Here is a 56579-nt window from a genome sequence, read left to right as displayed (position 1 = left end):
GTAATGCCAGTATCCATGTCATTCACCTGTTGTGTGCGCTGTGTTTGTTGTTGGTTGACCTGATCGGTGCAGGTCATTGCTCCATTTCAAGATACGCCCACCCAAAATAATATGTCAACATGTTGCCTTAAATATTTTTGGGGTCTAGACTGGTTGTCGTTCCAATAGGGCTTTTTAAGGAGTGAATGGCGAATTTCTTCGTGGAGATGGTTATGATGTATAACAATATATTGCTAGAAAGGCAGGGTCCGGTGGCGTTGGTCCGGCTGAACCGGCCGGAGGTTCTCAACGCCCTCAATAACGCTCTGATGACCGAATTGTCGGATGCTCTCAGGGCTCTGGAGCAAGAAGACGCCATCCGCGCGATTGTGATCACCGGTAATGACCGGGCCTTCGCCGCGGGAGCGGATATATCCGAAGTGCAGCCGCTGACGTTCTCCGAGGCTTATCGGGAAGGTTTTGTCACCGCCAACTGGGAACAGCTGACCCGTTGCCGCAAACCGGTGATTGCGGCTGTGGCCGGGCTGGCCCTCGGCGGCGGCTGCGAACTGGCGATGATGTGTGACCTGTTGATCGCGGCGGACAATGCCCGCTTCGGGCAACCGGAGGTAAAAGTCGGCACCTTGCCGGGCGCCGGTGGCACCCAAAGACTGGCCCGCGCGGTGGGTAAGGCCAAGGCCATGGACCTGTGCCTGACCGGGCGCACCATGGATGCCGAAGAAGCAGAGCGTAGCGGGCTGGTGAGCCGGATTGTCCCGGCCGAGCGCCTGCTGGATGAGGCCATGGCGGTTGCCGCTGAAATCGCCAGCCATTCCCTGATGGCAACCATGCTCAACAAGGAGGCCATCAACCACGCCTTTGAAACCTCATTGCAGCAAGGGGTCCACCTGGAGCGGCGGTTGATCCACGCCAGCTTTGCCAGTGAGGACCAGAAGGAAGGCATGACCGCCTTCCTTGAGAAGCGCAAACCCGTGTGGAGCCATCGCTAGCGGTAATGGCTCAGTGATCAGAGGACAGGTTATGGATATTCATTTCACTCCCGAGGAGCAGGCCTTTCGCGACGAAGTGAGGGCATTTCTGACCAGTAACCTGCCGGCGGATATTGCCAGCAGGGTCCGGCTGGGCCGGCGATTGACGAAAGAAGATCATCTGCACTGGCAGCGGATTCTCAACCGTCGGGGCTGGTACGCAGTCAACTGGCCGGAAGCGTATGGAGGTACCGGCTGGACGGTGGTGCAAAAACACATTTTCGAGGAAGAGTGTGCGGCGTTCGGTGCGCCCCGAATCATCTCCTTTGGCGTAAACATGGTGGCGCCAGTCATCATTCGTTTTGGCAGCGAAGCCCAGAAATCCTGGTACCTGCCGCGCATTCTGTCCGGCGAGGACTGGTGGTGTCAGGGCTATTCCGAACCCGGTGCTGGCTCCGATCTGGCCGGGCTGAAAACACGCGCCGAACGGGACGGCGACCATTACGTGGTCAATGGTCAGAAAACCTGGACCACCCTGGGGCAGCATGCCAACCGGATCTTCTGTCTGGTGAGAACCGATACCTCCGCCAGGAAGCAGGAGGGCATCTCCTTCCTGCTGATCGATATGGACAGCCCCGGCATCACCGTGCGACCGATTATCACCCTGGATGGCGAGCACGAAGTCAACGAGGTGTTCTTCGACAACGTGCGGGTGCCGGTAGGCAACCTGATAGGGGAGGAAAACCGAGGCTGGACCTGTGCCAAGTACCTGCTTAGCCACGAGCGTACCGGTCAGGCCGGTATTGGGCTGTCGAAAGCGGCGCTGGTTCACCTTAAGCAGATTGCGAGCGCCGAGACGGTGGCTGGCCGGCCGTTGATTGACGAACCCCTGTTCCGGGCCCGCATTGCCGAGGTGGAAATGCGCCTGATGGCGGTGGAAATGAGCACCCTGAGAATCCTCGCCTCCACCAGGGACGGTGGTGTCCCTGGTGCGGAAAGTTCATTGCTGAAAATCCAGGGCTCGGAAATTCGCCAGGCCATCAGCGACCTGGCACGCAAGGCGCTGGGACCCAACGCCCTGCCGTTCCTTGAGGAAGAACTCAACGCCGGTTTTGACGACGAGCCGCTTTACCGTGATTACAGCGCCGCGCCGGCCAGCCAGTACTTCAATTTGCGCAAGCTATCGATTTACGGCGGCTCCAACGAGATACAGAAAAACATCATCGCCAAACGGCTTCTGGAACTGTAGGAGGCACCATGGATTTCAATCTGAACGAAGAGCAGCAAATGCTCTCGGATACCGTACAGCGCCTGGTGCGTAATACCTATGGGTTCGAACAACGGGAAGCGTTTTACCGCAGCGACACCGGTGACAGTCCGGAGTTTTGGCGTCAGCTGTCGGAACTCGGGATTACCTCGGTGCCTATTGCTCAGGCCTACGATGGCTTTGGCGGTAGCGGTGTGGAAAACATGGTGGTGATGAAGGAGCTCGGCCGGAGCTTATGCCTTGAATCGTATCTGCACTCGCAGATTTATGGCGCGGGCCTGGTTCAGCAACTGGGTTCTCCCGACCAGTGTCAGCGCATTTTGCCCGCCGTGGCTGCTGGCGATTGCCGTCTGGCGGTGGCGGACGAAGAGGCGGGCAGTCATTACCACGTCGATCGGATTGAGTGCCGTGCCACGCCCTGTGAGCGGGGCTGGCGCCTGAACGGCCGCAAACGCGTGGTCATTGGCGGCGAACGGGCACGATATCTGTTGGTGACCGCTCATATTGACGGCACTGAGGGCGTCAGTCTGTTTATCCTTGATCCCAAATCCGAAGGGGTATCGCGCATCGGCTATCCCTGCGCCGATGGCCCCCAAGCCTGTGACCTTTTGCTGGAAGATATCTACGTAGAAGCTGATGACTTGCTGGGACATCCCGGAAGCGCCCTGTCGGCACTGCATTACCAGCGCGGAAGGGCAATGGCGGCACAATGTGCCGAGGCCCTGGGCAGCATGGAAGAAGCTTTTCGGCTGACCCTGGACTATCTCAAGACTCGCCAGCAGTTCGGCGGCCCCATCGGCGGGTTCCAGGTGTTACAGCATCGCATGGCGGACATTCGCGGCGAGCTGGAACTGGCAACTTCAATGACCATTCTCGCTGCCTGCGTCGCGGATGATCCGGATTCCGGGGAACGTAGCCGCAAACTCACGGCGGCCAAGTTCATCACGGCCCGGGCGTCACAAATGATTGCCGAGCAGGCGATCCAGCTTCATGGCGGCATTGGTATGACCTGGGAGTATGCGCTTGCTCACCATGCCAAACGCCTGGTGATGCTGATCCACCAGTTCGGGGACGATGATTTTCACCTCGGAGACTATTCGGCGTTGCTGGACGTTCCCGGCAGGGCCAACCACAACTGACGCATTGATGCGGCTTGACGACAAAGAGTAACGAGAAGAGGTAGATATCATGGCAAACACCGCAAGTTTCAACTGGGAAGATCCGCTGTTGCTGGATCAGCAACTGACCGAGGACGAGCGCATGGTACGCGACAGTGCCCGGCAGTTTGCCCGGGACAAGCTCAGACCCCGGGTGCTGGAAGCGTTCCGCAAGGAGCAGACCGATCCCGCCATCTTCCGGGAGATGGGAGAAACCGGCCTGCTCGGTGCCACCATTCCCACGGAATATGGCGGCAGTGGCCTTAACAACGTCTGTTACGGCTTGATTGCACGCGAAGTGGAGCGGGTCGATTCCGGTTACCGATCGATGATGAGTGTGCAGTCGTCCCTGGTGATGGTGCCTATCTACGAGTTCGGTAACGAGGAAACCCGGCAGAAATATCTGCCCCGACTGGCCAGCGGAGAGTGGATTGGCTGCTTCGGCCTGACCGAGCCGGACCACGGCTCCGATCCTGGCGGCATGGTAACCCGCGCGCGCAAGGTCGACGGTGGTTATCGCCTGTCCGGCAACAAGATGTGGATCACCAACAGTCCCATTGCCGACGTCTTTGTGGTCTGGGCCAAGGATGATGAGGGGCGGATTCGCGGCTTTGTCCTGGAGAAGGGGTGGGAAGGCCTGAGCGCCCCGGCCATTCACGGCAAAGTGGGCCTGCGTGCCTCGATCACCGGTGAAATCGTGATGGACGGCGTGTTCGTACCGGAGGAAAACGCCTTTCCGGAGGTGAGTGGTCTCAAGGGCCCGTTCACCTGCCTGAATTCCGCCCGCTACGGTATTGCATGGGGCGCGCTGGGCGCCGCCGAAGATTGCTGGCATACCGCCCGTCAGTACGTGCTGGATCGCAAGCAGTTTGGCCGTCCGCTGGCCGCCAACCAGTTGATCCAGAAGAAGCTGGCGGACATGCAGACCGACATCACCCTGGCACTGCAGGGCTGCCTGCGTCTGGGACGGATGAAGGATGAAGATACGGCGGCAGTGGAAATTACCTCGATCATGAAGCGTAATTCCTGCGGCAGGGCACTGGACATCGCCCGTCTGGCCCGGGACATGCTGGGGGGCAATGGCATCAGTGACGAATTCGGTGTGGCCCGCCATCTGGTGAACCTGGAGGTGGTCAACACCTATGAGGGCACGCACGATGTGCATGCGCTTATCCTGGGTCGCGCTCAGACCGGCATCCAGGCGTTTTTCTGATTGCGGTCCGGGAACGGCGAGGGTGGCCGGGGAGAATCCCAGGTTACCCTCAATTCATTTTTCTGGTACTATTCGCGCCCCTAAAACAACACGCGCACCCGGAAACCTGTTCCATGCCCGCCCTCGACAAACGCTTTCTGACGATCACTCCGCCCTAGCATCCGGCTGACCTGTGCTGCTGGTTAACTACGACCAATGGTGGGGATATTTACCACCTGTGGGTGACTGACCGGTACACAAATATCAAGGAAGATGCGGCTTGCCTGTCGCATTATCGTTATCGCCCGATCACTCAGAAGATTTTGTAATGCCTACTTCGGTCATCTCAGGTTTTACCCACAACTTTCTTGGCAAGGCGCCGGTCTGGTACAAGCAGATCATCCTGCTGTTCCTGATCCTCAACCCTATCTCGTTGTATGTGTTTGGTCCCGGGGTTACCGGCTGGCTACTGATCGGTGAGTTCATCTTTACCCTGGCGATGGCGCTGAAATGTTACCCGCTGCTGCCGGGTGGCCTGCTGGCGGTGGAGGCCCTGCTGATCGGCCTCACCACGCCGGACGCGGTGTATATGGAAGTACTTACTAACTTCCCCGTGATCTTGCTGCTGATGTTCATGGTGGCCGGCATCTACTTCATGAAAGAGTTGCTGCTGGTGACCTTCACCCAGATTCTGGTGGGTGTGCGCTCCAAGTCGGCGCTGTCGTTGCTGTTCTGCAGCGCTGCCGCATTGCTGTCGGCCTTCCTGGACGCGCTGACGGTCACGGCGGTGATTATCAGCGTGGCGGTGGGCTTTTTCTCGGTGTACCACAAGGTGGCATCCGGTAAGGGCTACCAGCACAAGGATCACAACGCCAACAGCGATGACGACGTAATTGAACTGCACCGGGAAGACCTGGAAAACTTCCGTGCGTTCCTGCGCAGCCTGTTGATGCACGGGGCGATCGGTACCGCCCTCGGTGGTGTGGCCACCATGGTCGGTGAGCCCCAGAACCTGTTGATTGCCAAGGTGGTGGGCTGGGATTTCGCCAACTTCTTCATGCACATGGCGCCCGTCAGTATTCCCGTGTTGTTCGCTGGCCTGACCACCTGCTGGCTGCTGGAGAAACTGCGCTGGTTCGGTTACGGCGGTCGTCTGCCAAAACCGGTGCGCCGGGTGCTGGAAGAGTTTGCCGACAACGAGCGTAATAAACGCACCAAGGCCGATCAGGCCGCGTTGTGGATTCAGGCCATTGCGGCGCTGGTGCTGGTGGTGGGGCTCGCGTTCCATCTGGCGGAGGTGGGGCTGATCGGCCTGCTGGTGATCATTCTGATCACCTCGTTCACCGGCATCACCGACGAACACCAGATCGGCAAGGCATTCCAGGAATCCCTGCCGTTCACCTCACTGCTGGTGGTGTTCTTCGCCATCGTGGCGGTGATCCACGAACAGCACCTGTTCAAACCCATTATCGAGTATGTTCTGTCGCTGCCGGTGGAGCAGCAACCGGGCATGTTCTTTATCGCCAACGGCCTGCTTTCAATGATCAGTGACAACGTGTTCGTTGCCACCGTCTATATCAGCGAGATCAAGCAGGCACTGGATGCTGGCAGCATCAGCTACGACCACTTCCAGACCCTGGCCATTGCCATCAACACCGGCACCAACCTGCCGAGTGTGGCAACCCCCAACGGACAGGCCGCGTTCCTGTTCCTGCTGACTTCCGCCATTTCACCATTGGTGCGGCTTTCCTACGGCCGGATGGTGGTGATGGCGTTCCCCTACATGATAGTGATGGGCGCCGTCGGCCTGTACATGGTCATTAATCACATCTGAACATTGCGGCTTTATACTCCCCGCTCGGCTTTGTGTCGGGCGGGGATGCCGTCGTTCTGCCGTTATGAATTAACCGGAAACATTTATGATCAAATCGATAAAAGACAATTGGCTTTCCAATGTTCGCGGTGACCTGCTGGCAGGCATCGTGGTGGCGTTGGCGCTGATTCCCGAAGCCATCGCATTCTCCATCATTGCGGGTGTGGACCCCAAGGTCGGGCTGTACGCCTCCTTCTGTATTGCGGTGATCATCGCGTTTGTGGGCGGACGCCCGGGCATGATCTCCGCCGCCACCGGCGCCATGGCGCTGCTGATGGTCACGCTGGTGAAAGAACATGGCCTGGAGTACCTGCTGGCGGCGACCTTGCTGACCGGTGTACTGCAGATCGGCGCCGGCTACCTGAAGCTGGGCGGGCTGATGCGCTTTGTCTCCCGCTCGGTGGTGACCGGTTTCGTCAACGCCCTGGCGATCCTGATTTTCATGGCCCAGCTGCCGGAACTGACCAACGTCACCTGGCACGTCTACGCCATGACCGCCGCCGGTCTGTGCATCATCTACCTGTTCCCGCTGATCCCGGTGGTGGGCAAGATCCTGCCGTCCCCGCTGATCTGTATTGTCGGTCTGACCGCCGTGGCGATGTTCCTGAACCTGGATATCCGCACGGTGGGGGATATGGGTGAGCTGCCGGACACCCTGCCGATCTTCCTGTGGCCGGATGTGCCTCTGAACCTGGACACCCTGATGATCATCCTGCCGTATTCCGTGGCGCTGGCGGTGGTCGGTCTGCTGGAATCGATGATGACCGCCACCATCGTGGACGATCTCACCGATACCACCAGTGACCGCAACCGCGAGTGTAAGGGCCAGGGCATTGCCAACATCGGTTCCGGACTGCTCGGCGGGATGGCCGGCTGCGCGATGATTGGTCAGTCCATCATCAACATCAAGTCTGGCGGCCGTACGCGCCTGTCCACGCTGACGGCCGGTGTCTTCCTGCTGGTGATGGTGCTGGTACTGGATGCCTGGCTGGTGCAGATCCCCATGGCGGCGCTGGTGGCAGTGATGATCATGGTGTCCATCGGTACCTTCTCCTGGGATTCCATCCGCAATCTGAAGGAACATCCGTTGTCCACCAACATCGTGATGGTGGTGACGGTGATTGTCGTGGTCGCCACCCACAACCTGGCGTTCGGGGTGCTGGCCGGCGTGCTGCTGGCGGCGCTGTTCTTTGCCAACAAGATTGGCCACTTCATGATCGTCGACTCGGAACTGGATGAGGCCAGGGAAACCCGCACCTATCGTGTTGTTGGCCAGGTTTTCTTCAGTTCGTCCGAGAAGTTCACCGCCTCGTTTGATTTCAAGGAAGCCCTGGACAAGGTGGTGATCGACCTCAGCCGTGCTCACTTCTGGGACATTACCGCCGTGGGTGCCCTCGACAAAGTGGTCATCAAATTCCGGCGTGAAGGGGCGGATGTCGAGGTTATCGGCCTCAACGAAGCCAGCGCCACCATCGTTGACCGTTTCGGCGTGCACGACAAGCCGGATGCAGTTGACCAGCTGATGGGGCACTGATATGACTACTGATTATGCTCAAGGCGGCGCTGATGCAAACCCGCACAATGACAACAAGAACCCGAACCAAGGCAGCGAGGTAGCGATGACCCGGATCGTAGGATGTATTGATGGTTCCAGGGCGGCATTGGCCGTGTGTGACTACGCGGCGTGGGCCAGCCAGCGCATGGAAGCCCCGCTGACGCTGTTTCATGTGCTGAATGAGGAGCGTTATCCGGCGGAAACTGATATGGCGGGTAGTATCGGCCTGGGTAGCCGGGAGCACCTGATGGAAGAGCTGGCGGAACTGGATCAGAAGCGCAGCAAGCTGGCCTTGGAGCAGGGCCACCACATGCTCAACGCCGCCGAGGAACGGGTGAAATCCCGCGGTGTTGAGGATGTGATCAAGCGTCAGCGCCACGGTGATCTGACCGACTCCCTGCTGGCCATTGAAAACGAAACCCGCCTGCTGGTGATGGGGCTGCACGGTGAAACCAGCACCGACCGGGACGTACACATCGGCAGCCAGCTGGAAACCGTGATCCGCAGCGTGCATCGCCCGATCATGCTGGTGCCGGACGACTACGCCGAACCCCGCAGCGCCATGCTGGCGTTCGATGGCTCCGCGACCGCGTTCAAGGGCGTCGAACTGCTGGCCAACAGCCCGGTGTTTAAGGGCTTCCCCCTGCACCTGGTGATGATTGGTCCGGACACCAATGACCGCTGGGAACAGCTGAAAAAAGCCGAGCGCATGCTGGCGGATCTGGGCTGCGAGGTACACCTGGCCATCCGTGCCGGCGATGTCGAGAAAACCCTGCACGCCTACCAGGAAGAGCATGGCATTGACCTGCTGGTGATGGGTGCCTATGGCCATTCCCGCATCCGCCAGTTCCTGGTGGGCAGCACCACGACCAATATGCTGAAAACTGCTGAAAAGCCCCTGGTGATCCTGCGCTAGGGCGCGGGCCTATCGGCTTTCGTGCATAACCGGCCGGGTCTGTTAACATTTAGGGAAGTCACCTTGAAAAAGATGATCTCTATGGGCAGACAGTGGTGCCGGTTAGTCATGGGGAGGGGCATGGTCGCCGTGTTGGTGGCAGCGGCCCTGATGATGGCTGGATTTGCCTGGGCGAATGACGGCCGGCCCGTGTTGAAGGTCGCCTACGCCGAATTCCCGCCCATCGAGTACCAGAATGCCGATGGCGAAGCCGCCGGACTGTTTATCGAACTGACCCGCAAGGTGGCGGAGGAAGCGGGTTACACGCCGGATTTTGTCTACTTACCGGTAGGGCGCATCTATCTGTACCTGAAAAGCGGCATGATTGATGTCTGGCCAGGGCTGACCGGCATCCCGTCGCTCAAGGACGATGTCCTGGAAAGCTGGGTAAGCCCGGTCCCCGTGCAACTGAGCGCATGGTATGTTGTCGGCACACCTCCACTGACTCACCTCGATGACCTCAGAGGCAAGATGTTGATTGTTATCGGTGGCTATACCTACGGTGGCTTGCTCGAGAGACTGCAATCCTACGAAGATATTCGTATCACCGAAGCGCCCAACCACCGTTCCGGCATCGATATGCTGAAACGGAAGCGGGGAGACTACCTGCTCGACTATCGACAGCCTGTGCTCGAGATACTGACCGAGCCCTCGGACCGGTTGATGAGGGAGTCGGAGGTTCGCACCCGCAACGGCGCCTGGCTCTTTTCACTCGCCAATCCGAAGGCCAGCATCCTGCGCGAGGCGTTCGATGATGCCTATCTGCGGCTGGTGGAACGGGGCGAAGTACCCCCAGCGCGAATGCCGGATACCGGGTCCTTTATTCCCGGTTTCCCCGAAGACCTTTTACAATGACTTATCGGTGCAACTCCAGGTCGCCGTACCAGGCGATGGCCGATTCCCCGGTGTTGTCGGAGTCCGACATGATCGCCACGCCCCGCAGGCGCGGGGGATCATCCCCAAACGCTGTGCGGTAATCCGCCACGATATCCCTTTCCACGGTGACCCACTCGCCGGCCTTGTCCTCACCGGAGGTGACCGCGATCATCATGGTCTCTTCCGCATAGGGGTTGGCCACGGTTTCCCCCGTGGCCAACCGGTTAGCCCAGATGTAGTTGATGGCATTGCCCGGTAGCTCTTCGCCAAACAGGGCCTCCACGGTCTTGCGCTTGGCGCGCTCGAACCAGCCGGCCTTGTCCGGTTCAAACTCGAACGCCACGTAGATGCGGGCGGGGTAGTCGTCCCCGGACTTCCGGCGGGCATCGCCTTTTTCAAAGGTGTTGGACACCTTCCATCGCCATTTCAACGTCAGCGAATCCCCGGGGTCGATATCCAGGCGGGCGATCAGGCCCGAGGCGCTGTTGCTGGTTTGCGCTTCGATCACCTGGGTGCCGTCTTCCTCAACCAGACGGTAGGACGTGTGGCGATCGATCTTGGGGAATTCCAGCGGCTCCCAGCCATCGTCCAGGTTGCTCATTTGTGAGAATGGCCTGACGGTGTTGTCCGCAGCGGCACTCCCGCCGGCGAGCAGTAATGCGGTACCCAGTGCCAGGGCTTTCAGCGAATCCGGTTTTTGCATAACAGCTTCCGTTATTGAGTGTTGTGTCTGCGGGGTTGACCGCAGTGTTAATGAAAAGTGCCTTGTTGCCGTATCGGTTCGTGTATATAGTGTTAGCATCCTTGGTAAAATACCAGATGTAGTGTTTATTTTGTAAACACTCTCACGGTATCGGGAATCCGGTGAGACTCCGGAACTGACGCGCAGCGGTATTGGGGAACGAGCGTGGCACCATGACACTGGCAACCGCCGGGAAGTCGCCACGCAAGGCCGAACCACACGGTTCACGCCCCTGAGTCCGAAGACCTGCCAGGGACGCGGAGCCTCGGAAAACTTCCGAGGCTCCTGAACTGCACCTTCGCGTTTATAAGGTGAGCAGGTCGGATCCGAACTCATTCCTCCCCTCTCCCCTAGCGGGAGAGGGAATGTACGGCGCCCACGTTGGCGACGGCATGGAACGTTCGTGACGCCATCCCTGTATACGCGAAGGACATGGAAACCAACGCGTATTCAGGAGAACCGACATGTCCGCCTCTGCCCTGGCTGAATCCCAGCCTACCTCCCAGAACCAGACCGAATCCCTTCAGGTTATTAAACGTAACGGCACCCTCGTTGGATTCAATCCATCCAAGATCAGTGTTGCCGTCACCAAAGCGTTCCTGGCCGTTGAAGGTGACAACGCCGCCGGTTCCGCCCGTATCAACGATGCCGTAAAGCGGGTGACCGAACAGGTGATACAGGCCATCAGCCGGCGCCTGAAAGCCGGTGGCAAGGTGCATATCGAGGACATTCAGGACCAGGTAGAACTGGCGCTGATGCGGGCCGAGGAACAGAAAGTGGCCCGCGCCTACGTGCTGTACCGGGAAGAGCACGCCCGCCAGCGTGCCATTGACGAGCCGGTTGAAGCTCACCCGCACCTGACCGTCAGGAAGGCCAGCGGCGACACCGCGCCCCTGGACCTGGGCCTGATGAAGCTGCAGGTGGAACAGGCGGCCGCCGGGCTGGACGGCATTGATGGTGAATCCCTGGTGGAAGACGCGCTGCGCAACCTCTATGACGGCATTGCCGAGGAAGACGTGCTGTCGGCACTGGTGATGACCGCCCGTGGCCGCATCGAACAGGAACCGGACTACAGCGCGGTGACCGCGCGACTGTTGCTGGAACAGCTGCGGCTGGAAACCGCCACCGCGCTGGACCTGCCCCGCAGCCTGCCGCTGGCGGAGATTTATCCCCAGGCACTAAGTGCGTTTATTGAAGCCGGCATCCAGTACGAATTGCTGGACGAAGCCCTGGCCGCGTTCGACCTGGAACGCCTGGGCGCGGCTATCAAGCCGGAACAGGACCTGCAGTTCGGCTTCCTCGGCCTGCAGACCCTGTACGACCGCTACTTCCTGCACTGGAACGGCGCCCGCCTGGAGTTGCCCCAGGTGTTCTTCATGCGCGTGGCCATGGGCCTGGCGCTGCGGGAGGACAACCCCAACGAACGCGCTATCGAGTTCTACAACCTGCTGTCGTCCTTCGACTACATGGCGTCCACCCCCACGCTGTTCAACAGCGGCACCCGCCACTCCCAGCTGTCATCCTGTTACCTGACCACCGTGGGTGATGACCTGGAAGACATCTACGGTGCCATCCGCGACAACGCCATGCTCTCCAAATGGGCCGGCGGTCTGGGCAACGACTGGACGCCGGTACGGGCGCTGGGCTCCCACATCAAGGGCACCAACGGCAAGAGCCAGGGCGTGGTGCCGTTCCTGAAAGTGGTCAACGACACCGCCGTGGCGGTGAACCAGGGCGGCAAGCGCAAGGGCGCGGTGTGTGCCTACCTGGAAAGCTGGCACCTGGACATCGAGGAATTCCTGGAGCTGCGCAAGAACACCGGCGACGAGCGCCGCCGCACCCACGACATGAACACCGCCAACTGGGTACCGGACCTGCTGATCGAGCGCATGCGTGAGGACCGGGACTGGACCCTGTTCTCCCCCAGCGATGTGCCGGACCTGCACGACCTTTACGGCAACGCCTTCCGCGAACGTTACGAGCACTACGAGGCGCTGGCGGAGCAGGGCAAGATCACCCTGTTCAAGAAGATCCCCGCCAAACAGCTCTGGCGCAAGATGCTCACGGTGCTGTTCGAGACCGGCCACCCGTGGATCACCTTCAAAGACCCGTGCAACCTGCGTTCTCCGCAACAGCATCAGGGCGTGGTACACAGCTCCAACCTGTGCACCGAGATCACCCTCAACACCAGTGCCGACGAAATCGCCGTGTGCAACCTGGGCTCGGTGAACCTGGCCGCCCATATCCGCGATGGTGAGCTGGACGTACAACGCCTGGAACAAACCGTATCCACTGCGGTGCGCATGCTCGATAACGTTATCGACATCAACTACTACGCCGTGCCCCAGGCGCGGAACTCCAACCTGAAACACCGCCCGGTTGGTCTGGGCCTGATGGGCTTCCAGGATGCGCTCTATCAACTCGGCCTGCCGTACACTAGCCCGGAAGCGGTGGAATTCGCTGACGTGGCGATGGAACAGCTCAGCTACTTTGCCATCCGCGCCTCGGCCACCCTGGCCGGCGAACGCGGTGCCTATGAAACCTACGAAGGCTCCCTGTGGCACCAGGGCACCCTGCCCATCGACTCCATCAACCTGCTGAAAGAGGCCCGCCGCGAAGGGGATCTGGCCGTAAACACCAACGCGCGGCTGGACTGGACGCCGGTACGGGAGCTGATCGCGAAGAACGGCATGCGTAACAGCAACGTCATGGCCATCGCACCGACGGCAACCATCTCCAATATCGTGGGTGTGTCCCAGTCCATCGAACCGGCGTATCAGAACCTGTTCGTGAAATCGAACCTGTCTGGCGAGTTCACCGTGGTCAACCCCTCACTGGTGCGGGACCTCAAGGCCGAAGGCCTGTGGGACAACGTAATGGTCAACGACCTCAAATACTTCGACGGCAGCGTGCAGCAGATCGACCGCATCCCGAACGAACTCAAGGCCCGCTACGCCACGGCTTTCGAGATTGACCCAAGATGGCTGGTGGAAGCCGCCGCAAGGCGACAGAAATGGCTCGACCAGGCCCAGAGCCTCAACCTGTACATGGCCGAACCCAGCGGCAAGAAGCTGGATGCCCTGTACCAGCTGGCCTGGGAACGCGGCCTGAAAACCACCTACTACCTGCGCTCCCTGGGCGCCACCGGCGCCGAAAAAACCGCCCCGGTCGCCGCGCCGCAACCCCAGGTCTGCAGCATCGACGAGCCCGACTGCGAAGCCTGCCAATAGCCAAACCGTTACGTTCCCTCTCCCCTCGCGGGAGAGGGCCAGGGAGAGGGGGCAGAGCGCCAGGCTCCGATGTATGGCCCCCTCTCCCCCAACCCCTCTCCCGCAAGGGGAGAGGGGAGTTAAACCGATATCGACTTCGAGAGGATTCACCCATGCTCAACTGGGACGACGAACCAACCCCCCAAACCACACCGGCCACCCCCGAAGGCCCGGCCCCTGTGAACGTTGACGACAAACGCGTCATCAACGGCGAAACCGACATCAACCAGCTGGCGCCGTTCAAGTACCCCTGGGCCTGGGAGTACTTCATGAACGCCAACAAGAACCACTGGACCCCGCTGGATGTCAACATGGCCCAGGACGTCCACGACTATCACCACCGCCTGACTGCGCCGGAAAAGCACGTGTACGAGAACGTGCTGGCGTATCTCACCACCTCCGACATCCTCGCCATGCGTAACATCGGCCTGGCGGTGATGGATAAAATGAGCGCCCCGGAACTGCAGATCTATCAGGCACGCCAGGTGTACGAGGAAGCCATGCACACCTGGGCCTACCAGCACTGCATCGAAACCCTCAACCTGGACCAGAGCGAAATCTACAACCGCTACCGCGTGGTGCCCGCCATCAACGGCAAGATCCAGATGGCCAACCGCCGCCTGGACGCGGCCATGCGCTCCGACATGAACCTGCGCAACAAGGACGACCTGCAGGAATTCATCATGTCCTACCTGTTCTTCGCGGCGGTGTTCGAGGGTGCCTGGTTCTACAACGGCTTCAGCCCCATCTTTGCCCTGCAGCGCCGTGGCCTGATGCGCGGCACCGGCGAACAGCTGCAGTACATCCTGCGGGACGAAGCCATGCACTTCTCCTTCGGCCTGAAAGTGGTGAACCAGATCCTGGAAGAAGAAAACATCACCCTCGACCCGAAAGCCGTGCGCGACATGTGGGACGAATCCGAAGCCGCCGAAACCGCCTACGCCAATTACGTCCTCCGCGACCCGATCCTGGGCTACTCCGCCGAGTACCACAGCGAACAGTTCCGCTTCGTGGCCAACCGCCGGGCCAGAACCGTGGGCCTGGAAGAGCCGTTCCCGGGGGCGAAAAACGTGTCGCCCTGGCTGGATGAGCAGGCCACCATGCGCAAGGAGAAGAACTTCTTTGAGACGCGGGTGATTGAGTACCAGACCGGGGCCCAGTTGGAGTGGTGATGACTCACTGACCTTCAGCCCAGCGGACTGCGGACCCCGGCAAAACCCTGACCCAGAACATGGGTGTAGATCTGGGTAGTTCGCAGGTCCGCATGGCCAAGCAGATCCGGGACTGTGCGGATATCGTTGCCGCGTTTGAGTAATTCCGTTGCGAACGTGTGCCTGAAGGTGTGGCAGCCGGCGGGTTTGCCAATGCCGGATTCAGCGACAGCCGCTTTTACTGCCTTCTGGACAGAGCTGGTATGAATATGATGACGAACGACCTTGCCCTGGTCGGTTTTGCTCAGACTGTATGAGGTAAACAGCCATTGCCAGTCCAATGACATATCGGCCCCGGGATACTTGCGGGCTAGTGCAAATGGAAGGCTTACCGGTGTCTGGAGAGCCAGGTCCCTGTCCTTCCATGCCTTTCTAACTGAGGCGATATGGCGTTCCAGTCCGGAAATCAGGCTTCCAGGCAGGAGCGTTGTTCTGTCTTTCGCGCCTTTGCCATCCCGAACAATGATGACCTGACTATTGAAATCGATATCCTTGATTCTTAACCGGCAGGCCTCGGTCACCCTCAGGCCGGAGCCGTACATCAACGACGCAAGAAGGTGATAGGGGCCCTCCAGTTTGCTGATGATCTTCATGGCCTCATCATGAGAAAGCACAACGGGCAGACGTTTCGGTTTTTTTGAACGAACAACCGAGCCGACTTCACCCAGGGGTAAATCAAGAACTTTGGAATAAAGAAACACCAGTGCATTCAACGCCTGGGACTGGGTTGCGGCGGCTACATTGCGATGAACCGCAAGCCATGTGAGAAATTCATTGACCTCCACCGGCCCCATATCCCTCGGATGTTTCATCTGATGGAAGCGGATGAAAAAACGGATCCAGTACCAGTAGGATTTTTCAGTACGCACGCTGTAACGATTAACACGAATAACCGCGCGCACCTGATCGCGAAGGCGCGGTTGAGGTGGTTTGCCGTCCAATTTGGCAGTCCTCCCTAAAACTGTATATATGTACAGTATTATTGGTTGGAGAAAAACAGGAAGTCAAGCGATTACGTGGTGGTTTTAGAATAGCTGAGCTAAGCTGTTGTTAAATTTAAGACTTAAGGCCGTGAAGCGTGTTAGAAAAGGGGTGTTATCGAGAACGCACTTTTTTGCAATATCGTGGAATTCGGTCTAGTTGCTGTTAGGCATTACAGAATGGATGTCCAAGATTCCAATAAATATGGCGCAATAAATCTCGATGAGCTTGAGCGATTTGAAAAAGATATTGGCGCCAGGTTGCCGGAAGACTATCGGAGCTTCCTAGTTCTGCATAATGGTGGAACTCCTGAAAAATACTTGGTTTGTTGGCCAGGCTCTCACAAGCCCGCAGAAGTTTGGAACGATTCTCTGGGTCTCCATAATGGGCCGACCTATAGTCGTCTGGATTCTGTAACCGAAGGCCTAAAGGAATACCTGCCAAAGGGCATCATCCCTTTCGCCAGCGACCCAGGAGGTAACCTTTTTTGCATCGGTATTTCCGGCGATTATTCCGCAAAAATATACTTTTGGGACCATGAGCGCGCGCAAGAAAAAGAGAGTTGCTCATTCTTAGCGGGTTCGTTTACTGAGTTCGTTGCAGGTTTGGTCGCCGAGGAAGATGCCTAACCAGTCGTTCCAGTACGTTCCGGCCCTTCGGGCCTCCACCGGACCGGTTTTCCGGCGCGGCCGCGCCTCCAAACCGGCCGCTGAACATTGGCGTTAACTGTTGGAGAAAGATTGGTGTCACACGAAACGTTCATGGCCCTTGCTCTATCTGAGTCTAGAAAGGCATTACCGGACTGTTTGCCTAACCCTCCTGTTGGATGTGTGTTGGTAAGAGATGGACAGATAGTCGCTGCCGGATACACGAAGGCTCCCGGCGGATTCCATGCTGAGGCTGATGCTTTAGCAAAATGCTCTGAGCCCTTAACGGGACTGACGGCTTACGTGACACTTGAACCGTGTTCATTTCACGGTCGAACGCCATCGTGTGCGGATTCACTGATCAAACATGGAATTGAGCGGGTAGTTGTTGCGCTGATTGACCCTGACCCACGAAACAACGGTCAGGGACTGGAAAAGTTACGCCAAGCCGGTGTGGATGTCGTTCGGGGTATTTATACGGAAGAAGTCAGCGAATTCTTGGAACAGTATTTGGGCTACAGTTAACCAATAGTTCCAGTTCGTTCCGGGCCTGAAGGCCCTCCACCGGACGCCCTTTTCTCAGCTTCGCTGCAAAAAGGTCGCCGCTGAACAAAAGCGTTAAATTCAGGGAGGAAACGCACTAATGGAGAAAGTTGTCACAGGCTTACTGGTGCTCGTAGGCATTATTCATCTCTTGCCCGTTTCTGGAGTTTTGGGCGCGGAGCGATTGGCCGCTTTATACGGCATTTCCCTGGGAGAGCCCAATATCGAAATCCTGATGCGCCACCGGGCTATCCTGTTCGGGCTTCTCGGTCTGTTCTTGGTGTATGCGGCGTTTCGGCCATCGTTGCAAACATTGGCTATTGTTGCGGGTCTCGTCAGCGTTGTGTCCTTCATCGCGATTGCGTGGTCAGTTAGCGGTTACAATGAGTCCGTTCGCAAGGTCGTCATCGCAGACATTGTCGCCATAATCGCGCTCATTGCTGCAGGGGTAATCCATGTCGTCGGTCGCAACCAAATTTAACAAGGCGCATCAATACGCGGCCGATGGCCGCCGGACGCCCTTTTCATTGCGGCTGCGCCTCCATTACAAGGGCGCCGTTGTGCGCTGGCGTTAGGGATTCGAAAAGATGCGGGCAGATGAGGAGAAATGGAAGCGCCTAAAGCCGAAATATAAAGCTATAAGCTTCTGCGTCATGGTGATTGGTCTGCTGTTGAGTTTTGCTATTGTTGGCGTGTTGGCATGGTTTATCTCGGACATCTGGTCGGTCAGTTTGTCAGCACCAAATTGCAAAGACGACAGGGATTGCGCAGCTTTATCTTGGATCACTTTGATAACGTTCCCTTTCGCGCTGGTCATTGGGCTGCTTGCCTCCAGTGCTTTTGTTGGCAAGGTGCTCACCGGGAAAGGGGTCAAAGCCTCATTCAGGATGTTCATGTCATCTAAGTTTCCGGAGTCTTGGTATGGTCCCTAACCAGTCATTCCAGTTCGTTACGGCCCTGGCGGGCCTCCACCGGACGGCCTTTTCTCCGCTTCGCTATGCAAAGGCCGCCGCTGAATATTGGCGTTATGTTCTATGAGGAGTCTTGATTGACCACTCGAGTCGTTGAAGTGGCGAAGTTTAGAGCGAGGTATAGGTATTCATTTGATGATGAGTATTTTTACTTGTTTTGGAAGAAGGGCCGGCGGATGCTAGTTCACGATAGATATCCATTGAATGAGATGTCTGCCAAGTTAGATCACTGGCGTGGACGGCCTAAATCCACAGTGTTGAATATAAGGAAGTCTATCTTCTGGTTTGTAGTGTCAGTTGTGGTGTTCATTCTGTCTTCTTCCCCTTTGGCAGTGCTGGTTGCGGTTTTTGCTTTCATCGTATCTAGTCTATTGCTATTCAATGAACTTGGCTTTCTGTTTCCCGTGAGTGCAACCATTTTGGATTACGAAGACCTCAGTGGAAGTGTTTATATGTTTCATGGGAGAAAAGGGTTTGAAGATTGGCCAGCCTTTGAGAGAGGACTTTCGGATGCGATCAGAGCCTCTAAGCTGTCCAGAACATAACAATCGGCTGCACAGCGACCGATTTTCCGCCGCTTCGCGGCTCCAAACCGGCGCGTGAGCCGGGCGTTAACTGCTTATGAATCTGTCAGACAGAGAGAGAAAACTGGTAGAGGTATTGGAGCGGCAGGTACAGACCACCCAACGCTTTAGGTGGTTTTTTCTGGCTATGGGTGTGTTTCTGATTTTGGTCTCCGTGGGCGCCTACCTTTTCTTTTTGGCATCAGGTCGGCATGGTGTTGTGGAGCAGATGGAAGCTCACCCAATGTTCTACCTTGGAGCTATCGGTGCCGGTGTTGCGTTTGCCTGGAGCTTTCAGGGTTTCAAAGGGAACCCTCAAAAGGAGTTACTCATTAAGCTGTTACATGACCGAGAGTCCGGCAGTTAACCAAGTGGTCAACGGGACGCCAACTACGCTGCGCTTCGTTGCCGCCCATTACCACCGGCGTTAGCTGTGATTGCCCCACCTGAAAAGTGATACTATAGTGTCACTATTAGTCTGATTCAGGGTGAGCCCATGAAAGTTGAGCTTGTTACGAACCTCAAGCGCCAAGCCACAAAGATTCTGGCAGATCTGCACTTGTCTAAAGAGCCGATACTGATAACGGAGCATGGTCAGCCATCCGCATACCTTGTCGATGTGCAGGATTACGAGTTTATGCAGCGCCGACTTGAGCTGCTTGAGGGGCTCTCACGGGGAGAGCGTGCTGTACTTGAGGGAAGAACGTACAGCCAAAGTGAGGCCAGGGAGAAAATGAGTAAATGGCTGAAGTAATCTGGACGGAGCCTGCCCTTCAAGAACTGGATGCCATCGCTGAGTACATTGCTCTGGATAATCCTGTTGCCGCAAGTCATCTGGTCCAAGAAGTTTTCGATAAGACCGAGCGCTTGGAAGATTTTCCCCAATCCGGACGGATTCCTCCAGAGCTCCCTGATTCGGTATACAGGGAGGTAGTGATTCCACCGTGTCGCATTTTTTATCGTGAGGATGAGAAGCGGGTTCTCGTCCTCTATGTCATGCGAGAGGAGCGGCAGCTTCGTGCATACATGCTTGGGAACAGCTAACCAGGCGCGTCACTCGGATGCCTTTGTCTCCGCTTCGCTACGTCAAAGTCACCGGTGCGCTTGGGCGTTATGTGTAGATGAAGTCATGAGGCAAATTAAGATCAAGATTTTACCCGCTATGGGTAGCGCCGACGGGAGCTGGGAAATCGTTAATTTTGATGATTTTCTTCTACGTTATTCGCCCCGTCTGGCAATGCATGTCTCATGCACAAAGCAGTTTCCTCCTTTCCATATTTTGAATGAGGAGCTGCTCTCTGGCGGTGCTGACCAAGGAATGAGTGGCGGATGTCACTGGAAGCCTCTCGAAATTACTGAACAAGAGTACGAAGATATTCGGGAAGAGATGCTTACATCACCATCACACAACCTTGAGTACGATCCTAGTCTTGAGGATCGCAAAACCATCAATAAATGGTGTGGTGCTGCGCTATCCCATCACAACCCAAGGAACCGGAGTGTCACATAACCAGGCCAGGCACGGCGACGCCTTTTTCGTTGCGGCTTTGCCTTCACTACAAAGCCGCGCATGCTGGCGGCGTTAAGCATAGAATATGGATACCTGTGTAGATTTTAGCTCGAATCTGTTTAAACCATTCCTCTCTGAAGAGGCTCAGGTTAATCCTGAGTGCTACGGGGCCGAACTAGCTTGGTGGCTTTCCCGTGAGCTTGCAGCGAGGGGAGTAGAAACCAGCTATCCAAATTACGAGGATTGGGGGTGGTTTGTTGAGTACATCGTTGACGACAACGAGTATTGGCTCTGTTGCGGTAACATCGAGGGTGAAAGCAACCGCTGGCGTGTGTATTTGGATCGCAAAGCCAAGAAACTGTTTGGCCGCAACAAGGCATCTTTTGAAGTAGCGGCCCCGTTGCTAGAAGCTTTGTCGGTGGTGCTTTCGGAGTCTCCAGACATTCAGGACATTCAATGGAGCTCGGAGAGTGCTTAACAATTGGCTGTTGTCGGACGCGCCTACGCTGGCGCTCCGGCACGCCGCAAAGCCAAGGCGTTATAAGTCGTGAGGGAGTCTGTGAAAACCACTTTACGCAGATCGTATGAACTATCAGAAAAAATGAACGAATGTCTTCGCGGGATAGTTATTCCGGGCGACGATAGTTCTTTTTTTCCAACCCTTTTTCACAATGTAGCGATTGAACATCAAAGGAGTGTGGCAGTTCTAATCGACCATCAGTTATACAGCTCGGCATGCAGCATAGTGCGGTCGCTCTTCGAGGCGTACGTAAAGGGTGTTTGGTTTTCTGAGTGTGCTGAGGAAGTAGATTTCACTCGCCTACGTAAGGATAAATTTGAGAAGCCATTCTGGCAGTTGGTATCGGAGATTGACGAAGCAAAAGGCAGCGACTTGTCCCAACCCAAGAAACTGTATTGGCGCTCACTGAATAGCCTTACTCACACTGGCGCTGCACAGCTCAAGCGGAGAGTTAATCAGGATGAGATTCGGCAAAACTACGATGATGAATTCCTAAAAGAAACTTTGATGTTCTCCGATAATTACGCGTTCCTTGCCTGCGGCGAACTAGCCAAAATATCTGGTTGCACTGGTGCGCAAAGGAAATTCTTGGCCATCGCTGCAGATCGAGAATTCGCGGGTGAACTCTAGAACTTATAACCAGGCCAGGCACGGCGACGCCTTTTTCGTTGCGGCTTTGCCTCCACTACAAAGGCGCGCATGCTGGCAGCGTTAAGAATCAAATGGAGTAAAAAGTTTTGCGGGAATTGGAGGTCCAAAAGGCGCTGCGTCAAGAGCTCACTGAACTGGGTTATCCCGAATCAGCAGTTCATTTAGAGTTCCCGGTTTCTGTAGATCGCCATAAACGGATATCGATTGATGTAGCGATCATTGATCAAGGTACCAACGATGTCATCGGCATCATTGAGATCAAAAGCTCTACGGAATCCCAATCAGTTAGTAACGCTGTACAACAGCTAGCAGACTATGCAAGGCTTCTTCCATCCTCTCCTCCGGCTTTTGTTTACGCTTACGATGGCAAGGAGAAGCGTATCTTTCAGGTATCAGGAGATACGCTAAGTCTTGAAGAAATACCTTCGCTGCCCAAGTTCGATTCCTTGAAGGCGGGAGGCAGGGCTTACCAGAAAATAGAAAGTAGAAAAAAGTCTAGTCGAGTAACCGATAGCTTTGCCGTGTACTGTCGCTTGCTAGCGTTTTTTGTGGCAGCGATATTGGTCCTAGATATCGCTTCAGTTTATAAGTTCACCTCCCAGCAGCTGACTCTTTTGGGGATTTTTATCGGGCTGCTCGTAATGCCTTATGCAGCCAAATTTAAGCTTATGGGCATGGAGTTTGAGCGATATGGCGGGAAGAAAAACGAGGATTCTTAACCATTGCGTCAACGGGACCGGTTTTCCGCTGGCGCTCCAAATCGGCCCGTTACGCTAGCGTTATGTTTCAAGGAGGTCAGTTTGCGATCACCTCAATCCGTGAAGGCGCTAGAACAACTGGGCCGAGTACGCTTATCTGATTCGTTTTTTATGAGAGATTTTTTGTACTCGGAAATCTCTCAAATCGAGCGCATCCCGAATATTCCAGAATATCCCGATATTGCAATTGAGGCGGGACGTGGCCTATGCCAGGAAGTCCTTGAGCCAATCCAAGGGGCTTTAGGTCGCGTTTCAATCAGATCTGGATACCGCTCACCGGCTGTAAACGCAAAAGGGGCCGAATACAAAAATCAATATAACTGCTCCAGCAACGAGTCGAACTATGCCCACCATATTTGGGACTACCGTGATAAGAATAGCGAGATTGGAGCAACCGCTTGTATTGTGGTTAATTCGCTTGTTGACTACTACGAAAAGACGGGGGATTGGCAGGCACTAGCGTGGTGGATTCATGACAACGTCCCCGGATACTCGTCACTATACTTCTTTCCCAAGCTTGCAGCGGTAAACATTCGCTGGAGTCCGACGCCTGAAAAGTGGATAAAAAGCTACATTCCGCCGAAAGGGACCCTGACAAAGCCCGGAGAGGAAAACCACAATGGTAGGCATCAAGCGCTATATAGAGAGTTTCTACGTAGCATCGAAACATAACCAGTGCAGTCACAGCGACGCCCTTTCCATGGCGCCTTCAGCGCCATTCCAAGGTCGCGCGTGCTGCAGGCGTTATGTGGGCGTTCCCATAGAGAATCAATATGGCATTCAGTGAGTTCGAAGCAAAGAAAATTGAGCGGGCCGCTTCTGAATTTCTTGAGGACCGGAGGCCGCCAGTAGAGATCCGACCCAAGTTAGATCTAGACGTGCGAGTTTCTGGCCAAAGCGTGCAGATTGTGGAGATTCGCCCGCATTTTCGTGAGCCGGCCACGATCATTGAGTCGCCGGTGGCCAAAGCTACCTACGTCAAAAAATCTCAACGCTGGAAAATCTACTGGATGCGTAGCGATCTGAAATGGCATTCGTACACGCCAGAACCGGAGTCACGCTCCATCGAGGAATTTTTTGCTATCGTGAATGCCGATGAGAATGGCTGTTTCTTCGGGTAGCACATAACCAGTCATTCAAGTTCGTTCTGCACTTCCCCCACTTCAATAGACACGCATCGATAACTCCGCAAAGGGAGAAAAACCGATGCCTGCGATCAAGACTGGCAAGAAAACCGAAAAGTACACCACCGAGTTCAAAGTCAAAGCTGTTGAGTGGAGTCACCAGGCTCACCGGAGTGTGAAGAGCGTTGCTGAAGCACTGGATATTCATCCCATGATGCTGTCACGCTGGCGTAAGGAGCACCGTGAGGGGAAATTCGCCATGAAACGGGTTAAGCGAGCGCCGGCTGAAGCCAAAAAGAAGATCAGTGAACAGGACGAGATTAACCGATTGAAGCGACAAATAGCCGAGCTTCAAGAGGAGAACGACGTCCTAAAAAAGTTTCAACGTTTTCAGGCCGAGGAACGACAGAAGCGTTCCGGTTCGCCTGGAAACACCGGCGAGAACACGGAGTAAAGGCCTTGTGCCGTCACCTGAATATCTCTCGCTCCGGCTACTACGCCTGGGTAAATCGCAAGCCCGGGAAGCGGGCCTCCGAGAATGCAGAACTGCTGCTTAAAATCCGGCGGATATTCAATGAGAGCGAAGGTCGCTACGGCAGCCCGAAAGTGTATCGCGCCCTCAAACGGCAAGGTCTCCGTGTGGGTGAGAATCGTGTTGCCCGCCTGATGCAGGTCTGGGGCATGAAGGCCCGAACTCACAGAATCTATCGCAGGCTACTTACCCGACGAGCGGTCCTAAAGGCCTGGCCGAACCATCGCCTGACCCTGGACAAACCAGTAGCGGTGAATCGGCAATGGAGCAGCGACGTTACGTACATCAAGATGGGCCGGAAGAACGTATTTCTTGCGGTGGTTCTGGACCTTTACTCCCGCCGCATTGTCGGGTGGAAACTGGAAGCCAACCTGAATAGTGACTTGTCTCGTGGGGCTCTCAGGCAGGCTATGGCTGATCGTTCCCCGTCGCCAGGGCTTCTGCTGCATACCGACCGCGGAACCGAGTTCAGAGCCCTGAAAATGCGTGACATGCTGGCCCGCCATCAGGTGCGCCACAGTATGAGCCGTCCTGGATACTGCACGGACAACGCCGAGGTGGAATCATTCTTCAAAAGCCTGAAGGGAGAATTGCTCCATGCCACCAGCTACATTACGCTCCGCCAATTGAGACACCATATAAAACACTATATTGAACGCTTTTATAACACCGAACGGCTCCACAGTAGCCTTGGTTACCGGACTCCGTTAGAGTTCGAGGGAGCTAACTAATGGGGCGTGTCTATTTTTTTGGGGGAATACCATTCCCGGCCTGTCGGCCGTCCACCGGACGCTCTTGTCAGGGCGCCGTTGTGCGCAGCGTTGATATGACTCCCCACCAGGGGGCAGCCCCCTGGTGGGGAGTCATAATGTCTAGGTGCTAAAGGGAATTATGAAACGTCTATTCATTCTTTTTTGCGGGGTCATGCTGGTTGGGTGCGCGTCCAATCAAGACCGCGCCCTTGAGGGAAACGCAAGGTACTACGGAGCTTCGGAGTACTGTTTAAACCTTAAGAAAAGGGCAACAGATGATCTGAGTAATCCGGATAACTATCGACAGTACCAAGACGAATGTGAATTTTATGGAGGTAGCGAGCCTCCGAAAGAGGATCAAAATAGAGAGTGCATCCTCAATATGATTTTAGGTGGCTCTTGCAGTGAGGCATATGAGAAGTGGGAGTGATTAATCGTAGGCCTCACCTAACCATGCAGTCACGGCGACGTCTACTACATTGCGGCTTCGCCTCCATTTCAAAGCCGCGCATGCTGCGCGCGTTATGTGTGCAAACTAGAACGGAGGAACAGATGAAATCCATTAAGACCTCGCTCATGTTTGTCGGGAAACAGGCAGGGAAAGCCGAGGAGGCGATCAAGTTCTATACCTCTCTATTCCCTGGTTCAGAGATCATTGATCTTCAGCGCTACGAAGCTGGCGAACATGAAAAGGCATTTCGGGCTCTAGCCGAGGGTGGTTCAGAGCTAATGCCTTTGGATAATTCTTCACACGGTTGTCGTTCGGCTCCCCTATTAGAGCTTTTCTATTGTCACCAGTAGCTGTAGATACAGCTCATCAGGGCAAAGGCGTTGGCCAAAAACTGATTAATTTTGGCATCAAGTACCTGGCTGAATTGGGTGTTGAGCTCATTTTTACCTATGGCGATCCGAACTATTATTCAAAAATGGGGTTCAAGCACGTACCTCAAGAGCTTGCGAAAGCACCATTTGAACTAGCTCATCCTGAAGGGTGGTTGGGGCAATCACTGAATGGAGGCAGTATTGAGCTACCGCTGGGACAGGCTCGTTGCATCGAGGCATTCAATGATCCTCAATATTGGTAAACGTATCTGCCTTAACCGTCGCCATGATCGACTATATGCACACGACACCGAAGCGTGAAATTCTTTGAGGAAGATAATCATGGCAAAGTCTCTAATGTCATTCCGCAGTGAGGCAAAGACATGAAGGCACTGATCTATCGTAAATTCGGTTCTGCCGATGAATTGGAGTGGAGCGGTGACTGGCAGGAGCCGGAACTTACCGACGGGAGTGTACTGGTCAAAGTCGTTGCCGGAAGTGTGAACCCCAAAGATGTGCTGCTGCGAAAAGGAAAGTTCAGCAAAACCCTGGCGCGCGATCCGCTACCTCGTATTTCAGGGCTGGATGTGTCGGGAGAGATCCTGGCAGTCGGTGACAACGTCACAGGCTATGCAATCGGCGACAGGGTTTTCGGGATGACTAACCATTTCTCCGGTGGCGTTCATGCTGAGGTGGCCCTGTTGAGGGGTGACGAGATCTGCCATGCACCCGGTAATCTTTCCCTTGAGCAGGCAGGCAGTGTTCCGCTCGCAGCTCTGACTGCACTGCAGGCTTTGAGAGATTTGTGCAAAGTCCAGAAAGGGCACCGAGTGTTAATCAATGGCGCCAGCGGCGGAGTAGGGCATTTCGCGGTACAGATTGCCAAGGCGCTGGGTGCCGAAGTGCATGCGGTCTGCGGTTCTAAAAATCTGCAGTTCGTGGAATCCATCGGTGCGGATGCGGTCTACAGTTATCAGGATCAGGCTGCCAATCAACTATCACAGCAATTTGATGTGGTGTTTGATGTTTTCGGGAAATTGACACACAAGGACTTTTCCCGGCAGCTCGGAAAACGAGGCATATTCGTCAGCACGGTACCCAAAGCTTCCACCATCATCTCCGAAGCTCTGGCTCGCACCGGTCTTGGCAAACGATCCCGATTGGTCGAAGTGAAATCCCGCTCGGCAGATCTGGCGCAATTAAAAGACTGGATAGAAGCCAGGAAGATCATCCCCCATATTGATGCGATCTACCCCGTTTCCCAAGCGCAGGACGCGCACCGACATGTCGAGTCGCGACATACGGTGGGGAAGGTTTGTATTCGGTTGTCCACCACACCGGAGGAAGTCCACTCTGCTTCTTGAACAACCACGGCGAGCCCTTTACCGACTACGATAATCATGGCTGCTATCTTTAGGGTTAGGATGCGGTCCCTGCACGGGGCTGCCTTCAACCTGTAAGGGGGGTATGCCATGACATACGATCTTCTGGATGAAAGCGGGCAGATTCTTCGTGAGGCCGGACGTCTCGGTCAGATTGACCCCAATGTGATGGAATTTCTTGCCGCACCTGCACGCGTGGTGTCGTTTCGCATTCCATTGAAGATGGACGACGGCAGCTTTCGTGTCTTCGATGCCCATCGGGTCCGTTATAACGATGCCCTGGGTCCGAGTCGAGATGGGACACGGATTTCTGCCGATCTCGAACTTGATGAGGTGAAATCGCTGGCACTGATCATGGCGATCAAACATGCCGCTGGCCGGATTCCTGCCGGTGGGGGCAAGGGCGGCATCGTGGCCGACCCGCGTGAACTGAGTGATCGGGAGTTGCAGTCTCTTTGCCGGGCTTACATTCGCAACCTGCGTCCCCGTGGTCCGGCTTACGATGTGCCCGGTGCGGATATCGGCACCGGGCTGCAATCCATGAGCTGGATGCTGGACGAATATGAATCAGTCACCGGATACCATCAGCCGACAGCGGTCAATGACAAACCTCCCATCCTTGGCGGATCCCTGGGGGGGTATGAAGCGACCGGCAGTGGTGTTTTCGACGTATTTCAGGAGGCTTCGACGCTGGATGGCTATGATATTGAAAATGCCCGTGTCGCTATCCAGGGATTTGGTCAGGTCGGGTCGGTAGCAGCAGGTCTGTTCTACGAAGCCGGGTGTGATGTGGTGGCGGTGAGTGATAGCCGTGGCGGCGTCTATGCGAACGACGGGCTCGATATTCCAGGCCTGTTGGCACACAAGCAGGCCACCGGGAAAGTCGCAGACTTTGCCGGCAGCCAGCCTTTAACCAGTGCAGAGACGCTGGAATGTGACTGTGATGTGCTGGTACCGGCGTCGGTTCAGGGCGTCATTACCGCGGACAATGCCGACAGGATCCGGGCCCGGATGGTGGTGGAGGCTGCCAATGCCCCGGTCACGGTCGCCGCCGATGAGATGCTGCTGGAAAAAGGGGTGACCGTCGTACCGGATGTACTGGCCAACGCCGGTAGCGTGCATTTATGCCAGATGGAACGTAGCCAGGGGCTTTCCGATTATTACTGGGACATTGATACGGTCAACCGCATGCGACAGGACCGGTTGACCAGAAGCTACCGGGAAGCGTTGAACACGGCAGCTGAATACCAAGTAAAATCAATCCGGCTGGGTGCATGGATTAACGCACTCAAACGGATTGAAGAAGCGATGCACATGCGCGGCTGGTGTTAGTCGGAATTGGCGGCTGGGACGTTCTGTCAATATCCGTAGGACACGGCCAGGGTCAGGGCCTGTATGTCCCGCCATTTCAGGTGGTCGGCGCCGATGCTGGCCTGCCAGCGGCGATACTCCAGCTCAACGCCAATGGCCTCAAGTTCCGGCCAGACCAGGCCTCGTACAGCCAGACCGTTACCGAACTGATAGCCGCCCCCTAAGCCCAGCAGACCTTGATCGAACTGGTACAGGCCACGCAGGTGTGCTGACCAGGGCCCGTTCAGCCAACTGGTGTCGACCCGAAGCTGGGGGTCGAGGTGTTGAGTAAAGTTCCGATAGCCTTCGCGGCCTGACAGCAAGGGTTCGAACACCGCATAGCCATCCTCATCGTAACGTTTCTGGTCGGTGTCGGCGGCAGCTTCGGTGAAGGGCGCATCGTCCCAGCGGATGCGGGCCAACAGGTCCTCGGCCCGAAAGCTGAAAGCCCAGTTTTCATCGGGTTGCCAGTCGGCGGCCAGGTCGAAGCTCCATCCCAGGCCATCGGCCTCGTCCACGTCCGGACGCTTGAAGATCACATCCCGGTAATAGACGTAGTCCACCCGGGCGTTGAAGTCATAATCAGACTCGCTGGTGGCGGTAAACCGTCCCTCCAGGCCTCCCGACATGAGGTATCGGGCTTTCAGCAGGGCGGCGCCACCAGTGACTGACCAGCTGCCGGCCTGATGGCGATAACCCAGTCGCAGGCCCTGGCCGACAAAGCCGTTGGCGCGCACCCGCACCGGCACAGACTCACCGACCTCCAGTGGCTCTTTGCGGGCAATGCGGCCATAGAATTCAGCAGCATCGTCGTTCATGCGCAGGTCCACCAGGGCACGGGCAAACACAGACAGCTCAACGCCGTCTTTGCGTACTCCGGCTTCCAGGTGGTTTACCGACCATTGCCGTTCGCCCCGTTCAAAGTCTTTGCCCCAGTCTTTGATGGTGGTGCGGATGGGTTCTGGCTCGCTGACGATCTGGTTTTCGAAACGGCCGAATGGTTGGATCTCAGCATTAGCCTGACTGAAAAAACCGATAATGAAAAAAAGGGCGGGGCCGAAGCCCCACCCTGTTTTCCGGCGTTGCCGATGGATCATCAGAACAGGGACTCGAACTCAGTGACGTCGCCATTCGGGTAGGTGATCATCGGAATACCGTTACGGGTTTCGACATCACCGATGTCCTCGCCGTTGAGCAGAGCGTCCCCGGTCACGCCGGTGAAGTTGCCACTTGCATCAAACTGGCCGTTCAGCGTCAGCTCATACCCCTGCGGGTTGAAGATGCGGGCCGTAACAGTCTCCGGGTTTGCCAGGTCGTCAGAGGCTACTACCAGCGAGTACTGGCCGTCGTTCCACTTGACGTTGGCCAACAGGCTGCCGCCGCGGTAGCTCTTGCGGCTGGCGGTGGCGGTGACGTTAGCCGCCGGCAGTTCCGGCATATCCACACCTGCTGTCAGTGTGAAAGAGGCATTGATGAAGTTGTCGGCTGTCTCCAGATCGGGGGTTTGCGCGTCGACGTAGAGGTAACCGTAACTATTGAGATAGTAGCCGTTGAGTGACAGCTGTGAAGCGAAGCTGCCAAACTCGCCACTCAGGGCATCAAACACCAGGCCGTCGATGCTGGCTAGAGTATCGGCATCCAGTTCCCCGGACTCATAGGAATAGCTCAGAGTCGCATCGGCGCAGGCCCAGTCGGCGTCATCCCAGGTGGGGTCGTACCAACCGTTGCCAAGTAGTGGCAGTTGTCCCTCTGGGTCGGCCAGGCAGTTCTCATAGTAGCCAAGTTCCGCGGCACGAGTGAAATCAATGTAGCCAAAGGGCTCGCCACCCCAGGGATCGAACTCGGTGACATAGGCAGAATTCACCTGGGCGTCAGCCAGACCGAGGCCGGACATGGCAAGCTCAGCAGCCGCTTGGCTATCCGTAACGAAAGCCGGTGACTCAAAGGAGACGTTCAGGGTTTCGAGGTCATAATTGTTGAGGGAGATATAGTCCCCCTCTGCCAGGCCAGTTGATACCCAGGCGTCGCTGATACCGTCAGGCAGAAGAGCGATGTCTGGATAAATATCCAAATAGATAGAGCCAAACTCCGGGTCGGCCCAGACGTTCGCGGAAACCGGGCCGCTGGACAGTGCATCGGAAGTTGTCAGGCTAAACGTTTCTTCCTCACCTGTGTTGTCATTGTAACCTGTGAAAGTCAGTGTCTCGGGTAGTTGGGCCACAATTGCATCCCGAATGGCTTCTGCGACCACACTGATCTGGGTGCCGTCCAGGGACGCATAGTGATACTTGGTGCTGCCGTCACCCTCATAGCCTCCTGCATAGAACCAAGCGTCCCGGGTGCCGCCTTCGTGAGTCCAGGATTCAACACCAGCATCGGGTAAAACAGTGCCCTCTGGCAGCAGATCCAACAACGGGGCCAGATTGCTACCGTCTACATTGGTATCCACATCAATGGACTGATCGTTGTAGTCGGCCCAGGCGAATGTGTCGAAGCTGGCGGCGTTGTTGATGTTCAGGGTAGCGCTGCTGCGGAAGCGATTGCCGTCCGCAGACTGGAACTCACCGGCCAAACGCAGTCGCTCGAAGGAAACGGGGGTCTCGTTCAGGAGAACCTGGTTGCTGGTCAAGCGTGTCAGGCGAGCCTCCAATTGGCCGGAGAAACTGTCTCCTGTGCTGGCCGCCAGCGTTACGCCGCCCTTGAGCGAGGCATTCTGGAAATTGGCATTCAGTTGTTCTGTGGAGGTGTCCGCCAGATCCTTGGCAAGGTTTAGCTGTGCTTCCACGTTCTCAAGGATGAGCACTTTACTCCCGGTACCGTCGTCGACCGAGCCGTTCAGGGTCATCACGTTGGATGAAAGTATGCGGCTGATGACGCCGGTTGAGAGATCAAGGGCATCAACCGGAAGGTTTGTGGCCAGTGTCAGATCGAACGGCAAGAAAGCGGTGGCTGCCTCTCCGGTAATCGCACCGGTGAGGGTGACCACCAGGCCATTGTCATTGGCGAAGCTCAGGGTGGCAGTGCCGACCTTGACCTCATTGTCCAGAATGTCCATCTCGCGGGACTCGCCATTTTCCATGGCGGTCTGGATATCTGCCGGGTCCAGAGTGATCAGCTCCAGGGACTGGCCGATGATGTCCATGGACATCTGCAGGCTGTTCAACGGGCCTTCGCCCAAGGCGGCCTGAATGGTGTCTACGTCCACCTGGATAGCAGCGCCGAGTTGGTCGCTGTCGAGTTCTTCAACGGAGGCGACCCAGGTACGGGCCTGGCTGACAAATTTCTTGAAGGCAGCGATTTTCTCGGCTTGGGTGCTGTCGGCGCCGATTGCCAGCTCTTCGTCATACGTCGGTTTGAGGCCATCTTCGGCATTATCGTACTGGGCGGTCTGGGTGTTCAGGGCGTCCTTGGTATCACTGTCCAGTTCCGGCGTGCTGTCTGTTACCTGGCGGGTAGCGTCGGCGAGCTGGGAAACAGAGAAGCTGTCTTTATCATCGCCCACGGTGCCGTCGTCCAGGGCCTTGGCGAAGTTGGCCAGGTTCTCACTAACGTCTCCGCCAGCGTAGATCAGCTCCGCTACCACGGCGTTCATGACTGCTGCCTGAGCTTCGCTGGCGCTGGCGCCATCCAGGTTGTTGACATCCCGGGCACGGGTTTTGGCGACATCAAAACCGGCTACCTGGTTAACTTCTGCGTAGGCCTGTTGGCTGGCGGCTTCCAGGGATTTTCCCTGGCCAGCCAGGGTCTTGGTGCGGGAGGCGGCCATGGTGGACCAGGCGGTGACCGGTGTGCTTATGGCCTCATCACCAGAGGCGGTGTCGGTGATGGCACTGAGCTCGAAATTGGCTGGCAGTTCTACATCTGCTCCCTTGGTGCCGCAGGCGCTGGCATCACAGATCATGCGGGTGCGATCGTTGACGCTGACAACAATTTCAATGGGTCCGCCTTGATAGCTGTCTGCCAAGTCCAGGCTGTACTCGCCCTCTTCGTCGGTTTCTGTGCTGCCCACCACCTGCAACGTCCGGACGCCTTTGCTGTCAAGTGCGTAGGCAGTTACGGTAGCGAACTTCATCACGCCTTTCACGGCTTCGCCGGAGACGGTCTGGGTGGTCGCGGAATTGGAATTTCCGCCGTCAGTTGAGCTTCCGCTGCCGCCACTACAGGCCCCCAGGAAAAGACTGGATGTAATGGCAAGCGAAAGCGCGGACTTCTTTAGAATGGACATGGATGCTCCTTGCACAACTGTCCAAGCGCTATTGCTCCAAGCGCCCGGAACGGGGATTAACTTTTATTAAGGCGCTGAGATTATCGATAGGCTTGCTTCGAAGGAAATCCCCCAAATGGGGGAAAAGGCGGGAAACGGTTCCTGAATGGCTCGTCATTTTGTTCGTGAAGTCGTTTCGCCGCAGGACTGTCCGGGTAAATGCCTGACAAATGTAAAAGATGGTCAAAGTGGGACAATTGTTCAGAATAGTGAGTAATATGTCGCTGGAAGCGGGAGAATTACGATCCCCGACGAGTGTATTAAAAGGACTTAAAGTGACATGGCACCCTTGGAAACAGTCTCTCCACACAAAGACGTGTTCTTTTCCCCGGACTACCACGACCTGATTGGTCTGATCTACGACGCTATCAACAACAAGGAAGGGTTTTTCCCATTTCTGCAGCGGTTTATTGAGGTTTTTGACGGCCACAGCGCGTGCTTTGCTGTCTACGATCTGAAAGCCGAGGTAGTAGCGGGCAGTTGGACCGTCAACATTCCTGAGCACGCCCTGGCCTTCTACTCCGAACATGTAGCCCATCGCGATGCCTTGGTGGAGGCTGCGATGGAGGTGTATGAACAAGGCGAAATGCGCTTTGTCGCCAGCAATCTGGACATCGAAAACGTCGATGAGGTGCGGGTTCGTACCCGTGTAGGGGAGTTTATGGCCAGTTTTGGCGCCAATGACGCCGCTGGCGCTATCGCATTTCGTAATGAAAATTATCTGAATTTCTTCAGCATTCAGCGTTCCATTGATCAGCCACCGTTCAGTCGGGAACAGCTGGCAGTATTTGACCGGTTGCTACCTCACCTTAACCGCGGGGTGAGCCTTTATACTGAAATGACCAGCCTGGCAGCCAAGGCGTATGCACCGGAGCGGTTGGTGCTGGACAACTTGCAGCGGGGTATCCTGATTTGCGATGCCAATTTCCGGGTGGTGTTCAGGAACGCCATGGCGGAACGGTTGCTGGCCGAGCATCCGGATATCTCGGTGTCGGATCAGGCGTTGTTGCTGTTCGGCAACGAGGGCTTCTCACAGAATATGCTTGCCTGTTTATCGAGTGCCATTCGGGCGTCTATCGAACGTCGTCAGGTGTCGGACACGGTATTGCGTTACCAATCCGGAACCCACAACATGACCATCACGGTCTCTCCTCTCACCGCCACTCCTGGCAGTGGGCTGGCAGATCGACCGCTCGGCGGCGCCATGATCGGAATCTACGACTGGTCGCAGCGACCGGACATTGACCCGGCTGTCTTGCAGCAGCACTTCGGGCTGACAGCCACCGAGGCACGGGTGGCAGCGCTGTTGACCCATGGCAAGAGTCTTAACGACATTGCCGAACACCTGAACCGTACCCGGGAAACCGTCAAGTCTCACCTCAAATCGGCGTTCCGCAAGACCAATACCTCTCGCCAGGGGGAGTTGGTAGCACTTTTGTCGGCTAGCGGTGTGCTGACGTAGCCGCCCGGGCTGCATGCAGCTTCTTGTAGCTGTCGATCAGCCGCAGGTGCTTGTCCAGGCCTTCCAGTTGCGTATTGGTCGGGGTCAGGCCGTGGAACCTGACCTCACCACTGACTGAACCCACCACGGCGTTCATGGTGTCGTCGCCGAACATGCGTCGGAAGTTGGTCAGGTAGTCGTCCAGCGTCATCTCGTCATCAAGGGTGACTTCCAGCACTGCCTGCACCGCCCGGTAAAACAGCCCGCGCTCGACGGTGTTGTCGTTGAACTGCAGGAACATGTCGACAAACTCCAGTGCTTCCTCGTGCCATTGCAGGGCCAGGCAGATCAGGATTTTCAGCTCGAGGATGGTGAGCTGACCCCACACGGTGTTCTCGTCAAATTCCACGCCGATCAGGGTGATGATGGTCATGTAATTATCGAGTTGGCTGGCTTCGAGGCGCTCCACCAGATCGGCCAGTTGTTCGTCGCTCAGGCGGTGCAGGTTGAGGATGTCTTCCCGATAGTCCAGGGCCATGTTGGTGTTATCCATGATCAGGTCTTCGACCGGATACACCTCGGAATATCCGGGCACCAGAATGCGGCAGACCGGGGCGCCCAGTTCCTCGTAAACGGCTACATAGACTTCCTTGCCCATGTCCGCGAGGATGCTGAACAGGCCGTCGGCTTCTTCCGCGTTGGTGCCGGAAAAATCCCACTCGCAGAATTCGTAATCGGAACGGGCACTGAAGAACCGCCAGGACACCACGCCGGTGGAATCGATAAAGTGTTCGACGAAGTTGTTGGGCTCGGTAACCGCCAGGCTGTTGAAGGTGGGCGGTGGCACGTCGTTCAGGCCCTCGAAGCTGCGGCCCTGGAGCAATTCCGTCAGACTGCGTTCAAGCGCCACCTCGAAACTCGGATGGGCACCGAAGGAGGCAAACACGCCGCCGGTTCTGGGGTTCATCAGCGTGACGCACATCACCGGGAACTGACCGCCCAGGGAGGCATCCTTCACCAGTGTCGGGAAACCCTGGGCTTCCAGGGCTTCGATACCCTCGAGAATGTCCGGGTATTTCTCCAGCACGTTCCTGGGCACATCCGGCAGGGCAATCTCTCCTTCGATGATCTGCTTTTTCACCGCCCGCTCGAAGATTTCCGACAGGCACTGTACCTGCGCTTCGTACAGGGTGTTGCCGGCACTCATGCCGTTGCTGAGGTACAGGTTCTCGATCAGGTTGGAGGGGAAGTACACCACCTCGCCGTCGGACTGGCGCACAAAGGGCAGGGAGCAGATGCCGCGGTCACGCCGGCCGGAGTTGGTGTCAATCAGGTGGGAGCCACACAGCTCGTCCTCGGGGTTGTAGATGGCAAGGCAGTGGTCATCGAGGATGCCCTCGGGCAGTTCGTCGTCCGGTCCGGGCTTGAACCATTGCTCGTTGGGATAATGTACAAACTCGCTGTTGGCGATGTCCTCGCCGAAGAACTGGTCGTTATAGAAGAAGTTGCAGTTCAGGCGCTCAATGAATTCACCCAGTGCCGAGCACAGCGCGCTTTCCTTGGTGGCGCCCTTGCCGTTGGTGAAACACATGGGCGAGGCGGCATCGCGGATGTGCAGCGACCACACATGGGGCACGATATTGCGCCAGGAGGCGATTTCGATTTTCATGCCCAGGTTTTCAAGAATACCGGTCATGTTGGCGATGGTCTGCTCCAGCGGCAGATCCTTACCAACTATGTAAGTACTTGCTTCGCCTTCCGGCGGTGCCATCAGGAGGGCCTGGGCGTCCTCGTCGAGATTTTCCACGGTCTCAATCTGGAACTCGGGGCCGGTCTGCACCACTTTCTTCACGGTGCAGCGGTCGATGGAGCGCAGGATGCCCTGGCGGTCCTTGTCGGAGATGTCTTCCGGTAGCTCCACCTCAATTCTGAAAATCTGGTTGTAGCGGTTTTCCGGGTCGACAATGTTGTTTTGCGACAGGCGGATGTTTTCCGTGGGAATATCCCGTGCCTTGCAGTACACCCGCACAAAGTAAGCCGCACACAGCGCCGATGACGCCAGAAAATAGTCGAACGGGCTGGGCGCCGAACCATCGCCCTTATAGCGGATGGGCTGGTCGGTGGTGATGGTGAAATCGTCAAACTTGGCTTCAAGTCGAAGATTTTCCAGAAAGTTAACTTTGATTTCCATGAACAGGGTACCGCGTTTGCAGAATTGAGCGGGCTATGGGAAGCCGGGTGTCATTATCCAGTTTTTACCGCCCCGCGTCTTCCCTACCAGATCAATCGCACCAGAATGGCCGCAACCATCAGCAGGGTTAGCCACTTGATCCATTGCGCGCCACGGACGCCCATATTCACCCGGACCGCCGCCATGGCGCCGGCCATATTCCCGAGCGCCAACACCAGTCCCATGCCCCAGAGCACCTGGCCCTTGAGCGCAAAGATGGCCAACGCGGGCAGGGTGTAGATCAGCACGATAAAAACCTTGATGACATTCACCTGGGGCAGGTCGATCTTCAGCATGCGGTAAAGGACCACAACGAACAGTGCGCCGACTCCGACCTGGATAAAACCGCCATAGAGACCGATCAGAAAAAGCGCGAGGTATTCGGCAATGCCCAATCGTTCCGGCGTTAACGGGCGGGTATCGAGCTTGGGCTGTGGCAGCAGCATGAAAATGGAGGCGCCGATCATGGCGGCAATCAGCACGCCCTCGAAGATCTGCCGGGGAATCCAAGTGGCCGTCCAGGCACCCAGAAGGGCACCCGCCACCGCCGGGATGGACAGGCGGATACTAACCGCCAGGTTGCTGTGGCCCGCCCGCCAGAAGCTGCCCACAGCCGTAATGCTCTGCAGGGTGATTGCCACCCGGTTGGTCCCGTTGGCGACCTGGGCGGGCAGCCCGAGAAACATCAGCAACGGCAGCGTCAGCATCGAGCCACCAGCGGACAGCACGTTGATGAAACCCGCCACGCCGCCAATGGCCACCAGGGCCAGGATGTCCATCAGGCTCATGAGCAGTCACTCACGCCGTGGCAGCGTGCGGTATGCCCGTACCGCGCCGGGCACTCCAGACCAGCAACGCCAGGAAGATAACCAGGCCGGCCAGGTCGATCCAGATCATGCCATGGGGCCATAACATCAATGCGCCTATGGGGAACATCAGCAGTCGCAGCCACCAGGCCAGGCGATGTTCCAGGTACCCTTCCAGGCCCGCAACGATGGCGTAAATCCCGAACAGCGCAAAGGTGAACACCTTGAGCGCCTCGACCGGTGTACCCGACACCAGCGGTGAATAGGCGAACAGCAACGGGATGATGTACAGGCCCTTGGCGATCTTCCAGGCGGTCAGTCCGGTGCGCATGGCGGGGGTGCCGGCGATGGCCGCCGCCGCGAAAGCGGTGAGACAGACCGGGGGTGTCACGTTAGAGTCCTGGGACAACCAGAAGATGATCATGTGGGCCGACACCAGGGCCATGGCCAGGGCATGGGGCGACAGCGCCTGTTCCTGCAGCTGGCGGCTGAAGTTGTCCGGCACATCCGCCAGCAACTGGGTGGCGGTGGCCATATCCATCGGGGCATTGAGCAGGTTCATGGCGTCTGGCGCGGTGAGCATGAAGATGGCCCTGGCTTCCTGCGGGAGGTTGCCGCTGACCATCAATTCCAGCAGCTGGCTCTGGGCGATCAGGCCATAGATGGCCGGCGCCGACAGGGTGGCCAGCACGATGTAGGCGGCGGTGACCGGCAGCCCCATGCCCAGGATCAGGGACGCCAGAGCCACCAGCGCGATGGTGATCAGCAGGTTGCCACCGGCCCAGTCGGTAATCATCAGTGAGAAGGTGTTACCGATACCGGTGGTGGAGATGACATTCACGATCAGCCCCACCGTAATCAAAAGGATCGCGGTGGTCATGATGTTGCGGCTGCCCTGGGCGAGGGCGTCGAGGATGTCTTTTGGCTTCATCGGGTTTTTGGTCAGCCAGGACGCCACCACCACCGAGATAATGGCAATGCCGGCGGCATAGGTTGGGGTAAAGCCGTAGACCAGCGCGGCCACCAGGATGACCAGCGGCAACAGGTAATGCCAGCCCCCCTTGAGGACCTGAAGGAAGGTGTCGGCGTTCTCGTCTTCCAGTTTGACGGCATGGCTGCGCTTGGCTTCGATGCGGACAAACATCGCCACGGAGAGGAAGTACAACAACGCCGGCAGAGCGGCCACGCCGATGATAGTGACATAGGACACCTGGGTATAGGACGCCATGATAAAGGCCCCGGCCCCCATGACCGGGGGCATCAACTGGCCACCGGTGGACGCTGCGGCCTCCACGCCCCCGGCAAACCGGGCCGGGAAGCCCGCCTTGCGCATCAACGGAATGGTGATCACCCCGGTGGACACGGTATTGGCCACACTGGAGCCGGACACCGACCCCATCAGGCCTGACGAAAACACCGCCACGAACCCAGGGCCGCCGACAAAGCGGCCAGCGGCGCAGCGGGCCAGGTCGATGATGAAATCCCCGGCGCCGGATTTCACCAGGAACGCACCAAAGAGGATGAACATGAACACGTAGGTCCAGGAGATCCGGGCAATTGAGCCCAGCATGCCCTGGCCCCCGATGTAGGATCGATACAGTACCGTTTCCCAGGTCAGGCCCGGGAAATTGAATATGCCATCCACGTACTGGCCCCACCAGGCCACGTAGGTGAGTGCGACGATGCACAGGCAGGGTATGAACCAGCCGGTCGTGCGGCGGGCAAACTCCAGCACCAGGATCACGGCGAGGATGGACACTACCCAGTCAGCGGTCGAGAACACCACCCCGCGGTCGTACAGCGCATCCTCGAATCCGATCAGGTAGAGGGCACAGCCCAGGGCCAGTAACCCAAGCACAAGGTCCAGCGAGAACACCAGCCGCCGGGTGTCGGGTCGTTCGCTGCGGATCATGGGCATGGTCAGGGCACACAACAGGCCAAACAGACCGAAATGCAGGGCGGAGGTCCACAGCTCTGAAAGCGTGGAGAAGGTATTGAACCAGAGATGACTGAGGGCGATAGCGATCGCCAGCACGAAGATCACCCGGCCAATGACCGGGTGCCCCAGGCGCTCGGGCGCCTCGGTCGGGCTTTCCTCGTGGATCTTCTCCAGCCGGGTGTCTATCTCCGGGTCTTGGTCGGGGGCAGAATTACTCACTCAGCTAGGTGCCCTTATTCCGCGATCAGGCGGTCCGGAATCTCGATACCCTGCTCCTCATAGAAGCGCGCCGCCCCAGGGTGCAATGGCATGGGCAGGCCGACAATGGCCTTTTCCAGCGCCATAGCCTTGGTGGCCGCGTGAATATTGTTCAGGAACGGCAGGTTCTCGTAGATGGTTTTGGTGATCTGGTAGACGTCTTCCTCGGAGACATCCTCCCGCACCGCCAGAATGTTGGGCTGGGCGATGGTGTTGATCACCTCGTCCTGATTGGGGTAGGTGCCGGCCGGGATTTCATAGGGGGACCAGAGCTCGAATTCGCTGTTTACCCGGGCCAGCTGTTCCTCAGTGAAATCCAGGGTGGTGATGTCATCGCCCATGTTGGCGTACGCCCGGGTGACCGCGGAAGCCGGCACCCCGGCTGGAATGTTCATGCCGTCAATGTTGCCATTCTGCAGGGCATCCGCACTGGGGCCGTAGCCGAGGTAGGCCATATCCATGGCTTCCAGGTCGACACCCAGCTTGCCGAGAATGAAGCGGCCGGAGCCCTCGGTGCCGGAATTCCGGGCGCCGATGGAGAACGTCTTGCCATAGAGGTTTGCCATGTCGGCAATGGTGCCGCTGTCGGCCAGTTCGCTACGAATCACGAAATGCTCCACGTTTTGCCACAGCATGGAGACGGAGCGCAGGTTCTTGTAGGCTTTGGGTACCGGGCCACTGCCACCCCACGCCCAGGCACCGTAAAGGCCCTGAAGGATACCAAACTGGCTTTGGTCCTCGTCCATCAGCTTCAGGTTCTCGCCGGAGCCGGCGGAGCTGATGGCGGACAGGGAGATATTCTGGGTGGGCTCAAGCTTGACCTTGATCAGGGTGGAGATCGCGACCCCTACCGGATAATAGGTGCCACCCGTTGTGGCGGTTCCCATGATGTATTTCCCCTCCGCCTGGGCATTGAGGGAAACCCCGAGAGTGGCAGCGGCAAGCATCGCCGTGGCTGATTTCAGGAACTGGCGCTTGGTCATGGCTGTGTCCTTGCTTTTATTGATTGGTCGGAACGATGGGTTTTGCGGCGTTGTTTTATTCAGATCAATCTAGTTCAGCCCGGGACAATCGGCCACCTTGATCGTCTAAGCCATTAGGATGACTCCGGTGATTCCATAGCCCTGGCGTATCAGCGCATGGCTGCCAGGAAACGCCGGTATTCCTGCAGCGAACGGTCGATGCCGGCGGCCCGCAAGCGGACCGTCTGGCCGGGCAGGCATTGGGCCAGGCGTCCGGCGGCCAGTGGTGTCAGATTGCCAAGCCGTGGGTAGCCACCGATGGTCTGCCGGTCGTTCAGCAGTGCTATTGGCTGGCCGTCTGGTGGCACCTGAACTGCGCCCGGAGAGATACCCTCCGACACCAGTGAGGCAATGGCGCAGCGGAGTATTGGGCCGGTGAGCCGAACGCCCATGCGATCTGCGCGCTGGTCCACTTGCCAGTCCGAATTGAACGCATCAAACAGGCTTTTGCCGGTGAATGCCGCGATCTGCGCACCCGGAAGCAGATCCAGCGTGGCCGTCTGGCGGTAATCCCGCTGCTCTGATTCCGGCGCGATCTGATCGGTGGGGCTGGTATCGGGGACGCGCACGGCCAGTGTGTCGCCATCGCGCAGGGGGGCGCCCTGCCCGTCGAAGCCCCCTAGCTGTTCCCGCACCACGCAGGCAACGCTGCCCAGTACCGGTTCCCCGAAGAATCCACCGGCGACCGCCAGATAAGCTCGTAAGCCGTTGACCGGATTGCCAAAGGTGAGAGTGTCACCGGCACGGACCGTCAGTGTTCGCCACCGTGGGGCGGGCTGCTGGTTGTGCTTTATGGTCAGGTCAGCCCCGGTCAGCGCGATGGTCAGATCCCGCTCGGCCACCAGTTCCAGTCCGCCGAAGGTGATTTCCAGCGCCGCTGTTCCCCAGGGATTGCCCGCGAGACGGTTGGCCCAGGCCCAGGCATGCGGATCGGCGGGCCCGCCCTGGGTGACGCCCAGGTGCCGGACCCCGAAGCGCCCGGCGTCCTGCAGCAGGGCCAGGGGACCGGCACGGGAGACGCGGAATCCTGTCGGGTTGTTCGTACTCATTTCGCCACCTCTGTGTCACAGGGCGTGATATCGCCTCCCTGAGCCTCGAATGTGGCCTGATCCACGGCAACGAAGCGTACCCGGTCGCCAACCCGCAGCAGGCTGAAAGTGTCGCGATGACGGTCAAACAGCCGGGCCGGGGTGCGCCCGATCAGGTTCCAGCCACCGGGCGTCACCATCGGGTAGGCAGCGGTTTGCTGGCCGGCGATGGCGACGCTGCCGGCGGGCACTTTCTGGCGCGGTGTGTCGAGTCGCGGGCAGGTCAGTTGCTCGTCGAGCAATCCCATAAAGGCAAAACCGGGTGCGAAACCCAGGGCGAACACCCGGTATTCGCGGTTGCTGTGAGCCTCAACGACCGACGCCGGTGACAGGCCTGACAGATCCGCCACCCGCTGCAGGTCCGGCCCGACCTGCGGGTCGTACCAGGTGGGCAGTTCGTGCAACGTGCCGTCGGCACCGGCTTCCAGTGGCTGTAGCCGGGTCAGCAGGTCGAGCAGTTTTTGCCTGGCCTGGCAGGGGGTGATGCGCAGTGGATCGAAAACCACCAGCAGGGTGGTGTAGGACGGCACCAGGTCCACCAGCGCCGGACCGAAGGCTGCCTCGCAATCCCTGGCCAGCGCGGTCAGCCACAGCAGGTTGTTTTCCTCGATGCGGTCAAACAGCCTCACCATCCAGCCGTCCAGGCCGGCGCGCTCCAGGCAGGGTAGATGTGAGGATTTCATGGCTGCCCGTGCAGTTTGTTGAGCATTTGCCGGATGGCGCGTACCGAGGCCACCGATTCCTCGTTATCCCCGTGCACGCATAGGGTGTCGGCGGTCAACACCAGGGTACTGCCATCGCTGGCGGTCAGTGGCTGACCGGTGGCGATGCGCCTTGCCTGGTCGATAATGGTGTCAGGTTCGTGATGAACCGCACCGGGTTGCGCCCGGGACACCAGCCGGCCGTCACCGTCATAGGCGCGGTCTGCAAAGGCTTCAAACCACAGGGTGATGCCATGTTCCTGTGCCTGCTCACGGATGGCGGCGGTATCGCGGGTGGCCAGAGTCATCAGTGGCAGGTCCGGGTCGAAGGCCCGAATGGCCCGCGCGACGGCGATGAAAATCTCTGGCTTGCGGGCCATGTCATTGTAGAGCGCGCCGTGGGGTTTTACATAGCGCACGGCGGTATTCTCGGCACGGCACATGGCCGCCAGGGCGCCGACCTGGTAGAGCACCAGGTTCTCGATTTCCGCGGGCGAGCAGGCCATCGACCGGCGGCCGAAGCCGACCAGATCCGGGTAGGCCGGGTGGGCGCCGATGCCAACGCCATGCTCTGCCGCCAGGTGGACCGTACGCCGCATCACGTCCGGATCGGAGGCGTGAAAGCCGCAGGCGATGTTGGCCAGATCCACGTGGGGCATCACTTCGTGATCCAGTCCCATCACCCAGGGGCCGAAGCTTTCCCCCATGTCAGCGTTCAGCAGTAAAGGTTTCATGGTGTCCTCTGTCATTGCGCGGATCGTTACCTCTGTGTGAACAGTTTATCAGTTCCCTATCGCTCTGGATTCGGTGGCTTTGTCAGGCAAGGAGATGATTTTCCTTTGCCGGTGGCGGCGGAATCCAGCAGGTGGCCATAAGTGCGACGGACCCGCCACTGGCTGACCATGAACAGGGTGGCGCTGACCGCCAACGACGCCAGTAGCGCGAAGCAAAATGTCACCATGGGCGGCACATGGCCCACCAGAACCGCCGTCACGACCGCAAAAGCCACCAGGCTGAGCATGCCCTGCTGGGCTGCTGCCACGGTGGCTCTGGCCACGTCCGCACCATAACGATCATGGAGCGTCCATCCAATGGTGAACAGGCCGACGGGAAAGCCGACCAGCAGGCCGGACAGCAAGGGGCCGGATTTTGTCGCCACGGTGGTGGCGACGGCGACCAGTACCCCCGCGAGGAGCCCGCGCAACACCAGATCAAACCAGCCGGAGGTCGCCACCACCGTGGGCTGATCCAGGGCCAGCGCGCGTTTGATGACTTCCGCCAACAGCAGCACCAGGCCGTAGACCAGCACGGCAACAGCCACCCCGCCCGGCATAAAAGAGAAAAGGTATGCAGCCGGAATCCAGCACAGGGTGGCCAGCCCGAGACTGGCCAGCGCGCCCGCCCGCTTGGCGCTCAACACGAAACTGATGCTGAACAGCAGCGTGGCGATCAACGCATGAAGAGTGGCCAGCGCGGCTTCCTGTATGAAGTCCGTGGGCCAGTCCTGCAACATGAAGAAGTAGCCAGGGCCAAGCACGATGGGTGTTCCGGCAAGGATTCCCCCCAGTCTTGGCCCCAGTTTCCCCACTGAGACCGAAACTCCGATCACCACAATCGCCGTGGCTATGAGTTTGGTTAGCAGAACCGTCAACATGGTGGTTACAACACGCTTTCGATGGCCTGTGCCAGTCGCAACAGGTTGTCGTCGGTGCCGTTGCGACCCATCAGCATCAACCCGCTCGGTAACTCGTCCGGTCGGTGATTCGGCAGGCTGATGGCGCACAGGTCCAGCAGGTTGGCTACCGTCGGGTTACGCAGAATCAGCAGGTTGAGCCGGGCATAATCCTCGTCAGCGGCCAGTTCCCCGATTTCGGGAGGAACCACCGGCACCGTCGGGGCGAGCAGGCCATCGTAATCCTGCAGCCATTCGTCGGCCTGCCGCTTGCGTTGCTGGCGACGGCGGCACAGCTCCAGGTAGTCGGCGGCGGTGATGGCAGCTCCGCGCTCAATGCGGCTGCGCACGCGGGGATCGTACTGGTTGCCGTGCTCAGCCAGTGACTGGCGGTGCACGAAATAGCTTTCGGCGGCGGTGAAGCCCCCGCCTTCCATGAGTTCCGGCAATGCGGCGAGCACCGGGGCCGGCGCTTCGATGATAGTGGCACCGGCACCGCGGAGGGTCTCCAGGGAGCGGGTGAAGGCCCGGGCGACGGTCTCGTCCAGATCGTCCAGCATGTAATCGGTGGGTACGACAAAGCGCCGGCCCTTCAGCCCGGCGGGTTTCAGCGGCTGGTAGCGCACGCCCGATAGCACCGCATCCAGACGGGTGCAGCAATCCACCGTGTTCGCAATTGGCCCGATGGAGTCCAGGCTGTCCGACAGCGGGAAGGTGCCATCGCGGGGAACCCTGGCCTGGGATGGTTTGAAACCGACCAGGCCGCAGAATGCGGACGGAATGCGAACGGAACCGCCGGTATCGGAACCGATGGCTCCCGCAGCCATGCCCTGGGCCACCGCCACCGCAGCGCCGGAGGAGGAGCCGCCGGGAATGCGGCCGGGTGCCAGTGGGTTGTCTGGTGTGCCGTAGTGGGGGTTCAGCCCCAGGCCGGAGTAGGCGAACTCCGTCATGTTGGTGTGACCGGTGATCACCGCGCCTTCGCGTCGCAAGCGGGAGACGATCAGTGCGTCGGTTTGCGCCGCCGCCTGCCAGCCCCGGGAGCCGGCGTGGGTGACTTCACCGGCGACGTCAAACAGGGCTTTCAGGGCGATCGGAAGCCCCGCCAGTTGCCCGGCGGGAACATTGTCCTGGTGCAGACGGTCGATGGCGGCGGCCTCGGCCCGAGCTGTCTGGTCGAACCTTTTGGTGTAGACCCGGGCTTTGGCATTGTCATGGGTATCGATGCGGGCGAGGCAGCTGTCCAGCAGGTCGGTGGCCAGGCGTTGGCTGTTGCCCATGTCATTGAGCAATCCAGCGAGTGTGACGTCGTGGTTCATGCGATCACCGGCAGGGTCTGGATGTCATAGCGGTGCTGAAGCTCGCGGCCGGTGACCGGATCTTGCAGTACCATGCGGAAGGCCTGCGCCGGGCGTAATTCACCGATGACTGGAAGAGTGCCGCAGAGCATGGCTTGGCCAGGGGCCAGTTCGGTCCTGGCCAGTCCGAAACGACGCAGCAGTTCGGCCGGGTGCAGCAGGCCGGTCACCGGGCCTTCCTGGTACAGTACTTCCTCGCCGTCGATGGTGGCGTAGGACGCCATCTGCAGCTCGTCCCAGTGGTTGATCACGCTGTCCAACCGCCAGACCTGCCCTCCGACGGGCTTGGCGCAGACCTGTTTGGAATGGGCCACGGACCAGGCTTCGGCTTCCCGGTCGGTGTGATCCGAGCCAATGCCGACCAGTGTGCCCTGATCGCTGCCAATCAGGACGACTTCCACTTCACCGCTGGTGGCTTCCCCCAACACCTGGATGCTGTCATCGATGGAGAGCTGGTTTGCCGACACACGGTAGAACAGCGGTGTGCTGGATGGCGGCGTAACGCCGATTTCTTTCAGTTCCTCGATGTGTTCATCAATGGCGGACTGAACACGTCCCGCCCAGCCGGCGATGACCAGCTGATGGATATCGACATCAATGGATTCCCGGGTGTCTGCGATTTGAAATGTTGTCATTGGGTCACTCCGATAATGGGTGTTTTTGCTGGTCACTTCATCAGCTCGGGGAGGAACGTCGCCAGTTGCGGGAAGAGCACCAGCACCAAAGCCATCAGCAGCATAATGGCGACATAGGGCATCGCTCCCTTCATCACGTCACTGAACGGTCCGCCATCGCGGACCCCTTGTACCACGTAGAGGTTGAGCCCCACCGGGGGGGTGATCAGCGCCATTTCAATGAGCAGAATGATCAGAATGCCCAGCCACACCGGATCGAAACCCATGGCAATGATGATGGGTGCGACAATGGGAATGGTGATCACCATCAGAGACAGGGTCTCGATGAAGAAACCGAGGATGATGTAGAGCAGGATCGCCAGCATCAGGGTAGAGTAGGCACCGAGACCGGCGTTTTCCAGAAAGCTGGTGAGCTCCCGGGTGACCCCGGCTGAGGCCAGCACGAAATTCAGGAAGTAGGAGGCGATGATGATCAGCATGATCATGCCGGTGGTCTTCATGGTGCCGTCCAGCGCTTCCACGATGATGCCCACTGACAGCTTCTTCATGAACGCGGCAATCATCAGCGCACCCAGCACGCCCAGCGAGGCGGCTTCGGTAGGCGTCGCCAGGCCGGTATAGATGGAGCCCACCACAATGCCAAAGAGCGCCAGCACCGGTATCAGGTGACGCAGGCCGGAAAAGCGCTCACCCCAACTGTGAGAGACGCTGGGCCCGCCCAGGCCGGGCTTCCAGATGCAGACCAGTGCGGTGCCAACGATGAACATCAGCGCGAGTAGCAGACCTGGTATCAGGCCAGCGGCGAACAGCTGCGGGATCGAGGTTTCGGTCAGGAAGCCGTACACAATCAGGTTGATCGACGGCGGAATCATGATGCCCAGGGTACCCCCGGCAGCAATCGAGCCGGTAAACAGTTTGGGGTCGTAACCCATATCCTTACCCTGTGGCAACGCCACGGTCCCAATAGTGGCGGCGGTGGCCACACTGGAGCCGGAGGTGGCCGAGAACAGGGTGGCGGTGCCAATGTTGGCATGCAGGAGACCGCCTGGCAGCCAGGACAGCCAGCTTTCCAGGGCGCGGTAGGTGCCGCGGGCAATGCCGGTACGCACCAGAATTTCGCCCAGCAGGATGAACAGGGGAATGGCGATTAGCAGGTACTTGTCCGACGCCGACCATAGCACATCCCCCAGGGCGTTAATCAGCGGGAAGGGCGAGAACAGTTCCGCCAGCACCAGCGCCAGAGCAATCAGCGTGGCCGCGACGGGAACGCTCAGGAGCAGCAGAACCAGCAGAATCAGCAGCGCGGTAATGATCATGAGCGTGCACCCTTGTTTTCATCTTCAATTTGTTCGTCCAGCGTTGGACTGCCCGCCAGTTTCTGCACGCCCTCAACATCGCCGGCGAGCAAACCGAACAGAGCTCTCAGGGAAACCATGCAAACGGCGAAGCCAAACCAGACCAGCCCCAGGAACCACAGCGCCTGAGGCATCCATAAGGGGGTGCCCAACGGGGTGTTGGCGGTGGAGCCTCCGCTGTAGGAAGCGCTGATAACGCTAAAAACCGCGTCGACGACCAGGATGGCGAACATGGCCATCGCCAGGAGTGCCACCAGGTCAAGCACGCCCCGTACTTTCATGGGAAAGTTCAGGTACAGGGCGTCAATGCGAATGTGTGCCTTGCACATCAGGGTGTAGGCAAACGACCAGCTGGCGCTTATGGCCATGATGTAACCGGTCAGTTCGGTGGCGTGGACTGCGGAACGCCCCGTAAACTGTCGTGTCAGCACTTCGGTGGTGACCAGGGCCACGGTCAGGAGGATCAGTACGCCGCCTGCCCGGGCAAACCAGAGCGAACCGACCTGGACACCCGCCAGCACCCGGTCCAGTAGGGAATTTACCCGTTGAAACATGTCATTCTCCCGAGCGACCGGCCGGCCTGCTGACCGGTCGCATTTGCGGTCATTAGCTGTTACTTGGAGGCTTTCAGGCCTGTAACCGCGCCAATGGTTTCGTTCCAGCGATCCACCCACTCCTGGTCAACCCGTTGTGCCCAGTTCGGCAGCAGGGATTCTTGCAGGTGGCGGGACGTCTCGGTGAAATCTTGGTCGGTGGCCTTCACCAGGACCATGTCTCCGGGATCACCGCGGGAGCAATCGCCGTTTCCGGTCAGGCAGGCAATGCCTTCCCTGGTCTCATCAACCGCGGATTCCCACACCGGATCTTCGTAGTTTTCCTTGAGTTCGGCTGTCAGCCACTGCTGGGTCGCCTCCGACAGGGAATTCCACTTCTTGCCGTTCATCGCGGTTACGACATGATCCCAGCCGCCAACCGGCAGCGGGTAGAGATGCGTCGATACCTCATGCCAGCCCGAGCTTTAGCCGGACAGGGAGCCGGTTACCGCGCAATCGATAACGCCACGCTGCAACGCGCCGGGCACCTCGCTGAAGTTCAGGGTGATGCCTTCAGCGCCGAGGGCCTGAAGGAATTCGGCGGTGGTGCGGCCGCTGGCGCGGACTTTCATTCCCTTGAGATCGCTCAGGCCGCTAATGTCGGCGTTACAGAACACCATCTGCGAGGGATAAGGCACAACGGCCAGCAACTGGGCGCCGTCATAGCGTTGCCTGAACGCATCCGCCAGCACCGGACGATAGGCTTCCGCGATATTGCGGGCGGTTTCCACGTCGGGCGCGATCATCGGCATGTCGAGGCCTTCCAGTTCGGGGGCATCTTCAACCGCATAATCCGCGACGGTGGAAGTGACTTCCACCACATCACGGCTCATCAGGCGGAAGACTTCGCCGCCGCCAAGCCCCATCTGATCAAAGGTGGTGACTTCGGTGGTGATCTGGCCATCGGAGGCTTCGGGAACGTCTTCCTGCCAGAACGGACGTTCGAAATTCTGGTACAGAGACAAACTGCTCCAGCTCCCCACGTAGTTGATGCTGGTTTTATCCAGATCCTGGGCCATTGCCTGGGAGCCGGCAAATGCCAGTCCCATCAGGGAGGCGGTAACGAGGCCTTTTTTTGTAGTCATGGTGGTTTCCTCATGGTTCTCTTCAGGGATGGTTCGGGTCAGAACAGGGCCAGGCTGCTGTCAGGAATATCCGTGACCAGCATGTGCCCCGGGCTGTGGGTGATGGCGAATTCGACACCAGAATCGATCAGAACCTGTTGCGGGGTAACACCGCAGGCCCAGAACACTGGAATTTCACTGTCACCCACGGATACGGAGTCGCCGTAATCCGGTGTGTTCAGATCGGCAATGCCGATCAACGAGGGGGCCCCGATGTGTACGGGAGCTCCGTGAACCTGTGGATAGCGCGTGGTGATCTGTATCGCGCGGATGGCGTCGGCGGCGGCGAACGGCCGCATGGAGACGACGAGATTACCGCCGAATCCACCGGAGGAGGTCAAAGGCACCGAGGTGTTGAACATCGGTACATTCCGCGTTTCTTCAATATGCCGGACCTTCAGCCCTGCGTTGATCAGGGCGTGCTCGAAGGTAAAGGAGCAGCCAAGGGCAAAGGTGACCAGGTCTTCCCTCCAGTCATCGGCGACGTCTGTACGGGTGTCACTCACCTGACCGTTGCGGTAAATGCGGTAGGCTGGCACATCCCGGGCGATGTCGAGATCCCGGCCCAGCAGGGTGGAGTTGCGGGCACCCGGTTCGCTGACGGCCAGCAGAGGACAGGGCTTGGGGTTAGCCTGACAGAAACGGAGAAACCCCGCCGCCTGCGATTCCGGCAGGATGACCAGGTTGACCTGGACGTAACCGCTGGCAAGCCCGGACGTCGGGCCCGTCAGGATGCCCTCCCGCGCGGCGCGACGGACAGCCTGTGGTGTGGAATGGGTGTCCAGGTGAGCGGTGCTTGTCATGTTTCTGCCCGAAAAAATGGATTTTCTACATTTAAGGCAGAATCATTGATCAATACAAATCGAAATTTGGGATCAGTTTTGATAGGAAAAATGGATCAGTCATGTTTTTCAGGGTCTTGCATGACCTGGCTCGCTACGGCAGCGCGTTCTTTTGCCGTTACCAGTGCAAGTTCCGCAATGGCATGGACAACACTGCCGCTTGGTGCGGCACGGTAGGCAGCGTTGAATGCGAGATCCGGCACGTTGGCATCAACCTCGAACTGCCGCAGGGCTCCGGTATCCAGTTCCCGCTGAAGAATCTCCCGGGGAAGGGCGCTGACGCCGAGACCATCCACCGTCATACGGATGATGGTGGAAAGTGAGGAACAGGAATGCACCCTTGTGGAATGGTTCATCGGGTCCACCAGGGAACGGATGGCAATATAGGGCTCACTCTGTTTGGGATAGGTGACGATAGGCCACGAGGCAAGTTCGGCAAGTGACATGGTCTGGTCCGGGATATTGAGCTGTGGGCTGGCAACCCAGATCAGCGAATAGCGGCAGAGATCCCGGTTGATGATACCCGGCTGGTTGACGCCGCCCATCAGGAATGCGATATCGATCTCGTGGTTCTTGAGCTTCTCCGCCAGGCTGACGGAGATATCCACATCCAGTTCCAGGTTGATGGCCGGAAAGGCTTCGCTGACGCGTTCCAGCAACTGGGGGAGCCACGTGTGGGCAATGGTCTCCGAGACAGCCAGGCGAATGGTGCCCTGGATGGATTCCGGCCTGGCGACGGCCTGCAACATCTCCCCGTGCAGACTCAGCATTTTTTCGGCATAGACGAGAAACTCACGGCCTTTGGCAGTCAGCGTGATCTTCTTGCCGGATCGGTCAAACAGCTCCACGCCCAATTGTTCCTCCAACCCGGCAATACGTGCCGAGACTGAAGGCTGGGAAGCATAAACACGGCTGGCGGCGGCACGAAAGCTGCCGAGTCTGGCGATCCAGACAAACGTCTCCAGAGTCCTGATATTCATGAAGCCACTCGTTCGTTAGGACAGTATTGTGCTTCATATTCCATGGATGGGACGGGTTATACAATGTTGCCGGCACGAAACCGTCAGTGCCTGACCGCGAAGCGGGAGGGGGGTGGACGCAGGAACTCGTGAAATACAATATGATGGGCCCAGCGTAAATTGATCAATGACCAATTCACATGAATGAACCAGACAGGACCAGATGTATGACTGATAACACCTACACCCCACCGAAAGTCTGGAAATGGGACTCCGCCAGCGGCGGTGCGTTTGCCAACATCAATCGTCCCATTGCCGGTCCGACCCATGACAAGGAGCTTCCGGTGGGCAAGCATCCGTTGCAGCTGTATTCCCTGGCCACACCCAATGGCGTGAAGGTCACGGTGATGCTGGAAGAGCTGTTGGCCCTGGGGTTTGAGGGGGCGGAGTACGACGCTCACCTGATCCGGATTACCGAGGGAGACCAGTTCGGCAGTGGCTTTGTGAAGGTGAACCCGAACTCCAAGATTCCGGCGATGATGGACTACAGCACTAACCCGCCGGTGCGGTTGTTCGAGTCAGGGTCGATTCTGCTGTATCTCGCGGAGAAGTTTGGCGCCTTCGTGCCGAGGGACGTTGCCGGTCGTGCCGAATGCATGAACTGGCTGTTCTGGCAGATGGGCAGTGCGCCGTTGCTGGGTGGCGGCTTTGGTCACTTCTACGCCTACGCCCCGGAGAAGTACGAATACCCGATCAACCGCTACGCGATGGAAGTGAAGCGCCAACTGGATGTGCTGGATCGTCAGCTGGCGGACCGTCCGTACATTGCCGGTGATGAATACACCATTGCCGATATGGCGATCTGGCCCTGGTACGGGGCGTTGGTGAAGAACAAGGTCTACGAGGCGGCGGAATTCCTCGAGGCCCACACCTACACCAACGTGGTCCGCTGGACCGATGAAATCGCCAAGCGCCCGGCTGTTCAGCGTGGCCGCATGGTCAACCGGGCCTGGGGCGAGCCGTCGAGCCAGCTCCATGAGCGGCACGACGCCAGTGATTTCGAGCTCCGCACTCAGGACAAGCTGGAAACCTCTTCCTGAACCGCTGCCCGCTTCAGGGGCTGGTCAGACAGGGCGTGAACACTGGCTTTTTGGGCGTATTCCACGTCGTAATCTTTCAGCCTGAACACGTTCAGCCGGCGCTTCAGGGCGCTCAGTGACCAGGGCCAGGCGGCGAAGTTGCGGCCGTTCTGGTCCAGGTAGTAACTGCTGCAGCCACCGGCGTTGAAGACGGTGGTTTGCAGGTTCTTCTGCACCCGTTGGTTGTGCTGTTTCAGCACCGAGCGTTTGATGCTCAGCTTGCTGATGCGCTTTTCCCTGATCTTCCACAGACCGTCAATGATGTAGTCGAGCTGCGCCTCCGCCAGCCGGATAAACGAGTCGTACACCAGCACGTTGGGCCCCAGGATCAGAAAGGCGTTGGGGGAATTCTCCAGGGTGGTGCCCAGGTAGGCTTCCGGCGAACTGTTCTTCCACAGGTCGGCCCAGCGCTCGCCATCGGCGTTGAACACCTTGTTGCCGATAGGCGGGTGGGAGACGTCGAACCCGGTACCCCAGATAATCACATCCACGTCGCGGCGTTCGCCATTGGCGGCGATGACCGTGTTGCCTTCCACTTTCACCAGCCCGCTGGGAATCAGCGAGGTGTTGTCCGCCTGCAGGGCGTCGTAATAGTCGTTGGCAAACAGGATGCGCTTGCAGCCGATGTCGAAGTTCGGGGTCACCGCCTTGCGCAGTTCCGGATCCTGAATCTGAAGCTTGAGCAGTTGTCGGGCGGCCACATTGACCGGCTTCAGGAAGGTCGGGTTGCGCAGGCCGAAGTTGATCACATTCAGCGAGCCGGCCACGGCCTTGCGCCAGGTACTCTGGATTGCCGGGAAGCGGTCAATCACCTGTTTGCTGGTATCGCCCAGTTGCATGTCGGGCTTGGGCAGTACCCAGGGCGCCGTGCGCTGGAAGACGTGGAGCTCTCCGGCCTGCGGCTGGATCCGGGGCACGAATTGAATGGCCGAGGCGCCGGTACCGATGACCGCAATACGCTTGCCGGTCAGGTCGTAATCGTGATTCCAGCGGGCGGAGTGGAACATCTCGCCCTTGAAGGTTTCCAGTCCCGGAATCGCCGGGATTTTTGATTCGGTGATCGGGCCGGTGGCGAAGACCACGGTTTTCGAAAGGTACTGGCCGTTGCTGGTGTCCAGTTGCCAGAGATGACGTTCGTCATCCCAGGCGGCGCGATGCAGCTCGTTGTTGAACTCGATCAGCGGGGTGATGCCGAAGTCGTCGCTGACGTTTTCCAGGTAATCCAGAATTTCCGGCTGCTTGGCAAACAGGTTGCTCCACTGGCTGCTCGGCGCAAACGAGTAGGAATAGAGTGAGGACGGCACATCGCAGCCACAGCCGGGATAGGTGTTTTCCCGCCAGGTGCCACCGACGCGGCCGGCCTTCTCGATGATCTTGAAATTATGGTAGCCGGTTTTCTTCAGCTTGATTGCCGTGGCCAGCCCGGAAATACCCGCGCCGACAATAAAGCTGTCGTAGATCGTGTCCGCGGCGGAGGGCTGGGTGTTTGAAGTTGCCATGTGTTGTGACCGTCTTTGAATTCTGTTGTTAGAAGAACCTGCCGCTCCGGGTTTACGCCCGGACCGGAGGGATGATTTCCTTGAGCAGGTAGGGGGCCAGCAGGCCGGTCTCCGGGTTGAGCAGGCGTTCTTTGTAGTAGGCGAGATACTCGGACGTGTCGTGATCGTTGGGGTGGAATCCCGGGCGCAGGTAATCAAACACATGGCCAAGGGTGCTGCCATAGACGCCATCCCCGCGGCCGATCAGCAGGTCCAGGCTGCGCTTGGCATCCTTCCAGAACCGCAGACTGATCAGGTTGCGTGGTCGGCGGATAAACGGAATCAGTACGCCGCCCAGGGGAACCAGGAACCAGATGGTGATCAGCGCCAGCGCAAACCCGCTGACACGCAACGCATAGTTGCCCGAGAGTTGCTGGAAGACATCGTAGGCGATGTCCTTGTGCTCGGACTCCTCCAGCATGTGCCACATCCACAGGCCGCGCTGTTTCTCATCCTCACTGTGAAAGAAGTTGTCTTCGTGCTTCATCATGAATTCCGCCAGCACGGCGGTGAAATGTTCGATGCCGGCCATCAGCGAGAGTTGCAGCGGTTGCGGAAACCGTCGGAAGCCGTAATTGAAGACGTTCTCGGCGAGAAAACGGTAGATGGTCACTGGAAAGCGGTGTTCCTTCAAGACTTCGTTCCATTCCTCGTGCACCTTGGAATGCAGCGCTTCCTGGCCGATCAGGGACGTCACCCGCTGTTTCAGCACCGGGTCCTTGAGGAAATCGCGATGGTAACGGGCGGTCTCGATGACCAGATCTTCGCCATAGGTCAGAAAGATCGAGAGGGCCTCGAAGTAGGCGGACGCCAGTTCGGTGTTCAGGTAAAAGTTAGGATCGGCATCCTTGGCATTGAAGTCGAACTTCATGTGCCGGATCGGCACGTCAGCCTTTGGCGCTTCCGCTGGTGTTGTTACGGAATCGAGTTTTTCGGCGGTTGCAGTGGTCATGGTGGGTTTCCTTGGGTGCCGGGATCACGGTTGTGAGCCGCGTGGCTAAAGCATTTGTCAGGGTAGAAGACTAAAGCGACTAATTGTTCGGGTTCAATTCGGAACCCGAGGGGACACGGGAGACGGTGATGGCGGCAGTTTTCCACCGGCAACCGGGTGGAAAAGACAACAATACGAATGCTTGTTCGGATTTTGCCCTGCCGGTATCAGAGGTTTGTGACCGGCGGTGTGTGTTTTCGGGCTTTGTGACTATGCTTTGTCTAGGCTCTGGATTGTTTCAGGGCCGCCCCATGTGCCGGACAAATGGAGGGTCGTGTGGCGGAAAAAACGCTGGTCACCGTGTTTTACGATGAGCGGGTTCTCAACCACTTCCCGGATGTGAACGCCGCTTTCCTGCCGGGGCGACTGGACAAGCGGGTTCGCACGATCCTGGCCGGCCTTAATGTGCAATGGAAGTACCCCGAACATCCCGGTCGACTGGCAGCCATCATGGACCTCCTCAAACGGGAGCCGATTCCCGGGGTGGCGTTCGCTGGTGGGAAGACCGCAACGCGGGAGCAGTTGGCCCGTGTTCACACCCTGTCCTACCTGGAAGATATCTTCTCGCTGAGGGACAAAAGCGCCTGGCTGGATGTCGATACCACCGCAGTGTCGCCGGGCAGTATCGAAGCGGCTGAGGTGGCTGCGGGTACCGCCATCGCCGCCGTGGAAGCGGTGGTCGCTGGTAAGACGGACAGTGCATTTGCCGTGGTGCGACCGCCGGGACACCATGCTGAACCGGTGCGGGCGAGGGGATTCTGCCTGTTCAACAACGTGGCGGTTGCCGCGGCCCATGCCCAGGCGGTATTGGGTTGTGAGCGGGTGCTGATCCTGGATTGGGATGCCCACCATGGCAACGGTACCCAGGACATCTTCTGGGCCGACCCCGATGTCATGTTCATTGACCTGCATCGGGCGGCGCCCTTCTATCCGGGGTCGGGTGCGCTGCAGGATGTGGGCGCCGGCCTTGGCGAGGGCACCACGGTAAATATCCCTTTGCCCGGCGGGGCCGGCGATGTGGCGTATTTCCGTGCGCTGCAGGAGATCGTGGTGCCGGCGGCGGATTACTTCAAACCGGACCTGATCCTGGTGTCGGCGGGCTTCGATGCCCACTGGTATGATCTTGCGATGAACGTCAGTTACGAAGGTTTCGCGGCCATGACCAGCGTGGTGCAGACTCTGGCCCGGCGGCATTGTGATGGCCGGCTGGTGTGTGTTCTGGAAGGGGGGTATAACACGGAGTCCCTGTCCCATGGGGTCCAATCCGTGTTGAAGGTGCTGGCAGGCGGTTCGGTGCCTGATCTTAAGGTTTGCGGTATGGAAGAGGTGGAACGGGCCATTGAATTTCATCGCAGTGCCTTTACCGACGATGATACGGACTAAGTCTGCCGGCCCCGATACTCGGACGGCGACTCACCAAAGCGTCGCCGGAATGCCCGTGAAAACTGGCTGGAATCTCCAAAGCCGCACTCAAGCGCGATCGCCGTGATTTTGGCGGACGGGTGCTGCAGCAATCGTCTGGCCCGCAGCAGCCGCTGCTCCTGAACGTACTGATAGGGTGCCAGCCCGAAGCTGGCGCGGAACAGTCGGGCGAAATGGTAGGGACTGAGGTTGAGCCAGCCGGCCATGGTGGCCAGGTCCAGGGGACAGGCCAGGGATTCGTCGATCCGGTTGGTCAGCAGGCGTTGCTGCGGGCGGGAAAATTGCCCGCGAATGGCCGGCGCCGGCAGGTCACGGGCACCGTAACGGCCGGCAATCTGGACGATCAGCCAGTGTGCCAGATGATCCATCGCCAGGGACTGGCTGGCGGTGTCCCATTCACTCATTTCCAGCAGGCGCCCGGTCTGCGCGATGATGTCATCCTCGATCTGGTAACGTTCCCCAAGTTGCAGGGCCGCGGGTTCCCGGTCCCAGGTACTCTCGACGCAGCGGTGCAGGTCCTGGTCGGTAAAATAGAAGTGCAGGAATTCAAACGGGCCGTCGATGCGCCACAGTGACTGGCTGCCGGCCGGAAACAGGCAGACTGCGCCGGGAAAGCCGTGGCTGACGGCCTGGCCGTTCACCTGCCGGGTGGTATGCTCGCCGCCCCGGGTGTAGATGCTGAGCGCGTGATGGCGGGGGCGTTCATAGCGGGCTTCGCCGTGGTGATTGTGCCAGTGAGCCAGGGCGCGGCCGTCGTTCAGTTCCAGCACGCGACGGGGCGCCGCGCCGGCTGCGGTGAGCGCCGTAACAATGTCTCTGGTGTCATCCCGGCCTGTGGCCATTCCGTTCGGCTCCCGATGTGTCCGTCACTTTTCTTCCTCACTACCGCAAGAATCTTCCACCCTTTGCCAGGATCTGACAAGTCATTGGGTTGCCGGCTGGCTAATCTTCGGAGTTCCCGGACACTATAAAGGAGAATGCCGCCATGCCCATCAGTGCTCATTATGCCCTGACCGTTCTGATCTGGGGCC

At 58.1% G+C, this 56579-nt stretch carries 57 protein-coding genes, 1 pseudogene and 1 riboswitch (2 of these 59 running past the window's edge); of the genes and pseudogenes, 33 read left to right on the top strand and 25 right to left on the bottom strand.

Annotated elements, in window-relative coordinates; translation table 11 throughout:
• A protein-coding gene (locus tag EHN06_RS20180) for an AMP-binding protein (protein WP_127334254.1) crosses the window boundary here: on the bottom strand, positions 1 to 17 show its 5' end (the start). The gene continues 1648 nt to the left of window position 1, outside the view; 17 of the gene's 1665 nt are visible here — the first part of the coding sequence; its start codon is at positions 15 to 17; its stop codon lies beyond the left edge, outside the window.
• Positions 18 to 212: 195 nt separating this feature from the next.
• Between EHN06_RS20180 and EHN06_RS20175 the strand changes: the two genes are divergently transcribed.
• The 8 genes from EHN06_RS20175 to EHN06_RS20140 all read left to right on the top strand — a co-directional run bounded on the left by EHN06_RS20175 (position 213) and on the right by EHN06_RS20140 (position 9822).
• Positions 213 to 989 carry an enoyl-CoA hydratase gene (locus EHN06_RS20175; RefSeq protein ID WP_127334253.1) on the top strand — a complete coding sequence of 259 codons (777 nt, stop codon included), beginning with the start codon at positions 213 to 215 and terminating at the stop codon, positions 987 to 989.
• A 31-nt stretch (positions 990 to 1020) separates the two neighbouring features.
• Positions 1021 to 2217, top strand: coding sequence for an acyl-CoA dehydrogenase family protein (locus tag EHN06_RS20170; RefSeq protein ID WP_127334252.1), 1197 nt, complete (start codon positions 1021 to 1023; stop codon positions 2215 to 2217).
• A gap of 8 nt (positions 2218 to 2225) precedes the next feature.
• Positions 2226 to 3374, top strand: coding sequence for an acyl-CoA dehydrogenase family protein (locus tag EHN06_RS20165; RefSeq protein WP_127334251.1), 1149 nt, complete (start codon positions 2226 to 2228; stop codon positions 3372 to 3374).
• A gap of 49 nt (positions 3375 to 3423) precedes the next feature.
• Entirely contained in the window at positions 3424 to 4605 is a 1182-nt protein-coding gene (locus tag EHN06_RS20160; protein ID WP_127334250.1) for an acyl-CoA dehydrogenase, read from the top strand.
• A gap of 307 nt (positions 4606 to 4912) precedes the next feature.
• Positions 4913 to 6418: a sodium/proton antiporter NhaB gene (gene nhaB / locus EHN06_RS20155; RefSeq protein ID WP_127334249.1), complete on the top strand. Its 1506-nt coding sequence runs from the start codon at positions 4913 to 4915 to the stop codon at positions 6416 to 6418.
• Positions 6419 to 6503: 85 nt separating this feature from the next.
• Positions 6504 to 7991, top strand: coding sequence for a SulP family inorganic anion transporter (locus EHN06_RS20150; RefSeq protein WP_127334248.1), 1488 nt, complete (start codon positions 6504 to 6506; stop codon positions 7989 to 7991).
• 85 nt (positions 7992 to 8076) lie between these two features.
• A complete protein-coding gene (locus EHN06_RS20145) occupies positions 8077 to 8928 on the top strand; it encodes a universal stress protein (protein WP_127334535.1) in 852 nt (283 codons plus the stop codon).
• Between the two features lie 72 nt (positions 8929 to 9000).
• The gene (locus EHN06_RS20140) at positions 9001 to 9822 is read left to right on the top strand and encodes a substrate-binding periplasmic protein (protein ID WP_127334534.1); all 822 of its coding nucleotides are present in this window, start codon (positions 9001 to 9003) and stop codon (positions 9820 to 9822) included.
• 1 nt (position 9823) lies between these two features.
• Here the strand turns inward: EHN06_RS20140 and EHN06_RS20135 are convergent, their stop codons facing one another.
• Complete coding sequence (locus tag EHN06_RS20135) at positions 9824 to 10444, bottom strand: DUF3047 domain-containing protein (protein ID WP_228257502.1); 621 nt, start codon at positions 10442 to 10444, stop codon at positions 9824 to 9826.
• A gap of 204 nt (positions 10445 to 10648) precedes the next feature.
• Positions 10649 to 10854, top strand: a riboswitch (cobalamin riboswitch).
• 195 nt (positions 10855 to 11049) lie between these two features.
• Between EHN06_RS20135 and EHN06_RS20130 the strand changes: the two genes are divergently transcribed.
• On the top strand, positions 11050 to 13815 hold the full coding sequence (locus EHN06_RS20130) for a ribonucleoside-diphosphate reductase subunit alpha (RefSeq protein WP_127334246.1): 2766 nt from the start codon (positions 11050 to 11052) through the stop codon (positions 13813 to 13815).
• Positions 13816 to 13967: 152 nt separating this feature from the next.
• The gene (locus tag EHN06_RS20125; protein ID WP_127334245.1) at positions 13968 to 15026 is read left to right on the top strand and encodes a ribonucleotide-diphosphate reductase subunit beta; all 1059 of its coding nucleotides are present in this window, start codon (positions 13968 to 13970) and stop codon (positions 15024 to 15026) included.
• Between the two features lie 14 nt (positions 15027 to 15040).
• On the opposite strand, the gene EHN06_RS20120 is transcribed toward EHN06_RS20125, so the two are convergent.
• Positions 15041 to 16006, bottom strand: a complete 966-nt coding sequence (locus tag EHN06_RS20120) for an integron integrase (protein WP_127334244.1) — start codon at positions 16004 to 16006, stop codon at positions 15041 to 15043.
• Between the two features lie 219 nt (positions 16007 to 16225).
• On the opposite strand from EHN06_RS20120, the gene EHN06_RS20115 reads away from it, so the two are divergent.
• The 3 genes from EHN06_RS20115 to EHN06_RS20105 all read left to right on the top strand — a co-directional run bounded on the left by EHN06_RS20115 (position 16226) and on the right by EHN06_RS20105 (position 17717).
• Positions 16226 to 16675: an SMI1/KNR4 family protein gene (locus EHN06_RS20115; protein WP_127334243.1), complete on the top strand. Its 450-nt coding sequence runs from the start codon at positions 16226 to 16228 to the stop codon at positions 16673 to 16675.
• A 132-nt stretch (positions 16676 to 16807) separates the two neighbouring features.
• Positions 16808 to 17218, top strand: a complete 411-nt coding sequence (locus EHN06_RS20110; RefSeq protein WP_127334533.1) for a bifunctional diaminohydroxyphosphoribosylaminopyrimidine deaminase/5-amino-6-(5-phosphoribosylamino)uracil reductase RibD — start codon at positions 16808 to 16810, stop codon at positions 17216 to 17218.
• A gap of 118 nt (positions 17219 to 17336) precedes the next feature.
• The gene (locus EHN06_RS20105) at positions 17337 to 17717 is read left to right on the top strand and encodes a phosphopantetheine adenylyltransferase (protein ID WP_127334242.1); all 381 of its coding nucleotides are present in this window, start codon (positions 17337 to 17339) and stop codon (positions 17715 to 17717) included.
• 90 nt (positions 17718 to 17807) lie between these two features.
• On the opposite strand, the gene EHN06_RS20100 is transcribed toward EHN06_RS20105, so the two are convergent.
• A complete protein-coding gene (locus tag EHN06_RS20100; RefSeq protein ID WP_127334241.1) occupies positions 17808 to 18131 on the bottom strand; it encodes a hypothetical protein in 324 nt (107 codons plus the stop codon).
• A 153-nt stretch (positions 18132 to 18284) separates the two neighbouring features.
• On the opposite strand from EHN06_RS20100, the gene EHN06_RS20095 reads away from it, so the two are divergent.
• From EHN06_RS20095 to EHN06_RS20020, 16 genes and pseudogenes are all read left to right on the top strand, one after another.
• Positions 18285 to 18752 carry a hypothetical protein gene (locus EHN06_RS20095; protein WP_127334240.1) on the top strand — a complete coding sequence of 156 codons (468 nt, stop codon included), beginning with the start codon at positions 18285 to 18287 and terminating at the stop codon, positions 18750 to 18752.
• Positions 18753 to 18828: 76 nt separating this feature from the next.
• Positions 18829 to 19137, top strand: a complete 309-nt coding sequence (locus EHN06_RS20090) for a hypothetical protein (RefSeq protein ID WP_127334239.1) — start codon at positions 18829 to 18831, stop codon at positions 19135 to 19137.
• Positions 19138 to 19266: 129 nt separating this feature from the next.
• Positions 19267 to 19524, top strand: a complete 258-nt coding sequence (locus EHN06_RS20085; protein WP_022992576.1) for a type II toxin-antitoxin system Phd/YefM family antitoxin — start codon at positions 19267 to 19269, stop codon at positions 19522 to 19524.
• Positions 19512 to 19814, top strand: coding sequence for a type II toxin-antitoxin system RelE/ParE family toxin (locus tag EHN06_RS20080; protein WP_127334238.1), 303 nt, complete (start codon positions 19512 to 19514; stop codon positions 19812 to 19814). Before EHN06_RS20085 ends, EHN06_RS20080 begins: the two co-directional genes overlap by 13 nt.
• A gap of 85 nt (positions 19815 to 19899) precedes the next feature.
• Positions 19900 to 20280 (top strand): hypothetical protein, encoded by a 381-nt coding sequence (locus EHN06_RS20075; protein WP_127334237.1) that lies wholly within the window; start codon positions 19900 to 19902, stop codon positions 20278 to 20280.
• Positions 20281 to 20365: 85 nt separating this feature from the next.
• Positions 20366 to 20758: a hypothetical protein gene (locus EHN06_RS20070; protein WP_127334236.1), complete on the top strand. Its 393-nt coding sequence runs from the start codon at positions 20366 to 20368 to the stop codon at positions 20756 to 20758.
• A gap of 81 nt (positions 20759 to 20839) precedes the next feature.
• Positions 20840 to 21430 carry a DUF6988 family protein gene (locus tag EHN06_RS20065; protein ID WP_206075697.1) on the top strand — a complete coding sequence of 197 codons (591 nt, stop codon included), beginning with the start codon at positions 20840 to 20842 and terminating at the stop codon, positions 21428 to 21430.
• A gap of 107 nt (positions 21431 to 21537) precedes the next feature.
• Positions 21538 to 22170 carry a type I restriction enzyme HsdR N-terminal domain-containing protein gene (locus tag EHN06_RS20060; RefSeq protein ID WP_127334235.1) on the top strand — a complete coding sequence of 211 codons (633 nt, stop codon included), beginning with the start codon at positions 21538 to 21540 and terminating at the stop codon, positions 22168 to 22170.
• 81 nt (positions 22171 to 22251) lie between these two features.
• Positions 22252 to 22881, top strand: a complete 630-nt coding sequence (locus tag EHN06_RS20055) for a peptidase M15 (RefSeq protein ID WP_127334234.1) — start codon at positions 22252 to 22254, stop codon at positions 22879 to 22881.
• 101 nt (positions 22882 to 22982) lie between these two features.
• Positions 22983 to 23330: a DUF3024 domain-containing protein gene (locus EHN06_RS20050; protein ID WP_022993294.1), complete on the top strand. Its 348-nt coding sequence runs from the start codon at positions 22983 to 22985 to the stop codon at positions 23328 to 23330.
• 85 nt (positions 23331 to 23415) lie between these two features.
• Positions 23416 to 23619 (top strand): annotated as a pseudogene (locus EHN06_RS20045) (transposase); the annotation flags it as partial.
• Between the two features lie 41 nt (positions 23620 to 23660).
• Positions 23661 to 24596, top strand: a complete 936-nt coding sequence (locus EHN06_RS20040; protein WP_127333506.1) for an IS3 family transposase — start codon at positions 23661 to 23663, stop codon at positions 24594 to 24596.
• Between the two features lie 573 nt (positions 24597 to 25169).
• Positions 25170 to 25418 carry a VOC family protein gene (locus tag EHN06_RS20035; RefSeq protein WP_127334233.1) on the top strand — a complete coding sequence of 83 codons (249 nt, stop codon included), beginning with the start codon at positions 25170 to 25172 and terminating at the stop codon, positions 25416 to 25418.
• Entirely contained in the window at positions 25406 to 25702 is a 297-nt protein-coding gene (locus EHN06_RS20030; protein ID WP_228257364.1) for a GNAT family N-acetyltransferase, read from the top strand. The genes EHN06_RS20035 and EHN06_RS20030 overlap by 13 nt, the downstream gene beginning before the upstream one ends.
• A gap of 120 nt (positions 25703 to 25822) precedes the next feature.
• On the top strand, positions 25823 to 26803 hold the full coding sequence (locus EHN06_RS20025; RefSeq protein WP_127334232.1) for an NAD(P)-dependent alcohol dehydrogenase: 981 nt from the start codon (positions 25823 to 25825) through the stop codon (positions 26801 to 26803).
• Between the two features lie 108 nt (positions 26804 to 26911).
• Positions 26912 to 28153: a Glu/Leu/Phe/Val family dehydrogenase gene (locus tag EHN06_RS20020; protein WP_127334231.1), complete on the top strand. Its 1242-nt coding sequence runs from the start codon at positions 26912 to 26914 to the stop codon at positions 28151 to 28153.
• A 26-nt stretch (positions 28154 to 28179) separates the two neighbouring features.
• Here EHN06_RS20020 and EHN06_RS20015 read toward each other — a convergent pair whose 3' ends face one another.
• Positions 28180 to 29268: a hypothetical protein gene (locus EHN06_RS20015; protein ID WP_127334230.1), complete on the bottom strand. Its 1089-nt coding sequence runs from the start codon at positions 29266 to 29268 to the stop codon at positions 28180 to 28182.
• The gene (locus tag EHN06_RS20010; RefSeq protein WP_127334229.1) at positions 29268 to 32396 is read right to left on the bottom strand and encodes a hypothetical protein; all 3129 of its coding nucleotides are present in this window, start codon (positions 32394 to 32396) and stop codon (positions 29268 to 29270) included. The genes EHN06_RS20015 and EHN06_RS20010 overlap by 1 nt, the downstream gene beginning before the upstream one ends.
• A 319-nt stretch (positions 32397 to 32715) precedes the next feature.
• On the opposite strand from EHN06_RS20010, the gene EHN06_RS20005 reads away from it, so the two are divergent.
• On the top strand, positions 32716 to 33897 hold the full coding sequence (locus EHN06_RS20005) for a helix-turn-helix transcriptional regulator (RefSeq protein ID WP_127334228.1): 1182 nt from the start codon (positions 32716 to 32718) through the stop codon (positions 33895 to 33897).
• Here EHN06_RS20005 and EHN06_RS20000 read toward each other — a convergent pair.
• From EHN06_RS20000 to EHN06_RS19930, 16 genes are all read right to left on the bottom strand, one after another.
• On the bottom strand, positions 33878 to 36067 hold the full coding sequence (locus EHN06_RS20000; protein ID WP_127334227.1) for an OsmC domain/YcaO domain-containing protein: 2190 nt from the start codon (positions 36065 to 36067) through the stop codon (positions 33878 to 33880). The genes EHN06_RS20005 and EHN06_RS20000 overlap by 20 nt on opposite strands.
• A gap of 83 nt (positions 36068 to 36150) precedes the next feature.
• The gene (locus tag EHN06_RS19995; RefSeq protein ID WP_127334226.1) at positions 36151 to 36894 is read right to left on the bottom strand and encodes a sulfite exporter TauE/SafE family protein; all 744 of its coding nucleotides are present in this window, start codon (positions 36892 to 36894) and stop codon (positions 36151 to 36153) included.
• Between the two features lie 10 nt (positions 36895 to 36904).
• A complete protein-coding gene (locus EHN06_RS19990) occupies positions 36905 to 39070 on the bottom strand; it encodes a TRAP transporter permease (protein ID WP_228257363.1) in 2166 nt (721 codons plus the stop codon).
• A 14-nt stretch (positions 39071 to 39084) separates the two neighbouring features.
• Positions 39085 to 40092, bottom strand: coding sequence for a TAXI family TRAP transporter solute-binding subunit (locus EHN06_RS19985; RefSeq protein ID WP_127334225.1), 1008 nt, complete (start codon positions 40090 to 40092; stop codon positions 39085 to 39087).
• A gap of 149 nt (positions 40093 to 40241) precedes the next feature.
• Complete coding sequence (locus EHN06_RS19980) at positions 40242 to 41180, bottom strand: biotin-dependent carboxyltransferase family protein (RefSeq protein ID WP_127334224.1); 939 nt, start codon at positions 41178 to 41180, stop codon at positions 40242 to 40244.
• Positions 41177 to 41902 (bottom strand): 5-oxoprolinase subunit PxpB, encoded by a 726-nt coding sequence (pxpB, locus tag EHN06_RS19975; protein ID WP_127334223.1) that lies wholly within the window; start codon positions 41900 to 41902, stop codon positions 41177 to 41179. The genes EHN06_RS19980 and pxpB overlap by 4 nt, the downstream gene beginning before the upstream one ends.
• Positions 41899 to 42654, bottom strand: coding sequence for a 5-oxoprolinase subunit PxpA (locus EHN06_RS19970; RefSeq protein ID WP_127334222.1), 756 nt, complete (start codon positions 42652 to 42654; stop codon positions 41899 to 41901). The genes pxpB and EHN06_RS19970 overlap by 4 nt, the downstream gene beginning before the upstream one ends.
• A 56-nt stretch (positions 42655 to 42710) precedes the next feature.
• Entirely contained in the window at positions 42711 to 43574 is an 864-nt protein-coding gene (locus EHN06_RS19965; protein WP_127334221.1) for a hypothetical protein, read from the bottom strand.
• Between the two features lie 5 nt (positions 43575 to 43579).
• A complete protein-coding gene (locus EHN06_RS19960; RefSeq protein ID WP_127334220.1) occupies positions 43580 to 44911 on the bottom strand; it encodes an amidase in 1332 nt (443 codons plus the stop codon).
• The gene (locus EHN06_RS19955; protein WP_127334219.1) at positions 44908 to 45585 is read right to left on the bottom strand and encodes a DUF2848 domain-containing protein; all 678 of its coding nucleotides are present in this window, start codon (positions 45583 to 45585) and stop codon (positions 44908 to 44910) included. Before EHN06_RS19955 ends, EHN06_RS19960 begins: the two co-directional genes overlap by 4 nt.
• A gap of 32 nt (positions 45586 to 45617) precedes the next feature.
• The gene (locus EHN06_RS19950) at positions 45618 to 46901 is read right to left on the bottom strand and encodes a TRAP transporter large permease (protein WP_127334218.1); all 1284 of its coding nucleotides are present in this window, start codon (positions 46899 to 46901) and stop codon (positions 45618 to 45620) included.
• Complete coding sequence (locus tag EHN06_RS19945; RefSeq protein ID WP_127334217.1) at positions 46898 to 47494, bottom strand: TRAP transporter small permease subunit; 597 nt, start codon at positions 47492 to 47494, stop codon at positions 46898 to 46900. The genes EHN06_RS19950 and EHN06_RS19945 overlap by 4 nt, the downstream gene beginning before the upstream one ends.
• Before the next feature lie 59 nt (positions 47495 to 47553).
• Positions 47554 to 47883 carry a hypothetical protein gene (locus EHN06_RS21335; RefSeq protein ID WP_206075696.1) on the bottom strand — a complete coding sequence of 110 codons (330 nt, stop codon included), beginning with the start codon at positions 47881 to 47883 and terminating at the stop codon, positions 47554 to 47556.
• 75 nt (positions 47884 to 47958) lie between these two features.
• Entirely contained in the window at positions 47959 to 48618 is a 660-nt protein-coding gene (gene dctP, locus EHN06_RS21330) for a TRAP transporter substrate-binding protein DctP (RefSeq protein ID WP_206075695.1), read from the bottom strand.
• Positions 48619 to 48656: 38 nt separating this feature from the next.
• Positions 48657 to 49460, bottom strand: coding sequence for a putative hydro-lyase (locus EHN06_RS19935; protein ID WP_127334216.1), 804 nt, complete (start codon positions 49458 to 49460; stop codon positions 48657 to 48659).
• Between the two features lie 95 nt (positions 49461 to 49555).
• Positions 49556 to 50479 (bottom strand): LysR family transcriptional regulator, encoded by a 924-nt coding sequence (locus EHN06_RS19930; protein WP_127334215.1) that lies wholly within the window; start codon positions 50477 to 50479, stop codon positions 49556 to 49558.
• A gap of 206 nt (positions 50480 to 50685) precedes the next feature.
• Between EHN06_RS19930 and yghU the strand changes: the two genes are divergently transcribed.
• Positions 50686 to 51558, top strand: coding sequence for a glutathione-dependent disulfide-bond oxidoreductase (gene yghU / locus EHN06_RS19925; protein WP_127334214.1), 873 nt, complete (start codon positions 50686 to 50688; stop codon positions 51556 to 51558).
• Here yghU and EHN06_RS19920 read toward each other — a convergent pair.
• Positions 51531 to 53096: a flavin-containing monooxygenase gene (locus EHN06_RS19920; RefSeq protein WP_127334213.1), complete on the bottom strand. Its 1566-nt coding sequence runs from the start codon at positions 53094 to 53096 to the stop codon at positions 51531 to 51533. The genes yghU and EHN06_RS19920 overlap by 28 nt on opposite strands.
• Before the next feature lie 52 nt (positions 53097 to 53148).
• Entirely contained in the window at positions 53149 to 54087 is a 939-nt protein-coding gene (locus EHN06_RS19915; protein WP_127334212.1) for a metal-dependent hydrolase, read from the bottom strand.
• Positions 54088 to 54390: 303 nt separating this feature from the next.
• On the opposite strand from EHN06_RS19915, the gene EHN06_RS19910 reads away from it, so the two are divergent.
• Positions 54391 to 55509 (top strand): histone deacetylase, encoded by a 1119-nt coding sequence (locus EHN06_RS19910; RefSeq protein WP_127334211.1) that lies wholly within the window; start codon positions 54391 to 54393, stop codon positions 55507 to 55509.
• Here the strand turns inward: EHN06_RS19910 and EHN06_RS19905 are convergent.
• Positions 55506 to 56390, bottom strand: coding sequence for a helix-turn-helix transcriptional regulator (locus EHN06_RS19905; protein ID WP_127334210.1), 885 nt, complete (start codon positions 56388 to 56390; stop codon positions 55506 to 55508). The genes EHN06_RS19910 and EHN06_RS19905 overlap by 4 nt on opposite strands.
• Before the next feature lie 143 nt (positions 56391 to 56533).
• Here EHN06_RS19905 and EHN06_RS19900 point away from each other — a divergent pair, with 143 nt between their 5' ends.
• Positions 56534 to 56579 carry the beginning of a DMT family transporter gene (locus EHN06_RS19900; RefSeq protein ID WP_127334209.1) on the top strand. Its footprint extends 836 nt past the window's final position, so only the first 46 of its 882 coding nucleotides appear in the window; it begins with the start codon at positions 56534 to 56536; the stop codon falls past the right edge of the window.

The sequence above is a fragment of the Marinobacter sp. NP-4(2019) genome (genome assembly GCF_003994855.1).
Lineage (GTDB): Bacteria > Pseudomonadota > Gammaproteobacteria > Pseudomonadales > Oleiphilaceae > Marinobacter.
This window is presented reverse-complemented; position numbering and strand designations above follow the sequence as displayed.

Excerpts from the sequence above, each read along its gene's own strand:
- EHN06_RS19955 (WP_127334219.1), bottom strand. The coding sequence starts at position 45,585 with ATGACAACATTTCAAATCGCAGACACCCGGGAATCCATTGATGTCGAT.
- EHN06_RS21335 (WP_206075696.1), bottom strand. The coding sequence starts at position 47,883 with ATGAACGGCAAGAAGTGGAATTCCCTGTCGGAGGCGACCCAGCAGTGG.
- EHN06_RS19970 (WP_127334222.1), bottom strand. The coding sequence starts at position 42,654 with ATGAAACCTTTACTGCTGAACGCTGACATGGGGGAAAGCTTCGGCCCC.
- EHN06_RS20035 (WP_127334233.1), top strand. The coding sequence starts at position 25,170 with ATGAAATCCATTAAGACCTCGCTCATGTTTGTCGGGAAACAGGCAGGG.
- EHN06_RS20005 (WP_127334228.1), top strand. The coding sequence starts at position 32,716 with ATGGCACCCTTGGAAACAGTCTCTCCACACAAAGACGTGTTCTTTTCC.
- EHN06_RS19910 (WP_127334211.1), top strand. The coding sequence starts at position 54,391 with ATGGAGGGTCGTGTGGCGGAAAAAACGCTGGTCACCGTGTTTTACGAT.
- EHN06_RS20025 (WP_127334232.1), top strand. The coding sequence starts at position 25,823 with ATGAAGGCACTGATCTATCGTAAATTCGGTTCTGCCGATGAATTGGAG.
- EHN06_RS20050 (WP_022993294.1), top strand. The coding sequence starts at position 22,983 with ATGGCATTCAGTGAGTTCGAAGCAAAGAAAATTGAGCGGGCCGCTTCT.
- EHN06_RS19915 (WP_127334212.1), bottom strand. The coding sequence starts at position 54,087 with ATGACCACTGCAACCGCCGAAAAACTCGATTCCGTAACAACACCAGCG.
- nhaB (WP_127334249.1), top strand. The coding sequence starts at position 4,913 with ATGCCTACTTCGGTCATCTCAGGTTTTACCCACAACTTTCTTGGCAAG.
- EHN06_RS20175 (WP_127334253.1), top strand. The coding sequence starts at position 213 with ATGATGTATAACAATATATTGCTAGAAAGGCAGGGTCCGGTGGCGTTG.
- EHN06_RS20150 (WP_127334248.1), top strand. The coding sequence starts at position 6,504 with ATGATCAAATCGATAAAAGACAATTGGCTTTCCAATGTTCGCGGTGAC.
- EHN06_RS20075 (WP_127334237.1), top strand. The coding sequence starts at position 19,900 with ATGAGGCAAATTAAGATCAAGATTTTACCCGCTATGGGTAGCGCCGAC.
- EHN06_RS19930 (WP_127334215.1), bottom strand. The coding sequence starts at position 50,479 with ATGAATATCAGGACTCTGGAGACGTTTGTCTGGATCGCCAGACTCGGC.
- dctP (WP_206075695.1), bottom strand. The coding sequence starts at position 48,618 with ATGACTACAAAAAAAGGCCTCGTTACCGCCTCCCTGATGGGACTGGCA.
- EHN06_RS20130 (WP_127334246.1), top strand. The coding sequence starts at position 11,050 with ATGTCCGCCTCTGCCCTGGCTGAATCCCAGCCTACCTCCCAGAACCAG.
- EHN06_RS20140 (WP_127334534.1), top strand. The coding sequence starts at position 9,001 with ATGATCTCTATGGGCAGACAGTGGTGCCGGTTAGTCATGGGGAGGGGC.
- EHN06_RS19905 (WP_127334210.1), bottom strand. The coding sequence starts at position 56,390 with ATGGCCACAGGCCGGGATGACACCAGAGACATTGTTACGGCGCTCACC.
- EHN06_RS20070 (WP_127334236.1), top strand. The coding sequence starts at position 20,366 with ATGGATACCTGTGTAGATTTTAGCTCGAATCTGTTTAAACCATTCCTC.
- EHN06_RS20010 (WP_127334229.1), bottom strand. The coding sequence starts at position 32,396 with ATGTCCATTCTAAAGAAGTCCGCGCTTTCGCTTGCCATTACATCCAGT.
- EHN06_RS20170 (WP_127334252.1), top strand. The coding sequence starts at position 1,021 with ATGGATATTCATTTCACTCCCGAGGAGCAGGCCTTTCGCGACGAAGTG.
- EHN06_RS20110 (WP_127334533.1), top strand. The coding sequence starts at position 16,808 with ATGGCCCTTGCTCTATCTGAGTCTAGAAAGGCATTACCGGACTGTTTG.
- EHN06_RS20135 (WP_228257502.1), bottom strand. The coding sequence starts at position 10,444 with ATGAGCAACCTGGACGATGGCTGGGAGCCGCTGGAATTCCCCAAGATC.
- EHN06_RS20090 (WP_127334239.1), top strand. The coding sequence starts at position 18,829 with ATGAATCTGTCAGACAGAGAGAGAAAACTGGTAGAGGTATTGGAGCGG.
- EHN06_RS20080 (WP_127334238.1), top strand. The coding sequence starts at position 19,512 with ATGGCTGAAGTAATCTGGACGGAGCCTGCCCTTCAAGAACTGGATGCC.
- EHN06_RS20085 (WP_022992576.1), top strand. The coding sequence starts at position 19,267 with ATGAAAGTTGAGCTTGTTACGAACCTCAAGCGCCAAGCCACAAAGATT.
- EHN06_RS20115 (WP_127334243.1), top strand. The coding sequence starts at position 16,226 with ATGGATGTCCAAGATTCCAATAAATATGGCGCAATAAATCTCGATGAG.
- EHN06_RS19960 (WP_127334220.1), bottom strand. The coding sequence starts at position 44,911 with ATGAACCACGACGTCACACTCGCTGGATTGCTCAATGACATGGGCAAC.
- EHN06_RS19935 (WP_127334216.1), bottom strand. The coding sequence starts at position 49,460 with ATGACAAGCACCGCTCACCTGGACACCCATTCCACACCACAGGCTGTC.
- EHN06_RS20165 (WP_127334251.1), top strand. The coding sequence starts at position 2,226 with ATGGATTTCAATCTGAACGAAGAGCAGCAAATGCTCTCGGATACCGTA.
- EHN06_RS19965 (WP_127334221.1), bottom strand. The coding sequence starts at position 43,574 with ATGTTGACGGTTCTGCTAACCAAACTCATAGCCACGGCGATTGTGGTG.
- EHN06_RS19950 (WP_127334218.1), bottom strand. The coding sequence starts at position 46,901 with ATGATCATTACCGCGCTGCTGATTCTGCTGGTTCTGCTGCTCCTGAGC.
- yghU (WP_127334214.1), top strand. The coding sequence starts at position 50,686 with ATGACTGATAACACCTACACCCCACCGAAAGTCTGGAAATGGGACTCC.
- EHN06_RS19920 (WP_127334213.1), bottom strand. The coding sequence starts at position 53,096 with ATGGCAACTTCAAACACCCAGCCCTCCGCCGCGGACACGATCTACGAC.
- EHN06_RS20015 (WP_127334230.1), bottom strand. The coding sequence starts at position 29,268 with ATGATCCATCGGCAACGCCGGAAAACAGGGTGGGGCTTCGGCCCCGCC.
- EHN06_RS20145 (WP_127334535.1), top strand. The coding sequence starts at position 8,077 with ATGACCCGGATCGTAGGATGTATTGATGGTTCCAGGGCGGCATTGGCC.
- EHN06_RS20000 (WP_127334227.1), bottom strand. The coding sequence starts at position 36,067 with ATGGAAATCAAAGTTAACTTTCTGGAAAATCTTCGACTTGAAGCCAAG.
- EHN06_RS20105 (WP_127334242.1), top strand. The coding sequence starts at position 17,337 with ATGGAGAAAGTTGTCACAGGCTTACTGGTGCTCGTAGGCATTATTCAT.
- EHN06_RS20160 (WP_127334250.1), top strand. The coding sequence starts at position 3,424 with ATGGCAAACACCGCAAGTTTCAACTGGGAAGATCCGCTGTTGCTGGAT.
- EHN06_RS19995 (WP_127334226.1), bottom strand. The coding sequence starts at position 36,894 with ATGAGCCTGATGGACATCCTGGCCCTGGTGGCCATTGGCGGCGTGGCG.
- EHN06_RS19985 (WP_127334225.1), bottom strand. The coding sequence starts at position 40,092 with ATGACCAAGCGCCAGTTCCTGAAATCAGCCACGGCGATGCTTGCCGCT.
- EHN06_RS20125 (WP_127334245.1), top strand. The coding sequence starts at position 13,968 with ATGCTCAACTGGGACGACGAACCAACCCCCCAAACCACACCGGCCACC.
- EHN06_RS19980 (WP_127334224.1), bottom strand. The coding sequence starts at position 41,180 with ATGAGTACGAACAACCCGACAGGATTCCGCGTCTCCCGTGCCGGTCCC.
- EHN06_RS20020 (WP_127334231.1), top strand. The coding sequence starts at position 26,912 with ATGACATACGATCTTCTGGATGAAAGCGGGCAGATTCTTCGTGAGGCC.
- pxpB (WP_127334223.1), bottom strand. The coding sequence starts at position 41,902 with ATGAAATCCTCACATCTACCCTGCCTGGAGCGCGCCGGCCTGGACGGC.
- EHN06_RS19945 (WP_127334217.1), bottom strand. The coding sequence starts at position 47,494 with ATGTTTCAACGGGTAAATTCCCTACTGGACCGGGTGCTGGCGGGTGTC.
- EHN06_RS20100 (WP_127334241.1), bottom strand. The coding sequence starts at position 18,131 with ATGAACATCCTGAATGAGGCTTTGACCCCTTTCCCGGTGAGCACCTTG.